The organism is Agrobacterium rosae (assembly GCF_002915175.1).
In the GTDB taxonomy this organism is placed as follows: domain Bacteria; phylum Pseudomonadota; class Alphaproteobacteria; order Rhizobiales; family Rhizobiaceae; genus Agrobacterium; species Agrobacterium rosae.
Genome location: NZ_NXEJ01000002.1, coordinates 459,273 through 516,943 on the forward strand (window position 1 = coordinate 459,273; position 57,671 = coordinate 516,943).

Below are 57,671 nucleotides of genomic sequence, written 5' to 3' on the forward strand. Positions count from 1 at the left end.
CGATACGATGTTCCGTCTGCATGGCACCAACCAGCCGCAGTCTATCGGTCATGCCATGTCCAGCGGCTGCATTCGCATGCTGAACCACGACATTATCGATCTTTACCAGCGCGTACCGGTCGGTTCGCGAGTTGTTGTTCTGCAGGCCTAAAAGACCTTATTAACGCCGCGATCCGGCGCTCTTTGCACCGGATCGCAACCTTACTGATGGCGGTGACCGCATGTGTCGTTTTCTTGCCTATTCCGGCTCTCCCGTTTGGCTCGACAGTCTTCTGATCGAACCGGAAAGCTCTCTCGTCAGCCAATCCATGGCAGCGCGTGAGGCGAAAACGGTGGTCAATGGCGATGGCTGCGGCATAGGCTGGTACGGTGAACGCGGCGAGCCCGGTATCTATCGCGGCATTCTGCCAGCATGGTCGGATCGCAATCTGACATCCTTGTGCCACCAGTTGCGGGCCGGAATTTTTCTGGCGCATGTGCGCTCTGCCACGACTGGCGGCGTCTCCATGGCAAACTGCCATCCCTTCGGATGGGGTCGCCACCTTTTCATGCACAATGGCCAGATTGGCGGCTACGAAAAGGTCAAGCGCGACATTGAAATCCTCATTCCCGATGAAGTCTATTCTTCTCGCGCTGGAAACAGCGACAGCGAAGCGATTTTTCTCATCGCGGCCGGTGTGGGTCTGGATCGCGATCCCATCGGCGCACTGACCAAAACGTTGCAGATATGCATGGATGTGGTCGATAGGTCGGGTGTCGATCAGCCCATCCGTTTCAGCGCCATTCATACGGATGGTGAAAAGCTGCATGCTTTCCGCTGGTCAAGCGATGCGCGTCCGCCAACACTTTATTGGCGCAATGTGGGGCAGGGCATAGCGGTTGCCTCCGAACCGTTTGCGACCGGTCTGGAGAAATGGGAAATCATCCCGGCGAACACGGTCGCAACGATTGTTGGCACCCACATCACATTCGCGCCGTTCAATCCGGTTCAGCAGCCCCAGGCACTCATGATCGCCTGAGCCTCTGGGCGGAGAAATACGCCGAGAGCTCAATCTCAGCGATGGCGAATTCGGGTTGGTCTATAATCATCAATAGCGGCGTCGCATTCACATCTCAGATCATCGTCATGGGCATATATTGTATTTTGATCTGCGCTGTTTTGCTGTCGCTTACCCGTCATGTTCGCATGAGATGACGAGGGGCATTTCGGATGCTTTTTGAAAGCTGATCACGATTGTTTGTACCCCTTGTGAATTGCTGGGTAGCCCGTTGTTTTTGGCCCGGAAAGGTGTATCTCGAATTGCTGCATTTTTCAGTTAGGTTTTAACGATCATCAAGTTGAACCTGCTTTATAAGGACAAAATAAAATGGCATTTTTTGAAAAACTATCGCGCTACCAGCCTTACGGACTGGCCGCGTTGCGGATCATCACCGCGCTTCTGTTCATCGAGCACGGCACGCAGAAACTGTTCGGTTTCCCGGCCTCGACGATGGAAGGTTCTCTTCCCCCAATGTTGCTGGTTGCCGCTCTTCTCGAGGTTATTGGCGGCGTACTCATTCTCGTCGGACTTTTCACCCGTCCGGTCGCATTCATTCTGTCGGGCCAGATGGCCGTTGCTTACTTCATGGCACACGCACCGAAAAGCTTCTTCCCGGTTTTGAACGGCGGCGATGGTGCCATTCTGTTCTGCTTCATCTTTCTTTATCTGGTCGTTGCTGGCGCAGGTGCCTTGTCCGTCGACGGTCAGCGCCGCTAATCGCTTTCAAATCTGAAGTCTTGAACGCCGCGTGGGATATTCTCAGGCGGCGTTTTAATTCGACTTCGACTCTGAGGCCATGTGCGATGGTCTCATCAACCACTTGTCGATTTTTGCCTGGAGCAGTTCGGGGCTGATGGGCTTTGAAAGATAATCGTCCATTCCCACGGCAAGACACAGGTCACGATCGCTGTCTTGCGCATAGGCCGTCACGCCAATGATCGGGACGCGCCTTGCGTTGGGCGTCTTCTGTTCTTCAGCCCGAATAGCCTGGGTTGCCTGATGGCCGTTCATGACCGGCATCGACACATCCATCAAAATGATGGAGGGCCTATCGTTTCTCCACGCTTCGACCGCTTTTTTCCCATTGTTGACGATGCGAAAATCCAGGTCAGTCTGCTGGAGAATTTGGGTGAATACGATCTGGTTGACGTCATTGTCTTCCGCAATCAGCACATCCAGTGACCCTGACGTTGATCTGACCTCTGATATTTGCGCCTCACTGCGAAAGGCTGACGCTTCAGCCGTGGCGCGATGGCTGGGCTCTGCGCTTTTTTTTGCTCGGTTTTGAAATTCCGGTACGGCAACGACATCGATCTGGTCTTGAAAGGCGCGTTTTGCGCGGGATGTGCGAACCACATCTGTCAATGTTTTGCGCAGAAGTCTGGCTCGCACCGGCTTCATGAGGTGTGCGTCGAACTGGATTTCCGGTTCAGGCTTATCGTGGTTCACCGCATCCATTGATGTCAGAAAAATCATCACCGTATCGGCCAGCCGAGGATCGCTTTTAATCGCGCTCGCCACCTGCATGCCGTCCATATCAGGCATATGATAATCCAGAATGACCGCATCTATATCGAAGCCGATCGCAGCCGCCTCTTTCAGGATGGCCAGACCCGCCGGGCCGCTGTCAGCCGCATAGCTATCGACACCCCAACCGGTCAGTTGTTCGGTCAATATCTGCCGGTTCACTTCATTGTCGTCGATGACAAGGACGCTGACTTTTTTCGTATCGATCAGGCCCACTGCCTGCTCGGATCGGTTTCCAACGATGCGCAGCGGCAAGGTGACGGTGAAGGTCGAGCCCTGGCCGACGGTGCTTTCCACGTCTACTTTACCGCCGAAAAGCCCTGCAAGTCCGACTGTGATGGCAAGTCCGAGGCCAGTGCCTTCATGTCTTCGGGTCGAGGATGTATCTGCCTGGCTGAATTTTTCAAATATGCGGTTCAACTGGTGTTGGGCGATGCCGATGCCGGTATCTGTCACCCGCAGGCTCATGATGAGTTCGCTGTCGTCAACACTGTCTGCGGCAAGCTCTATGAGAACGTGGCCGGTTTCGGTGAACTTGATGGCGTTTGCGATGAGGTTCGTCGCAATCTGCCGGAAACGGCCTGCGTCACCGCTCACAAGGTGCTTGAACGAAGCGTCGATGCGCACGATGAGCTCGATGTTCTTCTCCAGCGCCTGAGAAGACAATAGCGAGGCGACATCTTCCACGGCTTCTACCGCGTCAAAAGACGTGCTGCGCAAGGTCATCTGACCGGCATCGATCTTGGAGAAGTCGAGGATGTCGTTGATGATGGTCAACAGCGCGTTGCCGGATTTCACGATGACATCGGTGAACGTTCTCTGACGTGTGTCGAGCTTGGATTTGGCCAGCAATTCCGCCATGCCGAGGACGCCGTTCATTGGCGTTCTGATCTCGTGGCTCATATTCGCCAGGAATTCGGATTTTGCTCTGTCTGCAGCTTTTGCGCGGGCCAAAAGGCCTTCAAGTTCCGCTTCGCGCTGCTTCATGTCGGTGACGTCGGTTACGATGACAAGCCAGTATCCGCCAGCGCCGATGGTTGCTTCCACGTTGAGCCAGCGCTTCGATTCGACTTGCGTAAGCAATGAGAATGGTCTGGCAGCCGCGACGTTATCCATCCACTGCGCCCGTGTTGCGGCTGCTGTTTCTTCATCTCCAAAGTCACCGCGCGCCGCGCAATAGGCAAAGAATGGCAACCAGCTTTGACCCTTGGCAAGAAGGTCTGGCGGCACATCGAACATGCGCGACATCGCATCATTCGACATGATGATTTCACCGTTCTGGATCAGAGCGAGCCCTTGCGCCATAACGCGGGTCGCGTCCTGCATATACTCGCCCACCCGCTGCAATTCCTGCCGGGCAGCACTAATTTCCTTATCGCGGGCACGAACCGCCGTGCTGTCGGAAAAGGTAATGAGGATCTTATTTCCGGCAATCCGTTGTTTGGACAGTATCGTGAACTTACCCGATTTGCTCTCGATTTCCCGGGACGTATAATCATCAACCAGGCTCAGCCGTTCCACCCGGTCGTGATAGGCATCTTCTAAGCTCGTATCGCCGAAATCATACTTGCCGCTCGCATAGCCCATCTCGAAATATCGCCGATAGGGTTGACCGGTAAGGTCGATTTGCTCTTCGACCTCCCACAGATCGTAAAAAGTGGTGTTCGCGTATTCGATTGTCAGATCAGGCCCCAGCACCATCACGCCCACAGGCAGGGAGCGAAGGATCGACTGCACTTCCGCGTGAAGCCTCTCGGCATCGTTGCGGGCAACCAGCAATTCCTGTTTTTGTTGCATCAGTGGCGTGGTGTCCGTCACAGAGCCAACCAGGTAGGGCTCGTTATCAGGGCTTATCATCCGACCGACTCTGATGATGGTCGGAACGGACGTACCGTCATTCAGCACGATTTCTTCGGTTTTCTGTAGTTCCTCACCGGTTTGGAGAACATGATCGTTCTCCTGTCGGAAGCGTTCGCCCTCATGGACGAATATATCAGACTCGGTCAGGCCATAATATTTATCGCGGGGCTCGCCCCAGAGCGTTTCATAGGATGCGTTGGCATAGGTCAGTCGGCGTTCGCTATCCAGCATGAAGACGGCAACAGGTACGCGCTCCAGTGCTTCCCGGAAAAGCCAGTTTTCGCGCGTGTGTTTCTCCAGCAGAATTTCTTGCGTTCTGGCATCGCTGACATCGATGTGAAGTACGATGAGCATGCCATTTTCAAGACGTTTGTTGATGAAACGTATGAAGCGGCCGCTGCACATTTCCTCCGTGAACTCGGAGTGAGGCTTGCGGGTTTCCGCCATTTTCCCTTCGACCCAGGCGTCTCTATCCGCCGGGCTCAACGCGTCCAGATCCCTGACCTTTATATAGAGATCATGGAAAGCTTTGCCGATTGTTTTCAGTTCGAGGCCGGATTGCCAATCGAGATTGAGTTCGCGATACAAACTTTCAAGGCGGGCGTTGGAATAGATCAGCCTGTCTTCAGCGCTGTAAACGGCGATCGCCACGTCCAGCAGATCGAGTACGCTTTTGCCGATCAGCGTTTCATTTCTATCCGCCAACGGCTGCCCCACTAAAGAAGGCATGGCTTCGAAGAGTTCGAACAAGAACAAAGCGCCGTCTTCGGTTTCGAACCGTTCGCATTTCATGGCCTGGGCTTCGTTTGAGCGTTGGCCTTTGAGCAGGATCACTTCTTCCGTCGCGAAAACCAGCGAGCGGCGTTCCTTGTCTTCCCGCTCCATATCATCCGTGATGCCGAATAGCTCGTGTGTGGTCTTGTTGCGGAAATCGGCGAGGGGGCGCTCGGCAAACTGCGCATAGGCCGCATTGACGCAGACGTATCGCAATTGACTGTCTTTGATGCAGGCGGGCAGATCCAGCGTTCGAACGCCTTCACATGCTTTTTCAAGCAATCCGCCCCCAGTCATCAAAATATTCTCCGTCGCCGCCTGTAACACGTAAAGAATCAGTGCTTCGCTGCCATCGTTCTTCTCAATCGAAACTATTGTATAACAATTAAATTGGCTATCTGCCGCGGCGGATTAATAGAGTTTGTTAACTATAGTTTTTCACGGATTGCTAACGTTCTATTCGCCATTGGCGTGAGCTTTTGGCGCGGTGCCACCTTCGGCTCCTAAAACATTCGCTTGACTTTCCTTGATAAAAAGACCACACCCCACCTCAAGCTTTCACCCTCGGCAGCCGCGTGAGCTGCAGCGTCAACGAAAACGATACGACGCATGAAGGAAAAGCGCATTTATGCAGGAGCCGGCGCAAGCGCCGCACTGAAGCGCAGAAAGTCATTCCAACCCACAAGTTCCCAATTCACGCGGGGTTCTTGACGCCAAGACAACCGGACAGCAAGGCTGATCCGGGTTCAAGCGTTTTGGCGCCCCGAAAGGTATACTATTGACCAGTTTTAGCGAACTCGGCCTCTCCGAAAAAATCGTGGCCGGCGTCACCCAGCTCGGTTACACCACACCTACACCCATCCAGGAAAAAGCGATCCCGCTCCTTCTGGAAGGCCGCGACATGATCGGTCTTGCACAGACCGGCACCGGCAAGACAGCCGCTTTTGGCCTGCCGCTCATCGAAATGCTGTTGAAGCTGCCTGATCGTCCTGCAAACAGAACCACCCGCACCCTTATTCTAGCACCGACACGCGAACTGGTGAACCAGATTGGCGAGAGCCTTCGTGGTTTCGTGCGCAAGACGCATCTGAAGATCAACCAAGTCGTTGGTGGCGCGTCCATCAACAAGCAGCAGCTCCAGCTGGAAAAGGGCACAGATATTCTGGTTGCCACGCCTGGCCGCCTGCTCGATCTGATCTCGCGCAACGCGATTTCGCTGTCCAAGGTGACTTTCCTTGTGCTTGACGAAGCCGACCAGATGCTGGACCTCGGCTTTATCCATGATCTGCGCAAGATTTCTAGGATGGTCCCTGCCGAGCGTCAGACATTGCTGTTTTCGGCTACCATGCCGAACTCGATCGCAGACTTGGCCGGCAGCTATCTGAAAAACCCGGTTACCGTTCAGGTTACGCCTCCCGGCAAGGCTGCCGACAAGGTTGAACAATATGTTCACTTCGTTGCAGGCAAGAACGACAAGACCGAGCTTCTCAAGAAGTCTTTGACCGAGAACCCGGATGGCCGTGCCATCGTGTTCTTGCGCACCAAGCATGGCGCTGAAAAGCTGTCCAAGTATCTGGAGCACATTGGTTTCAAGGTTGCCTCGATCCATGGCAACAAGAGCCAGGGTCAGCGCGAACGTGCGTTGAAGGGCTTCAAGGACGGCGAATTCAAGGTTCTGGTTGCGACTGACGTTGCCGCTCGCGGTATCGACATTCCAGCCGTAACGCACGTCTTCAACTACGATCTGCCTGAAGTGGCTGACGCGTACGTTCACCGTATCGGTCGTACGGCGCGTGCTGGTCTCGACGGCATTGCGATTGCTTTCTGCGCACCGGATGAAACCCGTTTGTTGCATGACATCGAAAAGCTGATGAAGATCGAAATCCCTGTTCTGTCCGGCGAACGTCCGGCAGGTCTGGTCAGCCCGTCGCGCGGCAACAACAACAACCGTGGTGCCGGTAATCGTGGCAATGCAAACGGTCCTCGTCGTCAAGGCGGAGAACGTGGCGAACGTGCCCATGGTGATCGCCCACAGCGTGGCCCCCGTGAAGGTGCTTCGCGTGACGGTGGACGTCGCAACGGCGAATTCCGTGGTCAGCGCGCTGGCGAATTCGCACCTGTGGAACGCGACAACGATCTGGAAGTAACGTCAGATTTCAAGCGTCCAAATTCCGAAGGTGCTGCTGGCAAGCCCGCAGTCAACCGCAATCATCGCGGTGGTCAGGGTCGTCCGGCACGCAAGTCCGGCTCCTTCGCACCTGCCGGTCAGGCTCGTCCTGCTGGCAACGCCGGTCGCGGTCGCAAGCGTGGCTGATTAGGCCTGAACTGAATTGAAAAACGCCCGGATATCTATCCGGGCGTTTTTCGTTTGTGCTTATGGCGCAGGCTTTACGCCGCACAGCATTTCCCGTTTGCCCGCAAAGCCGGGCCGACGCTCGACGGTAAAGCCAGCCGCACCCAGATTGCGCCGCACGAAACCGGCCGCCGCAAATGTCGCAAATGTCCCGCCGGGGGCGGTCTTCGCAAACAGTGCCGACATGATATCCTGGGACCACATGTCCGGGTTCTTGGCGGGCGCGAAGCCATCGAGATACCAGGCATCGAATGTATCCGTGCTCTGGATGATCCCCTGCATCGCATCCCCGCAAAAGACCGTCAGACGCGTCTGCTCATCCAGAGTGATGTCAACCCAGCCTTCGGGGTCTGAAGGCCATTGCGCGACAAATGCCTTGCGCTCCGCATCCAGTTGCGGCCAATGGGACAAAGCGCGGTTCAACTCACTTGCCGTCATCGGATAGAGCTCGAAGGACACGAAGTGCAGCTTCGCATTCGCGGGGCGATGGAGTTTCCATTGCCGCCATGTTTCGCATAAATTGAGCGCCGTGCCGAAGCCGAGTTCACCGATGCGGAATGTTCCCTGCGCCGTTTCCCAACGCTCCGGGAGGCCATTACCAGCCAGTGATACATGGCTGCATTCCTGCCGCCCATCCGTCTGGCAATAAAAATGGTCGCCAAAGGCCAGCGAATAGGGCATATCGCCCTCTCGCCAATCCAGCATATTTGAGCCGGCTCTTACCGGCCGAGTGTCATCGGGATGTGTCATGCTCCAAGCCGATAGTCTTCCCCGACAAATAGGTCAATCATCTTTGCCATCGAGCACCTCATTGCTGATCATCGGTGGTGGCATCATGGGGCTGTGGGCTGCGGTAAAGGCGGAGAGGCTGGGTATCGACACAGTGCTGGTTGACGCCGATACCATTGGAAGCGGTGCCAGTGGCGGTCTTCTGGGCGCTTTGATGCCGCATATGCCCGACCGCTGGTCTGACAAGAAACAATTTCAATTCGACGCCCTGCTGAGCCTGGAAACCGAGATCGCGGCACTTGAGGCCGAAACGGGTCTCTCAGCAGGCTATCGGCGATCGGGACGCATCATTCCTCTGCCGAAATCCCATTTGCGGCCAATCGCGGAACGTCATCAACAAGATGCTTTGTTAAATTGGGACCAAGGTGGTCGGAAATTCCATTGGCACGTGCTGGATGCGCCACCGGTGGATGGATGGGTGGATATTGCCGCGGGCGATGCGGGTTTTGCCCATGACACGTTTGCCGCGAGGGTTTCTCCCCGGGCTTTCATCTCTTTGCTAGAGCATTTTTTGCGCGGGGCGAAGCATGTGCGCGTATTCGAAAAGTGCGGTGTCGCGACGATGGATCGGGATGGAGTGGCAACGTTGGAAGATGGACAGCGCATCCGGTTCGGTCATGCCGTGGTTTCGGCCGGGCATCATTCCTTTCCGCTTCTGACGAACGCGTTGGGTTTGTCTTCGGGCGCAAAGCTTGGCCAGCCTGTCAAAGGCCAGGCGGCGTTGCTTCAGGCCAACGTGGATCCGTCGATGCCAGTCGTTTTTCTAAATGGGCTTTACGTCGTTCCGCATGAAGATGGAACGGTCGCCATTGGCAGCACTAGCGAAGAGGATTTCGAGGACGCTTTGACGACGGATGAGAAACTGGATGTCCTGATCGCCCAGGCACGGCAAATCGTTCCGTCGCTCGCCAGTGCCGTTGTCGTTGAACGGTGGGCTGGGTTGCGCCCCAAGGCTATCGGGCGTGACCCCATGGTCGGTCCGCACCCTGATCATCCACGCGCGGTTGCATTGACCGGTGGCTTCAAGGTTAGTTTCGGCTTGGCGCACCGGTTGGCAGATGCAGCCTTGGATGCCGTGTTGGGAAAACCTATGGATGTGCCGGCCAGTTTCACACTTGATGATCACATTCGCGTTTTCAACGCCAAGATGTGAATGTACTAGGTTTCAGTCGTTAATCTGTCACGCAAATCACCTAACAGCTTGGCTTATGCAATATAGCTGATGATATCCGTTTTTGGACGGCGAGGTGACGACGCATGCGGTACGCCATTCATTTTACGCCATCCCCCAACGATCCCCTGACCCATGCGGCTGCGGCTTGGCTGGGGCGCGATGTTTATTCCGGCCAGACAGTGGAGCCACCTGCCGTTTCAAGCCTCGGCATGCAGGAGATTTCCTATCACACGGCGTTGCCGCGTCGTTACGGTTTCCATGGCACGATCAAAGCGCCATTCCGTTTGATGGATGATATGAGCGAGGCGGCTTTGCTGCGTGGGCTGATGCATTTTGCTGGCACCCATCAGCCCTTCACGCTGCCTCCGCTTGAGATTGCGAAACTCGGAAATGTCTATGGTCTGGTCCCATCCTGGCCATCGGAAACGTTGAATTTCCTCGCTGCCAGCGTCGTGCAGGAGTTCGATCACTACCGCGCACCCCTGTCTGATGCCGATATCGAACGCGCCGATCCGGATCGTCTTTCCGCCACGCAACTCACCAACCTGCACCGTTGGGGCCACCCTTATGTCATGGATGAGTTTCGCTTTCAGATGATGCTGACCGGTGGTGTGGTTCCGGGCGATTGTGCCCGCGTGGAGCGGGCGGTACGCGGCGTGTTCGCATCTGTGCTGGAACGGCAGATCGAATTTTCAAACCTTGCGCTTTTTGTTGAAGATGAACCGGGCGCACCATTCCGCGTGCATTCGCTGCACCCCATGGGGCGCGTATCTGCCCGAAAGATTGCGTAAGCACGCCCAAGAAAATGCTCTCGACTTTCCGGTTCGCGATGATACCGTTTACGAAATTTTCGTGAAGGTGATTTGATGATTTCCGCTGACTATCCCCGCAACCTGATCGGTTACGGTCGCAATACCCCTGATCCGAAATGGCCCGGCGATGCCAGAATCGCGGTGCAATTCGTCATCAATTACGAAGAGGGTGGCGAAAGCTCCATTCTCGACAGCGACAAGGCGTCCGAGTCGCTGCTGTCGGAAATCGTTGGTGCTCAGCCATGGCCGGGGCAGCGCAATCTCAATATGGAATCGATCTACGAATATGGGTCGCGCGCCGGTTTCTGGCGGCTGTGGCGCATGTTCACCGAACTCGGCGTTACGACAACTGTCTATGGTGTCACCTCGGCCATGGCGCGCAACCCCGAAGCGGTGGCGGCGATGAAAGAAGCCGGATGGGAAATCGCCAGCCATGGCTATCGCTGGTTGGAGTACAAGGATTTTTCCGAGGAAGAAGAGCGCAAGCATGTTCTCGAGGCCGTGCGCCTGCACACGGAACTGACCGGTGAGCGCCCCTACGGCATGTATCAAGGCAAGCCTTCCGACAACACGTTGCGGCTGGTGATGGAGGAGGGCGGTTTTCTCTATTCGTCGGACTCTTACGCGGATGATTTGCCCTACTGGATAAAGGGCCTGAGAGACGATCCGTTTCTGATCATTCCCTACACACTGGATGCCAACGACATGCGGTTTGCCACGCCGCAGGGCTTCAATTCCGGTGATCAGTTCTTCACCTATCTGAAGGACACCTTTGATGTTCTGTATCAGGAAGGAACCGAAGGTGCTGCCAAGATGATGAGCATCGGCCTTCACTGCCGCCTCGTCGGTCGCCCCGGTCGTGCGGCGGCGCTTCGCCGTTTCATCGACTATGTGCTTGGCCATGAAAAGGTCTGGATACCCCAGCGCGTCGAAATCGCCCGCCACTGGCATGAACATCACAAGCCAGAGGCGCTGTGATGGTTGACCGAACAGACTTCATCAGCCGTTTCGGCGGCGTGTTCGAGCATTCCTCTTTCATTGCGGAACGCGCTTACGATGCTGGCGACGTGGCTGAACCGCTGACGGCAGGCAATGTCCATGCGGCGCTCTGCACCCAGTTTCGCGCCGCCTCACATGAGGAAAGGTTGGGCGTGCTGCGCGCTCACCCTGATCTTGCAGGCAAGCTTGCCATTACCGGAGGCCTGACCGAAGACAGCCGCAATGAGCAGGCAGGAGCAGGGCTCGACCGCCTCTCGCCTCAAGAGCATGCGCGGTTTACGCAACTCAACGCCGCCTATGTCGAGAAGAACGGCTTTCCCTTCATCATCGCCGTCAAAGGCCTGACCAAAGACGATATTCTGCGTGCCTTCGAGACCCGCATCAACAACAACGCGGAAGACGAATTCGCCACGGCAACGGCGCAGGTGGAAAAGATCGCCGGGCTGCGACTATTGGCTTTGCTGCCGGAAAGCTGATGAAACGCATGCGCCAGCAATCTGCTTTCCACATCACGGGCAGCACTCTATATTAGGCTTCAGGAGACATGCCATGAGACCGTCAGAGGTGCTGGAAAACAACAGGGAAGCGATCCGCGAAGCGACAAAGCGCTTCAACGCGGCCAACCCCCGTGTGTTCGGTTCCGTCGCGCGTGGTGAGGATCGGCCCGATAGCGATCTGGATATTCTGGTGGATGCTTTGCCGGGAGCAACGCTGCTGGATTTGGGCGGATTGTTGGAAGAATTGACGGACATCATGGTCGGCACGGAAATTCATCTACTGACGCCGGGTGATTTCCCCGAGCGGGTTCGTGTGCAAGTTCTGAAAGAAGCCAAGCCGGTATGAGTGTCAAACGCTTGCACACATACCTCGACGAAATAAAGCAGATTGCATCTGAAACGCTTGATTTCATGCAAGCCAAAACAAAAGAAGACTTCCTGATCGATATCGTGCGGCAACGTGCCGTTGGCATGAATTTACTGATGATCGGTGAAATAACGACGCGCCTCATGGAAGAGTATCCCGAGTTTGTTGCGGATTTTCCCGAGATTCCGTGGAAGAAAATACGCGGCATGCGAAACCGGATCGCTCACGGATACATGACCATCAATTTGGAAACCGTTTGGGACACAACGCAAACGGCTATTCCGGAGCTTCTGGAAAAAATATCGGGCATAGGAAACTGGCGTGCCCAAGGTGAATGAATTTTGACTGAATTTCTTGAAATCCGGCCTCTAACCCAACAGGCATTCGCGTCCTTCGGCGATGTTCTCGAGGCAGATCCTGCCAGCATGCGGATCATCAATGGTGGTAATACGGAGCGGTATCACGCGCTCGGCTCACCTGATGTAACGGGTGAGGGCGCGCGTGTCGTTTTGAACCTGTTTCGGGGCAAAGCGCGCCAGTTTCCTTATGCCGTTGATATGATGGAACGCCACCCGCTGGGCAGCCAGAGCTTTACGCCGCTGTCCGGCAAACCGTTTCTCGTGGTCGTTTCCGAGGATGAGCGGGGCAGGCCGGGGAAGCCAAAGGTCTTTCTGGCCCGCGCCGATCAGGGCGTGAATTATCACCGCAATGTCTGGCACCATCCCTTGATGGCTATCGGCTCCACCAGTGATTTTCTGGTTGTGGATCGGGATGGGTCGGGAAACAATCTGGAAGAGTTCTTTTTCAATCAGCCCTATTTCATTTCGGAGCCCACGCCATGACCGGCCTTACCACCCATGTCCTCGATGCTGCCCACGGCACGCCCGCGCAGGGGTTGAAGATCGATCTCTACCGGCTTGAGGGCGAGAACCGTGAAAAGCTGAAAACGGTGGAGACCAACAGCGATGGCCGTGTCGATGGCGGGCCGTTGTTGATCGGCGAGGATTTTCGGGCAGGGCAGTATGAGCTTGTGTTCCACGCAGGCGATTATCTGAGAACAAAAGGTCTGGTTTTGCCGGAACCTGCCTTTCTCGACATTATCCCCATTCGTTTCGGCATCGCCGATGAGAGCGGGCATTATCACGTTCCGTTGCTTCTCTCGCCCTATAGCTACTCCACTTACCGCGGAAGCTGATCCCGATGATGTTTGCTGCCATTGCCGATATCCATGGAAATTATGCGGCACTGGACGCCGTGCTTAGGGATATCGAGAGGTTGGGTATTGCTGATATCGTCAATCTCGGCGATTGTTTCAGCGGTCCGCTGGAGGCTGGTCGCACGGCAGATGTTCTAGTGGGGCGTCATATTCCGACCGTTCGCGGCAATCATGACCGCGCTTTGATCGACAGGCCGTTCGAGCTCATGGGTGATTGGGAAAAGCCAGCCCATATGCAGCTATCTTCTGACCATTTCGACTGGTTGCAGGCTCTGCCATTCGATCTGGTCTTCAGGGATGTCGCCTATTGCTGCCACGGGTCTCCCAACGATGATCTGGAATATTGGCTGGAGAAGCTGTCTCCAGAAGGTGTTCTACACCAGCGCCCCTTGGCAGAAATCGAGGCGCTTGCTGATGGCATTGGGCAACCCCTCATGCTCTGCGGCCATACGCATATTGCCCGTACGGTTCAACTGTCTGACGGTCGTTTGATCGTCAATCCCGGCAGTGTCGGTTGCCCGGGCTGGAAGGATGATGAGCCCTTCTACCATCAGGTCGAAGCCGGTCATCCGCTGGCCAGCTACGCGGTTCTGGAAGAGACGCCGCATGGCTGGCAGGTTTATTTCCGACAGGTGCGCTACGACAGTGGCGCGATGGGAGAACTCGCCCGTGTCAATGGCATGCCAAGTCTTGGCAAGGCCATCGCCACCGGTTGGCTGGGCTGATCCCGCCTATCCGTCGCTCGACATGACAACGCAGGAATAGGATTGCGCCTTCAAATCCTTGCAGGCGGAAAGGGCTGCTGCCTGGCTGTCGAAGCCGGTGAAGCGTGCGCGGTAAAGCGTGGCGGCACCGCTTCTAACCGCTTCGGTGTAAGGCGCGATGCTTGAATAGCTGGATGAGATAGACGGGCGCGCCGTCTTTAGAAGCGAGAGCGCTGCAGCTTGACTGTCCGCTGCGGCGATCTGCACTTCCCATGCGCTGCGTTCGGAATTGGTGGCGGGAACAGCCGAGGTCTTGATCATATCCGGCATGACATTGTGGGCGGAGGCGATCTGCATGGCGACCGGGTCTTTGCGCTCGGCAAACATGGGCAGAGGCACGCTGGTGGGGGCGACATCGAATGTGCGGCTGGTGCTGGCGCTGGCAATCAGTTGCTGGCTGCTGCGGCCTCTGGACGCCTTGGGCAGGGTTTTGTCCAGCAAAGCCACCATCTGGTTGTCGCGACTGCGGGAGGTCTTACCGCCCAGCACGACGCTGACGACGCTGCGGCCATTGTGATTGACGGCGCTGACGAGGTTGAAGCCGGAGGCATTGGTATAACCGGTCTTGATGCCATCCACGCCCTGGTAGCGGCTGAGAAGCCTGTTGTGGCCGCTGATCGTCTTGCCGCGAAACTTGAAGGACCGGGTGGCAAAGAGCTTGTATTCCTTAGGATAATCTCGCTGAAGGGCTAGGCCGAGCTTGGCCATGTCGCGGGCCGTGGTGACCTGCGCCTTGTTCGGCAGACCGGAAGCGTTGCGGAAGACGGTTCTGGTCATGCCCAGCTGCCGGGCCTTGCGGGTCATCATCTGCGCAAACCCTGCCTGTGAGCCACCGAGATGGTCGCCCATACCTTCAGCCATGTCGTTGGCGGACTTGACGATCATGCCATAGACAGCTTCGCGAACCGTGAAGGTGGTACCTGCTTTGACCCAGAGCTTCGAGGGGATGACCGCTGCGCCTCGCTTGGACATGGTGATGCGTTGGTTCCAGCTCAGGCGACCATCATGCAGCGCCTCAAAAACGAGATAAAGCGTCATCATTTTCGTCAGCGAGGCCGGGTAGTTTTTCGTGTCGGCATTCTGGGAATCCAGCACTTTTCCCGTGTTCGCATCCATAACGAAATGTGCATAACCCGCCTGCGCCGGAGATGCGTGCAGGGAAAGAACCGCACAGAGGAAGGCCAAAGCAAACACCCACGCTCCGGCCATACCCCGTCTGATCGTTCCCAACATGTGTCACCCCTTATCCGTCTATTCGCCGTTGCCAAAATTACTGAAACTTTCAGGCAACAAAACCACTCAAACTTTAAAGACCGCTTTCATCCTTAATTAAGTATGAAAATCGACCCCCATTGGTGGCGGGTTATTTTCTTGAAAAGAAACCAACCGTCCGGTATGTATTCTGTCATGGATATATTGAACGAACGTAAAAAACAGCCGGAGGTCGTGCGCCGGAATTTGATGGACTGCGCTGCCAGACTTGCCGCAGAGCAGGGGTTTTCGGCGGTATCTATACAGGCCATCGCATCGGCTGCCGGTGTGACGAAGGGTGGCCTGTTCCACCATTTTGCGTCCAAGCAGGCGCTGCTGGAGGCGGTGGTTGGCGATCTCTTGGTTAAGCTGGATGAGGATATCGATGCCCTGATCTCACAGGATTGTGAGGACTATGGATGCTTCACGCGGGCCTATGTGAACGCATTTTTCGCTGATCGCGGACGCGAAACCTACGCACAATGGTCAGCAATCTCGATTGCACTCATCAGCGAACCGGCGCTGCGGCAGCTATGGGAACGGTGGATCAACGGTCGCCTGACCCGCCATAAAACGACGGATGACCATCTTAACCTCGAACTCGTCAGGCTCGCTGTCGACGGTCTCTGGCTTGCGGATCTGGTGAGCGAAAAGGCGCAGGCCGGCGACGATAAAGCGGAACTTCACAAGCGACTGATCAGAGCGGCTAAAAAGGAAAATGACACATGAACAGCGTTACCCTGACCTATGCAGCGCTTGTCGCCGCCATTGTCTGTGAGGTCATTGGCACATCTTTCTTGCAGCAATCCCAACAGTTTACCCGGTGGGTGCCGACGCTTCTGATGGCCGTCTTTTACGGTGCGGCCTTTTATCTGCTGTCCATTACGCTGCGGACGATTCCTGTCGGGGTCGCCTATGCCATCTGGAGCGGACTTGGCATCGTGCTGATTTCAGCGGTGGGCTACGTGTTCTTCCGCCAGACGCTCGATCTCGCCGCGATGATCGGCCTCGGGCTGATTATCGCTGGCGTCTTGGTCGTGAACCTGTTTTCGAAGACCGTAGGGCACTAAAGGGCCGCTTGGCCCTTAACGTACCAGAATGCTGCTGTCCACATCGGTCAACAGACGCTTGCCGCACAGCGCCATGGTGATATCCATCTCCTTGCGGATGATTTCCAGCGCGGTTGTGACACCCTGCTTGCCGTCTGCGCCAAGGCCGTAAAGGAAGGGTCGGCCGATATAGGTGCCTTTGGCACCGAGCGCGATGGCTTTCAGCACGTCCTGACCCGAGCGAATACCACCATCCAAGTGGATTTCGATCTTGTCACCGACGGCATCGACAATCTTCGGCAGGATTTCGATGGAAGATAACGCGCCGTCCAGCTGGCGTCCGCCATGGTTGGAGACGATGATGGCGTCCGCACCGGTTCCGGCGGCAGCGATGGCATCTTCCTCATCCAGAATACCCTTGAGGATCAGCTTGCCGCCCCAGCGTTCCTTGATCCATTCCACGTCTTTCCATGAGAGGCGCGGATCGAACTGTTCCGCCGTCCATGAGGAAAGCGACGACAGGTCGGACACGTTCTTTGCATGGCCGACGATATTGCCGAAGCTGCGGCGTTTGGTCTGCAACATGTCGAGGCACCATTGCGGGCGCGTCGCCATCTGCCAGATGTGTTTGGGCGTGAATTTGGGTGGGGCGGAAAGCCCGTTGCGCAAATCCTTGTGCCGCTGGCCGAGAATCTGAAGGTCCAGTGTCAGCACCAGCGCCGAGCATTTTGCGGCCTTGGCGCGGTCGATTAGATTGTTGACGAAGTCGCGGTCTTTCATCACGTAAAGCTGGAACCAGAACGGTCGCGATGTGACGGAGGCAACGTCTTCGATCGAGCAAATGCTCATCGTCGATAACGTGAAGGGAACGCCGAATTCCTCTGCCGCTTTTGCCGCCAGCATCTCGCCATCCGCATGCTGCATGCCGGTAAGACCGGTGGGAGACAGTGCCACGGGCATCGATACTTTTTCGCCGATCATCTCCGTCGCCAGCGAACGATCTGTCATATCCACCAGCACCCGCTGACGAAGCTTGATCTTGGCAAAATCATCCTCGTTGGCGCGGTAGGTGCTTTCGGTCCATGCGCCACTGTCGGCGTAATCGAAGAACATCTTTGGAACCCGGCGTTGTGCCTGTTTCTTTAGGTCAGCGATGGTCAGCGCTTTGCTCATGGATGAAGCCTTCAAATTTGAATAACATCTTCACCTAACATGCGAGTGTCATTTGTGACATCTGAATTGTCAGCTTTTCAGGTCAAAATTTGCGCAAAACCGCGCTGGCATCGGCCAGAACAATGTTGTGAAGCTGGATGCTTGATTTTTGGGGAAGTGTGGCACGTGGCAAACTTTTGCCACAAAATCTCCTTTTACGTGTCATGGAAAAATAAAATAGAAATAATTCTACCGAGGATGGTTTTAAAAGCTGATCGGAGCTGTTCATGATTACAGTTTATTACTGGGCACCGCATATTTCTGCTTTAAATGTGGGGCATGCCTCTCTTGCCATCGGAGTGGGACAGGCGAAGGGTCTGGAAAGATATGTGAGTTGGTGGCCTGGGCCGGGCGAAAGCAGCTTGATCAAAGGCCAGCCGATATCGCTGCGAACATATGAAATCGATGTAAAAGCAGAGGGAGGCCCTCCTGTAGGTACCGTATCTATCTCAGGTCTTGATGAAGCGCAGATGAAGCGTGCGTGGGACCATATGCTTGCCAATAACCCACGCTATTCACTTCAGAGAAAAAATTGTGCCTGGACGGTGAAGAGCATCTTAGATGTCGGGACGGGTTACGATTTTGGTGCCGCCGCTTCGGATTTCATCAATTTGCGGGTGGCTGGCGGTGTGTGGACGCCAAGAGCGGTATTCGAATATGCCAGGCTGCTCAAAAGTCGTTATGACAGCAAGGCCAAGCGGTTCGAAAACGCGACGAACGATGCCTATAATCTGCGGATCAGCTAGCATTTCAGTCCTATTTTTATACTGTCTTAAACGGAAAATGGGCGGCAAAAGCCGCCCATTTTGTTCGTTCAAGCGCTAGGCTCAAAACTCTTCCCAGCTGTCCTGCGCAACGGCTGCAGCCGAACCACCACCACCGAACGCACCTGCGATCTTGCGGCCCAATGCGCGGGCCGGAGATGGTGCTGGTCTGGATGCGGCAGAGGCGGCGCGGACAGGTACCGCTGATGGAGCCGAGCGGCTGGCGCTTGCGCCATCACCCAGATTGAAGCGTGACAGCAGCTGGTTGAGAGATGCCGCTTCCTTGGCAAGGCTGTGGCTGGCGGCGGTCGATTGCTCCACCATGGCGGCGTTCTGCTGCGTGCCCTGATCCATCGTGTTGACGGCGGTGTTGATTTCCTGGAGGCCGACCGACTGTTCGCGCGACGATTCCACGATCGCACCGATGTGGCGGTTGATTTCCTGAACCTCGGTGACGATCACTTCCAGCGCACGACCGGTTTCGCCGACCAGATTGACGCCGGAGCGCACATGCTCGCCGGAGGTCGTGATCAGCGCCTTGATTTCCTTCGCAGCCTTGGCAGAGCGCTGTGCCAGTTCGCGCACTTCTTGGGCAACCACCGCAAAGCCCTTGCCCGCTTCACCGGCACGTGCCGCTTCGACACCCGCGTTCAAAGCCAGAAGGTTTGTCTGGAAGGCAATCTCATCGATGACGGAGATGATGTTGGTGATTTCGCCCGACGAGCGTTCGATCTCGTTCATGGCTGTTACGGCCTGGCGCACGACGGCACCGGACTTTTCTGCACCATCACGAGCCTTGGCAACGAGGTGACCGACTTCTTCGGCGCGGCTGCTGGAATCCTTCACCGTGGTGGTGATCTCTTCCAGAGCAGCAGCCGTTTCCTCGACAGATGCGGCCTGCTGCTCTGTGCGCTTGGACAGGTCGTCGGCGGCAGAGCGGATTTCATTGGCACCGGCATCGATACCGCGGGCATTCTGTCCAACGGCACGCAGCGCGTCATTCAGATTGGCGACGGAGCCGTTGAAGTTGTTGCGCAGCGTATCGAGATGGGTAACGAACGGCGTATCGATGCGGTAGGCGACGTCACCTTCGGCAAGACGATCCAGACCCTTTGCCAGTTGATCGACGGCAAACTGGGTATCCGCCGCATCCTTGGTCTTTTGGGCTTCACGCTCGATGCGCTCCTTTTCGGACACACTGCGGTTTGCTTCGGTTTCCTGTTCGAGACGGATTTTCTCGAGAGCGTTATCGCGGAAGATAGAAACGGCCTGCGCCATCTGGCCAACTTCGTCCCTGCGATCCTGTCCATCGACGGGTGCTGCCGTCTGGCCCTGAGCCAGCGTCATCATGCGCTCACGCAGGTTGGCGATGGGCGTGGTGATGCCCTTGGCTGCAACGATCAGCGCTGCGATGATGCCGAGTGCAAAGCTGATGCCAACGACCATCAGAGACATGAAGATGGTGGAGTCCGTCTGGTCGGTGAGGGCATCACTTTGGGCACTTACATTTTTCGCCACGCCATCAAGAAAGCTCGCGAGTTCCACCGTCATCGGCTTGATCAGCGCATCGGCCTTTGCCAAAGTCGCTCTTGCCTGCTCGTCCTGATCTGCCTGACCGAACTGAACGGCCTGATCCGTCAGCGCAACGATTTCCTTGAGCCGAATTGTAAATGCATCGATTGCCGCGCTCTGCGCCGGGAGTTTATCCTTCGCCAATTGCAGGCGCATCATAAGTTTAGCTTTGGCATCGTTGTAGAAATCGAGAGTAGATTTGAAAGTGGGATCTTGCGATGGGTAAACGAGCAATTGATAGGCGCTGTAAGCGGTTGCGACGAGATTTCGATTTGCTCTCGCAATATCGACAGATCCGCTGTTGTCCTTTGCGATAAAATCCGAATACGCCGTGTCCGACTGTTTATAGCGACTTGAAATGAAGATCGAGGCTCCCAATCCAACGAGGCATAAAGGAATAATCAAAACCAATATTTTAGTGCGAATACTCGCATTTTTAAGAAACGACATTTTTCCTCGCGGGTGACGTATTACGGCGAACAGATGCCTCCTCAAGCCATGGCAATGCGGGACCCGTGGACGGGACCTTTCATGGGGGAGGGGAGTTCGCAGAAAATTGTAGCGGCATGACAGGATGGTATGCCGTCATGGCGACCGGGGAAAATTCTGTCTGCGATAGAACTAGATTGCTATAGTTTAAATATAATTAAATTTGTTTCCGTTGTTTGACGTTGTTACTCTTCAGTCTGATATAGATTAAATAATACTTTTGGCTGCGCTGCCTGCAATATAAGTTTCTACTACAGTACGGTCGTCGCCCATGGTCAGCATGAGAAACAGTTCTTCCGTCAGGTTTCTGACGACTTCCATCTTGAGCGCCATGGCTGGCGTAGATGAGGCATTCAACACGGTTATGTCCGCATCCGTGCCAACGTCCAGCGTCCCGATTCGGTCTGCCATGGAGAGTGCTTCCGCATTGCCCAACGTCATCAGATACCAGCTTTCCAGCGGGTTCAGACGTTCTCCCAGCAATTGCTGGATCTTGTAGGCTTCGTCCATGGTGCGCAGCATGGAATAGCTCGATCCACCGCCAATATCCGTCGCAACGGCGATGCGGACCGGCTTTTCACGGCGTTGCAGTGCCTTCATCGGAAACAGGCCCGAGCCGATGAACAGGTTCGACGTCGGGCAGTGGACAGCCACCGCGCCGGTTTCTGACAGCACATCCGCTTCACGATCCGACAGGTGAATGGCGTGCCCCAGCAGCGTCTTTTTGCCCATCAGGCCGTAACGGACATAGATATCGGTGTAGTCGATAGCGTCTGGATATAGCTCGCAGGTGTATTTGATCTCGTCCAGATTTTCGGAGAGGTGCGTCTGGATGAAGAGATCGGGAAATTCCTGAGCGAGAGCCTGTGCTGCTTCCATCTGCTTCGGTGTCGAGGTGATGGCGAAGCGCGGTGTGATGGCGACGTGGTTGCGGCCTTTGCCGTGCCAGTCGGCAATCACCTGACGCGTTTCGTCGTAGCCGAGTTCCGGCGTGTCCAGCAGACCTTGCGGGGCATTGCGGTCCATCATCACCTTGCCGCCCACCATCAGCATGTTGCGCTTCATGGCTTCTGCAAAGAAGGCGTCGGCGGACGTCTTGTGGACTGAGCAATAGGCAGCCGCCGTCGTGGTGCCGTGGCGGATCAGTTCATCATAGAAATGCGTGGCGATGCGCTGTGCATGCGCGCTTTCGACGAAGCGGCATTCCTCCGGGAAGGTGTAGGTATTGAGCCATTCCAGGAGATTGGCGGCATAGGAGCCTATGACCTGCATTTGCGGAAAATGCATGTGCAGATCGATGAGGCCCGGCACGATAAGGTGCGGACGGTGATCTTTTTCTTCGATGTCATCAGGCGCTGACTTGCGGATGTCGGCGTAGTCACCGATCGCACTGATTCTGCCGTCCTCGATCAGCAGACCGCCATCTTCGATGTAGACGTAACTGGCGGTGTCATCGATGGAATGCGGCGCGCGTTTGAAGCTCAAAAGACGTCCGCGCAGCAGAAGTATGCTCATTGTGTTTTTCCTTGCGACACGGCACTCTCGTACCATGCGGTCAGCACCTTGCGTTCTTGCGGCGTTATCGCCGTGATGTTGCCGGGGGGCATGGCATGGCTGCGGCCTGCCTGTAAATAAATTTCCCGTGCATGGGCTGCAATTTGTGCATCGGTTTCCAGTTTGACCGACTTTGGGGTGAAGGGAACGCCCTCCCACACCGGTTCTGCCGCATGGCACATGGAGCAGCGGCTTTGCACCACATCCCGCGCCGAGGCGAAATGCACATCGGCTGCGAAAAGCTGCTGGGTTGGGGACAGCGTTGCAGCTTTCTCTGCCTGCTCACCCGTCAGTATCTTTGGCACGGTGGAGAGCCACATGATGACGATGAAAATCAGTGCTGTGACCAGCCATGTCCATGTCGGTCTGCCCTTGCGGGCGTGGGTGGTGTTGAACCAGTGGCGGATCGTGACGCCCATGAGAAACACCAGAGCCGCGATGACCCAGTTGAACTGCGTCGCAAAGGCCAGCGGATAGTGGTTCGACAGCATGAAGAAGATGACGGGCAGCGTCAGGTAGTTGTTGTGAAGCGAGCGCTGCTTGGCGATGCGGCCATATTTCGGGTCCGGCGTGCGGCCCGCAATGAGGTCAGCGACGACGATCTTCTGGTTCGGAATGATGATCATGAAGACGTTGGCCGACATGATGGTGGCGGTGAACGCACCCAGATGCAGGAAGGCCGCGCGGCCTGTAAACACCTGCGTATAACCCCAGGCCATCGCCACCAGCGCGATGTAAAGCACCGCCATCAGGCCCCAGGTGTTGTTGCCGATGGGCGACTTGCACAGCAGATCATAAAACACCCAGCCGACCGCCAGTGAGGCCAGCGACAGACAGATGGCCTGAAACTGCGTCAGTTCCAGCACGGAATGGTCGATGAGAAACAGATCCGCGCCGCCGTAATAGACGATGCAGAGCATAGCGAAACCGGAGAGCCACGTGGCGTAGCTTTCCCATTTGAACCATGTCAGGTGCTCCGGCATCTGCGCAGGCGCGACCAGATATTTCTGGATGTGATAAAAGCCGCCGCCATGCACTTGCCACTCTTCGCCATAAGCACCGGGCGGCATGTTCGGGCGCTTCACCAGCCCCAGATCGAGCGCGATGAAGTAGAAGGACGAGCCAATCCAGGCGATGGCGGTGATGACGTGCAACCAACGGACGGCAAAGGCCATCCATTCCCAAGCAATGGCATATTCGTACATTATGTTCCCCTGACGTTGCAGCGCACTGTGCGAGAAATTCGACCGTCAGAAAAGAGGGAACCTGCGAAACCGACAGATTTGTTGAGGGTAAACAGTGGCCTTCATGTCTCCGTCGGAAACTCCTCCTCCATCCACTCGCTGAACGCCTTGATCTTGGCGACCTTGCGGCGGCCTTCCTGATAGACGATCCAATAGTCATGCCCATCATTGCAGACCAGGTCGAAGGGTTGCAGCAGGCGGCCAGATGTTATCTCCTCGGCAAAGTGCACGGGATTGATGATGGCGACACCGTGACCCGCGAGGGCCGCCTGCGCTTCCAGATTCTGGATGCCGAAGTCGCTGCCGGTTCGGCTGTCGAGATCGGTTTCGGTGACACCCGCCTCTGCAAACCAGTGTTTCCACCAACGGTCATTGGGGCTGATGATGGGCAGTTTGAGAATATCAGATGGGTGTTTCAGCCCGCCGATAGTGGCCGCCAGCTTCGGGCTGACGACAGGTGCGAAATCCAGCCGCATGATGCGACGACCAATCAGGCCCGGCCAATCGCCTTTGCCCCAGCGAATGCCGATATCGACATTGGTACGGGAAAAATCCACGATCTCGTTGGAGAGCGCCAGTTGCACCGAAATTTTAGGGTGACGCGCCTGGAAGACGCCCAGCCGTTTGGCCAACCATTGGTGCGCGAATGTCGTGGTGCAGGAGATGATCAGAACATCCGCCGTTCTATTGCGTGCTTCTTCCACGGCTGTCGCCAGAATGCCAAAAGCTTGCGAAGCCCGGCTGGCCAGCAATTCACCCGTCTGGGTCAGTTCCACCTGCCGTGGCTTGCGCAGAAACAGCGGTACGCCGACGAAGTCCTCCAGCAGTTTGATCTGGTAGCTGACTGCCGTCTGCGTCATACCCAGCTCTTCGCCAGCCTTGGTGAAACTCAGGTGACGGGCGGCACTTTCCAGCACGCGCATGGCATTCAAAGGCACGTTGCGGGATAGTTTCATGGATAAGTTCTCTTTATCCATTTGATCAGAAGTTTCATTGGTTTTTCCATGAAAACAGGTGCATTTCTTCTCCATAGCATCAAAAGAACTTTGGAGAAATGATATGCGTACAGCCGCTTTCAGCGTCTGGCCACGGCTATTTGCGCGTGCCTGGAGTTTGGACTGGTTTTCCAAGACATCGGCCCAGGTGAGTCCGTCTCAGCAAGACGAAATGCACGACCACATCAAGCGTGATCTTGGCCTGCTGGATGGTCGCGATCAGATCGGTGCGGGGCGGGTGCGCCAAAGCGATGAATTGCGTGAAGCACTTCGGCTGCTACCAAGGTCGCTATGACAGCGGGACGTTTGTCTTTCACGGTATTTCCGCCGATGGGCAGAACTAGTCGCTCCAGCGCAGAAGCTGGCACGCCTTCGCGCTCGAGCCAGTGCGCGAAGGTGGCGCGTTTGGTTTTGGAGCCGATCATGCCGACATAGGCCAAGTCGTCGCGGACAAGCGCTTCCTTGGCAATCAGGAAATCCAGCGCGTGATCGTGGGTGACGATGATCACCGTTCCGCCAGTGGGAACGGCTTTCACCATCGCTTCCGGCATGGCGGTGAGGTGTGATGAAACGGATTCAGGTAGCCCCGCGAGTTCCTCACGCCGTGTCTCGATGACAGTGATGGAGAGGGGTAGGAGGGCCAGTGCTTGTGCCAAGGCCTTCCCCACGTGGCCCGCGCCGAAGATGAAGACGGCAGGTTGGGACTGGTGCTCTTGCGCCAGCCGCTGTTTTAGTCTTTCGGCAATTGCGGGCGTGACCCTGGTGAATGTCAACAACGTGCGCCCACCGCAGCATTGGCCGATTTCCGGGCCGAGCGGAATGTCCATGGTGTCGATGGACGTCTTGCCCGCCAGCATGGCGCGGGCGTGGTCGATGGCCATATATTCGAACTGCCCACCGCCGATGGTTTGCCAGATGCCGGTGGATGAAACGAGCATGAAGGTTCCTGCTTCACGGGGCGCGGAGCCTTTGAGGGAGGTGATTTCGACGAGGATGGTGGAGGCTTGTAGGAAGGTGGTGAGGGAGATGTCAGGCATTGTGGCTGGCCCCCTCATCTGGCGCTACGCGCCACCTTCTCCCCGGCGGGGAGAAGAAATATGCCGCACCCTTTTCATCATAAGAAACGTTGAAAGTTGAGGTGCCGTGGTTGCCACGGGTTTCTTCTCCCCATCGGGGAGAAGGTGGCCCGGAGGGTCGGATGAGGGGGGCTTCTGCCACGGCTCTCACCTCACACCTTCCTCAACCGCTCCACCGCCATCAATACCCGTTCCGGCGTCGCTGGCGCGTCGAGCCTTGGACAGACCTTGTAGTCAGCAACACTCGCAACCGCCATCGACAGCGCCTCCAACACCGAGTTCGCCAGCATGAAGGGCGGTTCACCCACGGCCTTGGAGCGGCCAATGGTGGGCTCGGCATTTTCTGCCCATTCCGCCAGTTTGACGTTGAAGATTTTCGGGCGGTCGGAGGCCAGCGGTATCTTGTAGGTGGAAGGCGCGTGGGTGCGCAATCGCCCCTTGGCATCCCACCACAATTCCTCTGTCGTCAGCCAGCCCATGCCCTGCACAAAAGCGCCTTCGACCTGGCCGATATCGATGGCCGGGTTCAGCGATTTGCCGACATCGTGGAGAATATCGGTGCGCTCCATCATATATTCGCCGGTCAGCGTATCGATGGAGACTTCGGAAACAGATGCGCCATAAGCGAAATAATAAAAGGGCGTGCCTTTGCCTGCGGCCCGGTCCCAGTGGATTTTCGGTGTCTTGTAAAAGCCTGCGGCAGACAACTGGACGCGGGCGAAATAGGCCTGTTTGATGAAGTCGTTGAACGCGATTTCTTCCGTTCCCACACGAATGCGGTTCGGCAGGAACGTGACCTCGTCCTCGCCCACATTCCATTTTTCCATGGCGAATTTGACCAGCCGCTCTTTGATTTGGCGGGCCGCATCATAGGCCGCCATACCGTTCAGGTCGGTGCCGGAAGAGGCGGCGGTGGCGGATGTGTTCGGCACCTTGCCTGTCGTGGTCGCGGTGATCTTGACGCGGTCGATATCCACCTGAAACGCATCGGCGATGACCTGCGCGACCTTGGTGTAAAGGCCCTGACCCATCTCCGTGCCGCCATGGTTCAGGTGAATGGAGCCGTCATTATAGACATGCACCAGCGCTCCTGCCTGATTGAAGGCGGTCATGGTGAAGGAGATGCCGAATTTCACCGGCGTCAGCGCAATGCCCTTGCGAATGATTGGGCTCGTTCTGTTGAAGTCGATGATCGCCTGTCGCCGCGCCTGGTAGTCGCTGGAGGTTTCCAGTTCCTCGACGATGCGGGCGATGATGTTGTCTTCGACCTCCTGATGGTAGGGCGTCAAAGTTCTGTTCGACCCCTGCTGGCCATAGAAATTCAGCTTGCGGATTTCTAGCGGATCCTTGCCCACCGCATAGGCGATTTCCTCGATGAAACGCTCAGCCCCCAGCATGCCCTGCGGGCCACCGAAACCACGAAAGGCCGTGTTGGAAACCGTGTGCGTTTTCAAGGGCTTAGATTGCAGTTTTACATGCGGATAGAAATAGCTTGAATCGGCGTGAAACAGCGCGCGGTCGGTCACCGGGCCGGAAAGGTCGGATGAGAAACCGCAGCGGGCGGCATAGGTGGCATCTACGGCGTGGATACGGCCTTCGTCATCGAAACCCAGTTCGTAATCGACGCGGAAGTCGTGGCGCTTGCCCGTGGCCGTCATGTCCTCATCGCGGTCAGGGCGCATTTTGACGGCACGGTTCAGCCTCTTGGCGGCGATGGCGCAGAGGGCGGCAAACTGGTTGCCCTGCGTTTCCTTGCCGCCGAAACCGCCGCCCATGCGTCGGACCTGCACGATAACGGCGTTGGAGGGAATTTGCAGAATATGGCTGACGATGTGCTGAATTTCGCTGGGGTGCTGGGTTGAGCTCCACACCGTCACCTCATCATCCTCGCCTGGCACCGCCATAGCGATGTGGCCTTCCAGGTAAAAGTGCTCCTGCCCGCCGATGCGCATCGTGCCGGTCAGGCGGCGCGGGGCGACGTCCATTTCCAGCTCGGCATCACCACGTTGGAGCGTCATGCCGGGAGTAACCAGCGGCTCACCATTTTCCGTGGCGCCGTCGATATCGCTCCAATGCGGCAGATCGTTGTAGGTGACCTTCGCCTTGCGCGCTGCCTTGCGGGCAATGTCGCGGGTTTCGGCGAACACGGCAAAGATCGGCTGACCGTGAAACTGCACCAGCTTTTCCGCCAGCAGCGGCTCGTCGTGACGACCGCCGGAGGAAACATCGTTTTCGCCGGGAACGTCTTTGCCCGTCATCACCCATAGAACTCCGGGCGTGGCTTCCACCTCGGACAAGTCCATCGAAACGATCTCGGCATGGGCGCGATCCGCCATGCCGATGGCACCATGGATCATGCCCGCCGGTTCGGGAATATCATCGATATATTCGGCACTTCCGGTGACATGCTTGTGCGCTGAATCATGCCGCAGAGATCCATGCATCTTGCCATCGACAACGGTTTTGGTGCGTTCGAAGGTGTTGGTGTCCATGGTTCAGGCCTCCCTTTCTGTTTGGAAGGTAGAACGAACCTCTCCCTCATTCCTGTGCTTGTCACAGGAATCCAGCCACGGCGCGTCTGCGCCGTGAATGACTCTTTCGCGCCCAAAGACTTGGTCGCACTGGATTCCTGTGACAAGCACAGGAATGAGTGAAAAGTGGGAATGTGCGCCAATCATCACGCCATCTCCTCGAAGCGCTGCAACTCCTGGCGCTCGCCGGATGTTTCCAGGAAGAACCGCGTCAGCAGGTTCTTGGCCGTCAGCATCCGGTACTCCGCTGTCGCGCGCCAATCTGTCAGCGGCTGGAAATCCTTATCAATTGCATCGCGTGCTGCCTCGATGGTCTCAGAATTCCAAGGTTGGCCCATCAGCGCCTTTTCCAGCATTGCGGCCCGCTTCGGCGTTGCCGCCATGCCACCGAAGGCGATGCGGATGTCTTCAACGGCTCCAGCTTCATCCAGCTTTAAATGATAGGCGGTGCAGAGTGCGGAGATGTCCTCATCGCGACGTTTGGAGATCTTGTAGATCGCGTATTGCGTATCGGCAGCGGGGATCGGCACGAAAATCTTCTCCACGAATTCGCCCGCGAAACGGTCCTGCTTGCCGTAGTCGATGAAGTATTTTTCGAGCGGCATGGTCCGGCTACCGGACGCGGAGCGCAGGGTCAGCGTTGCACCCAGCGCGATCAGCGCCGGTGGCGTATCGCCGATGGGCGAGCCGTTGGCGATGTTGCCGCCGATCGTGCCCATATTGCGCACCTGCTGGCCGCCGATACGGTCGATCAGGCGGGCGAAGGGTGGAATATGCTTCGCCAGGATGGTGAAGGCATGAGCGTAAGTCACGCCAGCGCCTATCGAAATTCCGTCGTTTTCAACCGAAATGGATTGCAGGTCGCTCAAGTGATTGATGAAGATGACCGGGTTCAGCGCCCGCATCTGCTTCGTCACCCACAGGCCGACATCGGTGGAGCCGGCGACGATCGTTGCTTTCGGTTCGGCTGCGTAGACTTGCGCGAATTCCGAGAGATTGGAGGGGATGATCGAGCGACAGTCATCCTTGCTGACGATAATCGTCTCGTTCATCTGAATGGCCCACAGACGGGACATGATGCTGGCGCGGTCCCGCTCTATCGGGTCGAACAGCGTGCTAGGCTTGGCAGCCGTAACGCTTTCGGCGGCGCGGATGATCGGCTCGTAGCCTGTGCAGCGACAGAGATTGCCCTGCAAGGCCTTTTCGATGTCTGCGCGCGATGGCTTGTCGCTGGTCAGCCACAGGCCGTAAAGCGACATAACGAAGCCAGGCGTGCAGAAGCCGCATTGTGAGCCGTGATAATCCACCATCGCCTGCTGAACCGGATGCAGAACGCCATCCTTGCCAGCCAGATGCTCGATTGTGACGATATGGGTGCCGTGCAGTGAGCCCGTGAAGCGAATGCAGGCATTGACGGTTTCATAGCGCAGCGAACCATCCATCAGCCGCCCGACCAGTACGGTGCAGGCACCGCAGTCGCCTTCGGCACAGCCTTCCTTGGTACCGGTCAATCGTTTTTGCAGCCTCAGATAATCGAGCAATGTCTCCGTCGGACCAAAATCCTTCAGAGAAACCGTCTCGTTGTTGAGGATGAAGCTGATTGCGTCTTTCATGCCGTGCCTTCGTATGCGTTTTGATTATTGGGCGGTCCAGCCGCCATCTATGGAAATATGTGTGCCGGTGATCTGCTTTGCTGCATCGCTGGCCAAGAAGATCGCTGTTGCCGCGATATCCTCGACCTTTACGAATTCCTTTGTCGCCTGCAGCCGCAGGAGAACATCGTTCTTCACCTCGTCCTCGCTGATGCCGCGTGACTTGGCCGTATCGGGTATCTGCTTTTCCACCAGAGCGGTCAGCACATAGCCGGGGCAGATGGCGTTGACGGTAATACCGGTCTCTGCCAGCTCCAGTGCTGCGGATTTCGTCAGCCCGATGATACCATGTTTTGCCGCGACATAGGCAGATTTATAGGGCGAGGCGACAAGACCGTGGGCTGAGGCGATATTGATGATGCGGCCTTTTCCCGCCTCTTTCATCAGTGGAATGACTGCCCGCATGGTATGAAAAGAACTGGTCAGGTTGATGGCGATGATCTGATCCCATTTTTCCGGCGGGAACTCATCAACCGGAGCCACATGCTGCACACCGGCATTGTTGACCAAAATATCCACCGCACCCATTTTTTCGTGGGTGGTTTTGATCAGGTCCGCGATCTCATCGGGTTTGGTCATGTCGGCGGGGTGGTAGAGAACGCGCGTGCCGCTTTCCGCTTCCATCAGAAGGCGTGTGTCTTCGATTTCGTGCTCATCGCCAAAGCCGTTCAGCATGACATTGCACCCGTCATTGGCAAAGGCTTGCGCTATTGCCAAACCTATACCACTGGTCGAGCCAGTTACGATTACTGTCCGATGCATGCGTTCCCCTTTTTACCCAACGTTGCAACGCTTTACATCAGGTTATGCTTAAACCGGGGGAACTGGCAATCTTATTTGACATGAGGGCGAACACGCGATCACTTGACATTACGGGCTGCACATATTGTTTTGCGCGACATTGAATTCCGGGAGGCATGAATGGGCGGCTATATTCTCGCCATCGACCAAGGCACGACATCCACACGCGCCATTGTTTTCGATGGCTCCATGCAGGTGGCAGGCACGGGACAAAAGGAGTTCCGCCAGATTTTTCCAGACTCAGGTTGGGTGGAGCATGATCCGGAGGAAATTTGGGAAAGTGTTGTCTGGTCCATCAAACAGGCACTCGAGAAAGCCAAGCTGAAAGCCTCCGACATCGCCGCCATCGGTATTACCAACCAGCGCGAAACCACGCTGCTGTGGGAACGCGACACCGGCAAGCCACTGCACAATGCCATCGTCTGGCAGGATCGTCGCACCGCCAAGCTTTGCGAGAAGCTTAAAAAAGAAGGTCACGAAAAGGTCTTCGTCAAGAAAACCGGCCTGCTGCTCGACCCCTATTTTTCCGGCACTAAGCTTTCCTGGCTGTTGTCCAAGATAAAGGGCGCGCGCAAGCGGGCTGAGAAGGGCGAGCTTTGCTTTGGCACGGTCGATACGTTCCTCATCTGGCGGCTGACCGGTGGGAAATCCTTTGTAACGGATGCCACCAACGCATCACGCACGCTGATGTTCAACATCGAGAAGAACGTGTGGGACAAGCAGCTTCTCGAAATTCTCGACGTGCCGCCATCGGTTTTGCCTGAGGTGCTGGATTGCGCCGCCGAATTCGGCGTGGCCGATGAAGAACTGTTCGGCGCGCCTATCCCCATTCTCGGCGTCGCGGGAGACCAGCACGCTGCCGTCATCGGGCAGGCCTGTTTCGAACCCGGAATGCTGAAATCCACCTACGGCACCGGCTGCTTTGCACTTCTCAACACCGGCAAAGACATGGTTCGCTCCAAAAACCGACTGTTGACGACTATCGCCTATCGTCTTGATGGTAAGACAACCTATGCGCTGGAAGGCTCGATCTTCGTGGCCGGTGCCGCCGTTCAATGGCTGCGCGATGGGTTGAAGGTCATCGGCTCCGCTTCGGAAACCGGTGCTTTGGCCGAAAAGGCCGACCCCGCGCAGGATGTCTATCTGGTCCCGGCCTTCGTTGGCCTTGGTGCGCCCTGGTGGGATGCAGATGCACGCGGTGCGATGTTCGGGTTGACGCGCGGCACGGGTCCCGCGGAGTTTGCGCGTGCTGCTCTCGAAGCCGTCTGCTACCAAACCGGCGATTTGCTGGATGCCATGCACAAGGACTGGAAAAACGCCAATGGCGACACGGTTCTGCGTGTCGATGGCGGCATGGTCGCATCCGACTGGACGATGCAGCGTCTCTCCGACCTCATCGACGCACCCGTGGACCGTCCGGTTATCCTCGAAACCACTGCACTCGGTGCGGCTTGGCTTGCGGGCAGCAAGGCGGGTGTGTGGCCGGATATGAAGGCGTTTTCGGACGCGTGGTCGCGTGACCAGCGCTTCGAGCCAAAAATGGATGACGAAACCCGTGACCGTAAGATCAAAGGCTGGCGAAATGCCGTGCAGAGGACATTGAGTAAAGTCTGACGCCAGCCCGGGCCATGGTGATCTCGCAGGTTCTGCGAGATCACGACATCACAATTGTCTATGCCTTGTCAGGCAACACCATTTCTTAATGGGTTGCGCCTTAAATTCGGCAATTGAATTAAAATTGCAGGAATGTCGGTTTGCGTTCGGGCGACGCTGCAAATTATGGGCTGGTAAACCGGGGATGTTGGGTAGATTTTCTGCGCTGGTGACGGATCATTTACGCGCAATGCAGATCAGCAGGCCGTTATTGCCGCCCTCTCTTTTTCTCGCGGTGCAAAATGTCAAACGCAGCCGATAACATCTTCGGACATCGTCGAGCATTTTACAGCGGCTTGATCGGGCTCGCGGACATTGTCTTTGTCTTGTGGCAGAGACGACTGTGGGTTTTAGTCGTTACCGTGCTGTGTGCGGCACTGCCCTATGCGGGTTCGTTTTTGATCCCCAACTACTACTTCGTCTACACGCAAATTCTTCTGGATCCTGACGGGAATCGTGTTTTTACGTCCGATTTACGCAAGGTGGAGGAGCAACCGGCTGTCGATGGGTATGTGCTGAGCCAACAGGCGGTTATTGTTTCAGATCTCGTGCTGCGACGGGTGGTGGAGAGCGAGAGGCTTTATGATGATCCCGACTTTGGTGCCGCGGCACCTCACTATCCGGACCAACCGCGCAGGACGACGCTCGCCATCGAGAAACTGCGGGATGCGGTAAAACTGAAGCGCGTTGGCGACAGCTATATTATTGAAGTCAAAGTCACCGACACACAGCCTGAACGCGCCACCCGGATAACAAGCCAGATTGCCGACAGTTACTTTCAGGTGCAGCAGAAAAGCTCCGCAGACATGTTTCGCCGGACTGGCAACAGTTTGGCGACTCAGCTGGATAATCTGAGGGTAGCAGTTGAAAATGCCGATCGTGCAGTCAATGCGTATCGATCTGAGCACAACATCACTATTCTTAATGGCCAGTCAGATACGGCAGGTCAAATCACTGCGCTCAACAGCCAAATCTCACAATTGGCAGATCAGATATCCGAGCAGCAGACGATTGCAGCCGAGTTAAACAAGGCAAGGACTAATCTCGACTACCAACCTGCTGTGCCGGATGCGAACCTCACGCGAGCGATTGTTCAATTGCGCGCCCGTTACAACGAAAGCAGAGAAGAGCAAAATGTGCTCGCAACCTCTGTCGGTACGCGACACCCCAGTTTTTTGAAGGCGGCAGAGCGCAGCCGGGCCATTGCGGAAATCCTGAATGGAGAGTTGCGCAACAACGCGCAGGCCGCTGCGCAGAACGTGCTGAAGCTCAAGAACCAGAACACCATTATTTCCGCCCAACTGAATCGGCTGAAAAGCGATCTGAACGAGAACAACACAACGATGGTGACGATGCGGGAGCTTGAGCGAAAGCTTGCCTCCGAGCGTGCCGTCTATGAGGAGTTCCTGTTAAGAACGCGCCAGCTTTCCGAACAGGCGGGTTTGACGCAGGAGCAACCACAGGTCATCGGCCCAGCCTCGCATCCGCTGCGGAGAGCAGGTCCACCGCGTAACATGATGGCCTTTATTGGCGGGCTGACCGGTCTGATACTGGTTATGGCCGTGGTGATTTTAAGAGCCGATCTCCTTTCCGCAGCGGCGAGAAAGGGGATGGCAGCATGAGCAGCGTTGCCCACCCACCATCCAACGCCCTTCAGCAACCGACCGCCTTGAAGACCGGGTTCAATGGTGCTGTACCATGGGCAGCCTTTGTTCTCATCGTGTCACTGCCCTTCATGCAGCTGTTCACGGTCAATTTCATCTTTCCTCTCAAGATTTTTGAAATCGCAATCATATTATGGGGCTTAACGGCAGTCGCGACGCTGCGCATTCATGTCTTCGATGTCCCCGTCCTGATCTTCGGGATACTCCTGACATTCTATTGCGTGATTGCTCTTCTCGTCGATCTGAGAGTTTTGGACAATGTGGGTGATTTCTCCCATCTTGCGCGGTGGTCGCCTGAGGTCGATGGACTGACGAAATGTGCATACCTGCTGATTTGCGTACTCGGCCTCAATCTCGTGGCCTATGCGGCGTACTTCCAGCCCCGGCGTGCGATTGATCTGTGGGTCACAGGTGCGATGATCGCGGCCTGCGTCCATTTTGTGTTGTTCCTGATGTCTTTGGCCGGGATGGCGTTGCCAAACCTTCCCGGCATGCCGGACAATCCTCAAATGATCGACTTGGCAGGCATGCGCCTCTACCGAGCTGCGACGTTTCTGGAGGGCAATTACGGCGGGCCGTTTTTTGTTCTGTCGTTTCTGTTGGCCTGTCACAGACGCCACAAATGGCGTGCATATCTGCTGTTATCAGCAGCACTTTTGACGTTTTCGACCACGGCACTGCTGGGACTGACGGCGATTGGGCTGTACTGGATGCTCAAGGGCAAAGACGTGATGGCGAAGATCAAAGTTCTGTTCATCGTCATACCCTTGATGATTGTCGGTGCGCCGTTGATCGAAATCTTCGTTCTCGACAAGATATCCGATGACAGTGACACCTCGTCCTTGAGCGACCGAACCAATACGGCGCTTGAGGCCTTGGGCATGTTTCAGGACAATGTCTTCATCGGCGTTGGAATTTCTCAATATGGCTTCAACGTACCAGGGCGCATGCGCTGGGATTTTGCGCGCAACGACTATGCGGTCGATAAGGAGAAATCGATTCCCAACAATGTTTATGCCGAAACGCTGTCTGAGCTCGGTCTCGTAGGCGTGCTGTTTTTGGCAGCCTTCCTCTTTACGATTTTCCGCATTGTCAGACGTTGCTCCCATCCTCTCCTTCGAGCGGGAGCCTACGCCGTCTTTCTCTTCTGGGTATCGTCTCCGACAATTACCTTGATGTATTATTGGGCGTATCTGGGTCTGGTCTGCGGCATCGCGCGATACGAGTCTCGACCGCAGACACGTCTGCTTCAGCCCAGCAGACCTGTTCAGAGTGCCTGAAGGGGCTATTATCGAATATGCTGAAATAATGTATGTTGGTTCCTGTTCAGGGGAGAGGGGCCGCAAATGCCAGATATTGCCGAGCATGAATTGTCGATAAGCCGCATCATCGACGCGGCACCGGAGAAGGTTTTCAAGGTGTGGGCTGATCCGGAATTGCTGATCCAGTGGTGGGCACCTCTGCCGTATCAGACTTCGCAGGCCGTCATAGACCTGCGACCCGGCGGCGCTTTCAACACCACCATGCATGCGCCGACAGGTGAGGTTTACGAAAATCTCGGTGTGTTTCTCGATGTCGTCCCCAACCGTCGCCTGGTCTTTACCGATGCTTTCCGCGAGGGCTGGATTCCGGGCGGTCGTCCGTTCATGACTGGCTATGTGACCTTCGAAGATGCCGGAAGCGGAGCCACGAAATACGTGGCGCGCGCCTTGCACTGGACGGCTGAGGATAGGCGGACCCACGAGGAGATGGGTTTTGAAGAGGGCTGGAATGCCGCCGCTGACCAGATGGACGCGCTGTTGCAACGTCTTTGACGTAAGGCTGCCTCCCATCGATTTTATCGAAGGTTCATTTCCAGATTTTGGGTTTGCCTCAGCTCTGCTGTATCCCTATCTCTCAGCAAACATCATTGAGGGATTTGGCATGGAATTGGGTCTTTACACGTTCGCGGATGTCGATCCGAACGCAGCAAACGGCAAGGGGCCGGAAGGCGCGCGCCGGTTGAAAGATCTTCTGGAGGAGATCGAGCTTGCCGATCAGGTTGGGCTGGATGTCTTCGGCCTTGGTGAACATCACCGCCCGGATTACGCAATTTCCTCGCCGTCCACGGTGCTGGCCGCCGCTGCCGTGAAGACCAAAAATATCCGGTTGACGAGTGCGGTTTCGGTACTCAGCTCCGATGATCCCATTCGTGTGTTCCAGCAGTTTGCGACGGTCGATCTGCTGTCCAATGGCCGCGCTGAAATCATGGCCGGTCGCGGCTCCTTCATCGAGTCCTATCCGTTGTTTGGCTACAATCTTGAAGACTATGACGAGCTGTTCAGTGAAAAGCTGGACCTGCTGCTGGCTCTTCGCGAGAAGGAAATCGTTACGTGGTCCGGCACCAAGCATCCACCCATCAATGGGCGCGGTGTTTATCCACGCCCATTGCAGGAGCATCTGCCGGTTTGGATTGCCGTTGGTGGCACGCCGCAATCGGTGGCGCGGGCAGGGGCTATGGGGTTGCCCGTGGCACTGGCGATCATTGGTGGCGAATATAAACGCTACGCGCCGCTGTTTGATCTCTACCGCGAGGCCGCACGCCGGGCGGGTCAGGATGTTTCCAAACAGAAAACCAGCATCAACGTCCACGGCTTCATTGCCGACACCACCGACAAGGCCGCCGATCAGTTCTATGGTCCGCAGGCCGAAGTCATGAACCGCATCGGTCGGGAACGTGGCTGGGGACCGACCAACCGCGGACAGTATGATGTGGCGCGGGGTCCAGAGGGCAATCTGTTTCTGGGTGAGCCGGAGCTTGTGGCGGAAAAAATCATCAAGGCGCATGGCGTTTTCAAGAACGACCGTTTCCTGTTGCAAATGGCAATCGGGCTCATGCCACACGACCAGATCATGCGCGGTATCGAGCTTTACGGTACCAAAGTCGCCCCAATCGTCAGAAAAGAATTGACTGGCATTGCCGATAGCGCGAAAGCCACGGCCTGAAAAAAAGACGGAACGACCATGGTTATCTCCACCGAAGAAGAACTGTCAAAGCTCAAAGACATAGGCCGCATCTGCGCACTGGCAATGCAGACCATGGCTGACGCGATGGAGCCGGGCATGACCACGCTGGAGATGGATGCCATCGGTCGCAAGGTGCTGGAGGACAATGGCGCGCAATCTGCGCCGGAGTTCTGCTATCAATTTCCCGGTGCCACCTGCATCAGCGTCAATGAAGAGGTCGCCCACGGCATTCCTGGTCCCCGCATCATCAAGGCTGGCGACCTCGTCAATATCGATGTCTCTGCGGTCAAGGATGGATTTTTCGGCGATACGGGTTCGTCTTTCGCCGTTCCGCCCGTCAAGAAAGAAATCGAGCGTCTGTGCCGAGATGGCAAGCGGGCGATGTGGACCGGCCTGCAACAGATCAAAGCCGGTCGTCCATTGGCAGATATCGGCAATGCCATCGGCGCATTTGCCAAGAAGAACCGCTACACGCTGATCACCAACCTCGCCAGCCACGGCATTGGCCGCTCCTTGCATGAGGAGCCGACCGAGCTTGCGACATGGCCGGATAAGGATGAAACCCGCATCATGACCGAAGGCATGGTGTTCACGGTCGAACCCTTCCTCTCCATGGGTGCCTATTGGGCAGAAGACGGCGATGATGATCCTTGGACGCTCTACAGCGACCCCAGCGCGCCGACTGTGCAGTTCGAGCACACTGTCGTTTCCACCAAAAACGGCCCGCTCATCCTGACGCTTGTCGACTGACCCATAACCTTCGATCATCGCTTCGATCAAAATAAATCGGTTGTCGCTCGTATGCGACGCTGGAATAAGCACATCATGACATCCAATGACCATATGTCCGCAGGTCGGGCGCTCGCGCTTGGCCTTGGTGGCGCACTCGCCATGGCATCAGCCATGGGCTTCGGCCGCTTTTCCTTCACCCCGATCCTGCCGGGAATGATGGCGGATGTGCCGCTTTCGGCGGGGCAGGCCGGTGTAATTGCAGCGGGCAATTTTGCTGGTTACCTCGCAGGCGCTATTCTTGCCGCCTATTCTTGGGGCGCTGGTCGTGAGCGTCTCATCGCACTGTCGGGACTTTTGTCGACTGCCTTTCTTCTGTTTGCCATGGCGGCATTCAGCTCCGTGGAAGCGTTTACGGTCATCCGCTTTCTCTCAGGCGTCGCCAGCGCACTGACGATGATCTTCACATCGCAGATCGTCATCGGTCACGCCGCCAAAGCGGGCAAGGACCATGTGCAGGCGCTGCACTTTGGCGGGGTCGGCGCGGGTATCGCAATTTCCTCTTTGCTGGTTTTTCTCATTGGTGTCGTGTTTGATGCCGGTGTCGCCTCGTGGCGCGAGGAGTGGATTGCAGGCGGCGTGTTTACGCTGCTGTCTTTGGCATTCGTCTGGCGGATTTTGCCCGATGGTCCGCCACGCATGGCGCAGACAAAGGCCGAGCCTCCGATCCGCTGGCACATGCCATTGGCGTTGGTCACACTGGCCTACGGCCTGTTTGGTTTCGGCTACGTCATCACCGCGACATTCATCGTGACGATTGCGCGCATGGCCGCTGCCGGAGCAATGGTGGAGTTTCTGGCTTGGTTCGTCACCGGTTGCGCTGCCGCCGTCTCACTGTTCGTGTGGAAACCCGTGTTGCGTGCCGTCGGTCTGAAACGCGCCTTCGTGATCGCTCTTGCGGTCGAGGCCGTGGGCATATTGGCATCGGTTACGCTACCGCCTGTTTTCGGCGTTCTCGTGGGTGGCCTGTTTCTCGGTCTGACCTTCATGGTCATCACCGCTTACGGCTTGCAGTTGGGACGTGAATTTTCCGCAGAAAGCCCACGTCGCGCCTTCGCCTTCATGACAGCTGCCTTCGGCACGGGGCAGATTATCGGGCCACTGGTCGCAGGTTGGGTGGCACAGATGACTGGAAGCTTTACAGCCCCGACTATTCTCGCAGTCATCGTGCTCGCTTGCAGTATTTCCCTGATGGTGCCGGTGTTGAGACGGTCGCATTCATAAAATATGCGAGGGTTAACGCAGTGCGCTGTCTTACATCTTGGTAAGTTAGCGTTTGTCTCATTGCTGCGCACAAATTTCTAGCCTAGTTTCCCACCAAACTGCTTCGCCAATAATGGCTGACCTCCCAACTCGCGAGAGTTCGAAACGTGTTTCATTCCTTCTTCCCAAAACCAAAACTGTTTTTCACGTCTGCGTTTATCTGGTCATTGCTGATGATCGGTCTCTGGTATGCTGGTGCAAGAAACTGGGGCAACTCTATGGGGTTGCCAGCCTTGCCTGAAGGCCAGCAGCCTGCCATCGGCGTTTCTGTATTCTGGTCTCCGCCGTTCTTGTGGTTTTATATATATTACGCAGCTGCTGTCGGTTTGTTTGCAGCCTTCTGGTTCGTTTACAGCCCACACAGGTGGCAGAACTGGTCTGTTCTGGGTTCCGCGCTCATCGTTTTTGCGACGTATTTTTCGGTTCAGGTCAGCGTGGCAATGAACGCCTGGTATGGTCCTTATTACGACCTTATCCAGCAGGCTCTGGCAAAGACTGCGCCTGTTACGGCTGAGCAACTTTATATGGGACTTGTCGGCGTCACCGGCATTCTGTTCTTTGCGATCACCGTCGGCGTTTTAAATCTGTTTTTTGTCAGCCACTACATCTTCCGCTGGCGCACGGCGATGAACGAATTCTACATGGCAAACTGGGATCGGTTGCGCCACATCGAGGGTGCATCCCAGCGTGTTCAAGAAGACACGATGCGGTTTTCCAGCACTGTCGAGGGTCTGGGCGTCGGTCTGGTGCGGGCCATCATGACCCTGATCGCGTTTCTACCAGTCTTGTTCACATTTTCGGAGATCGTCACAGAGCTGCCGATCGTTGGCGAGATTCCTCATGCGCTGGTGTGGGCTGCCATCCTCTGGTCGCTGTTTGGTACAGGCTTTCTGGCGCTGGTGGGCATCAAGCTGCCGGGTCTCGAATTTCGCAATCAGCGTGTCGAAGCGGCCTATCGAAAAGAACTGGTTTACGGTGAGGATCATGACGACCGTGCCCAGCCGCCAACCGTTGCGGAACTTTTCGCAAACGTTCGCAAGAACTATTTCCGTCTCTATTTCCACTATATGTACTTCAACGTCGCCCGCATTTTCTACCTTCAGGCAGATAATCTCTACAGCCTCATCGTGCTTATCCCGTCGATTGCCGCGGGCAAGATTACGCTTGGTGTGTTCACGCAGATTGGTAACGTTTTCGATCAGGTGCGCGGTTCGTTCCAGTATCTCATCAATTCATGGACGACCATTGTTGAGCTGCTGTCGATCTACAAACGTCTGAAAGCCTTCGAAGCCGCTATCGATGACAAGCCGCTGCCCGAGATCGATCAGCGTTATCTGCAGCGTGAGGCAGAAGACGGCGAGTTGGCAGCCAACAAGCCGACCTGAAACAGAAAAGGGTGGCCATGTGCCACCCTTTTTTCATCCAGAGCCGGGTAGTCATCACCCCTCGGATTTCTGCACCCGTCGCGCCTCGATCATCGGCATCGCCTCGGCATAGCTCACGCAGGCGACATCTTCCTTTTTGCAGACTTCACGCAACAACCGCTCAAACGCATTCCAATAGGCTCCGCCATTCATCTTGACGAAGTGAAAGCCGAGTTGGAGGGGCACGCGTTCGCCGTCATATTGTTTGTCGAAGGCGGCGCGGAAGGCTTGGTAGGCGCGCTCCTCGAATTCGGCTGATCTCTCTCTGTTTTCGATGGCCATGGAATGGCGCACGAACAGGTTGTAGTCCATGGCAATGATGGGCCGGTTGTTTGGACCTTCCGGGATCAGCGGCAGGCCGAAATGTTCGATGCCGTCTTTCTGGATCGGCCATGCCGGACCTTTGGTGATGCTGGTCGCATCATAGACGAAACCGTGTTTCTTCTGGGCGGCAGTCAGCGCATCGCTTTGCGAGAGATAGGGCGCGCGGAAGCCGTTGATGCCCTTGACGAGGTCACGCCAGCCATGCGGCTCTTCGTCCTTCTTGCCGATCATCTGCCAAGCGTTTTCCATGGTGCTGGTAAAATTGGTGAATTCGGTATCCCATTGCTCTTCGTTCCAGTTGCCACCATCGAAATGGCCGCAGGTGTGATTGGCAATCTCGTGGCCTTCCTGTTTTGCGGCCCATATGTTGCGAAGGCGCGTTTCTACCTCATCGATGGACTGGCCGAAGCCGACATTGGAGCGACCGGCTTTCTTGCCGGGACCCTGATAGCTCTTGGCGCTCGTCTTGCGGTCCATCACCAGCGTGCAAGCGAGGAAATAGGTGAAATGAGCATTCACTTCCTTCGCCATCGCGCGGCTTCGTTCCCACAACGAATTGTCGCCCGCGCCGTCGAAGGAAACCATGACCAATTGTTTCGGCTTTTCAGCACTCTGCGCAAACACCGGCGCAGCCGTTAAAAGTGATAGGCAAAGGATAAAGAGAGAGCGCAACATTATGACCACATATTCAAAAAGATGCTGCTTATTGACCCCGCAATAAGGCGAAGCTTTGATTTCTCTAGAGGTTTCCCAACGCTGGTCACAATTCCTGAACAGCTTATTTCCCCGAGCCCACCAAAGCACGGAACATTCGCATATTAGCGCTGGCACTTTGGCGTGTTTGTTTTAAGCATATCCTCATACCGCTTCACGCTTGCGCACGACACACTCAAAGGGTCATCCATGCTTCTGCTTATTCTCTCTCTTCTGTTTTTTCTGGGCACGCATTCGCTTCGGATCGTTGCGCCAGACTTTCGCAACCGCATGATCGCGCGCATGGGCGAGGGGCCATGGAAAGGCGTCTATTCCCTGGTTTCCGTTATTGCGATTGCATTCGTTGCTTATGCGTTCGATCAGGCACGGCAAGTAACGGGCATTCTGTATTCACCGCCGATCTGGACGAGCCATATTGCGCTGACGCTGATGTTGATCGCGATGATCTGTCTCGTGGCCAGCCTTGTACCGGCTGGCCATATTGCGACCAAGACCAAACATCCGCTGATATTGGCTGTTAAAATCTGGGCGTTGGCGCATCTTCTCGCCAATGGCGAGACATCTTCCGTGCTGCTGTTCGTCTCCGTGCTTGCGTGGGGCGTGGTCATGCGGATTTCGTTGAAGCGCCGCCAAAGAGCAGGCGAGGTCGTAACCCGTCCCTTTGTTTCAGCACGCTACGACATCGTCGCCGTGGTGCTGGGCATCGTGCTGTGGGCCGCTTTCATCTGGAAGCTGCACGAATGGTTGATCGGCGTTCAGCCACTCGCAATGTAAGAAATTGAGTTTTCCCCTTACATATAAGGGAAAATAGGCTAGAAGGCCGACCAATGACCGTGGTTGGCCTTTTTGCTGGCCTCGGCAAACGGCTTTGGCATGTCCGCAGTCCGGGTGAACGGTTCCGGTGTGGGTAATGGAGAATTCGATGGCGAACGAGAATGATACCTTCATCCGCGAAGTAAACGAGCAGATCCGCTCGGAGCAGATGAGCAATTTCTGGGGACGGTACGGAATTGTCGTCATCGTTGCCGCGGTGCTGGTCATTTTCGGTGCTGCCGGTGCAGGCATCTATGAATACTGGAACAGTAACCGCGCATCCGCATCCGGCGATCAGTTCGCAGGCGCGTTGAAGCTCGCGGCTGAGGGCAAGAACGACGAAGCGCTGAAAGCGCTGGCCGATCTGGAGACAGCCGGTCACGGCTCCTATCCGGTGCTGGCAAAGTTCCGCTCCGCCACGCTTTTGGCCCAGAAGGGCGATGCCGCCGCCGCAATCGCCGCTTTCACTGCCATCGGCGATGACACATCCGCGCCGCAGGTGTTCCGCGACACGGCCAAGGTGCGCGCCGCATGGCTGCTGGTGGATACCGGCACATATGAACAGGTTTCCGCCCAGGCAGAAGTGCTGTCGAGCGAGGGTCAGGCCATGCGCAACTCGGCGCGCGAGGCACTTGGTCTTTCCGCTTACAAGGCTGGCGATTTCGTCAAGGCCAAGCAGTGGTTCCAGCAAATCATCGGTGATGCGCAGGCACCGCGCAACGTGACGAGCCGCGCCCAGATCATGCTCGATAATATTGCCGCATCCGGCAAGGCAGCGTAAGTTCGCGCCGTAGTTTCAAGTTAGGGTTTCCCCATGAGTTTCACCGTCGCCATCGTAGGGCGTCCCAACGTCGGCAAGTCCACGCTGTTCAACCGTCTGGTTGGCAAGAAACTGGCGCTCGTCGACGACACGCCGGGCGTGACCCGCGACCGCCGCCCCGGCGATGCGAAGTTGATCGATTTGCGTTTTACCATCATCGATACTGCCGGTCTGGAGCAATCCGGGCCGGAAACGCTTCAGGGTCGTATGTGGGCGCAGACGGAAGAGGCCATCGATGAGGCCGATCTCACACTGTTCGTGGTGGATGCCAAATTCGGCCTGACGCCTGCCGACAAGACGCTGGCAGAAATGCTGCGCCGTGGCGGCAAGCCGGTTGTGCTGGTCGCCAACAAGTCTGAAGCGCGTGGTTCCGACGGTGGCTTTTACGATGCCTACACGCTGGGCCTCGGTGAGCCATGCCCGATTTCTGCAGAGCATGGCCAAGGCATGATCGACCTGCGCGACGCAATCGTTGCCGCCATCGGCGAAGACGTCGCGTTCCCTAAAGAGGACGACTTTGACGAAGCGGAAACGGATGTCGTTATACGTCGTGGCGAAAATGACGAGGACGATGAAGAGGAAGAAGAACCGGTTTACGACGAGACCAAGCCGCTTCGTGTGGCGATCATCGGTCGTCCCAATGCCGGTAAATCCACGCTCATCAACCGTTATCTGGGTGAAGACCGTCTTCTGACCGGCCCGGAAGCGGGCATCACCCGCGATAGTATCTCGGTCGAATGGGACTGGCGCGGCCGTACCATCAAGATGTTCGACACCGCTGGCATGCGCCGCAAGGCTCGCGTGATTGAGAAGCTGGAAAAGCTGTCCGTTGCGGATTCGCTGCGCTCAATCCGCTTTGCCGAAACCGTCGTGATCGTGTTCGATTCCACCATTCCCTTCGAGAAGCAGGACTTGCAGCTCGTTGATCTGGTCATCCGTGAAGGCCGTGCAGCAGTGCTGGCCTTCAACAAATGGGACCTCGTGGAAGACCCGCAGGCATTTCTGGCGGACCTGCGCGAAAAGACCGAACGTCTTCTACCACAGGCGCGTGGTATTCGCGCCGTGCCGATGTCCGGCCAGTCTGGCTACGGTCTCGACCGGTTGATGCAGAGCATTGTTGACACCGACAAGATATGGAACCGCCGCATTTCCACCGCCAAGCTCAACAAATGGCTGGACGCGCAGGTTACCCAGCACCCACCACCGGCAGTTTCCGGTCGTCGCCTGCGGTTGAAATACATGACTCAGGTCAAGGCCCGCCCACCGGCCTTCATGGTTTCCTGCACGCGCCCGGAAGCCATTCCGGAATCCTATACGCGCTATCTGGTCAACAATCTGCGCAAGGACTTCGACATGCCAGGCGTGCCGATCCGTGTGCATTATCGTGGTTCGGACAATCCGTTTGAGAGCAAGGCGAAGAAGAGGCGGTGATTTCAATCGTTTCTGTGTGAGCGCGCACCATACTCAACGTCATCCTCGGGCTTGACCCGAGGATCTAACCACGTTGACTGTTGGGGTTCGTTAGATGCTCGGGACAAGCCCGAGCATGACGGCGGGAGGCTATTGACCATCCGTCGGATCGCTCGGATTTTTCTATTGATGTCGCATTAACTGTTAATTCCCAGGTAAAACACCATGCTGATCAAGCAGACCGACTATCACCGTATCTACCGGGTCATTAACAGCCTGCTGATCAACGAAAATGCTGATCCCACCACCGCCAGCATGTATTTCAGCACCTTCGGTGCCTTCATTCTGGAGCATCATTACAAGGTCAAGGCAAAGCCCAAGGGTGGGTTGGCTGCCTATAATCTCGATGGCAAACTGATCCTGTTTGCGGATCATCGCGACGATGGCCATGTGACCGGTGCTGGCGAGAATTTTCATTGTTGGGTGGAGGCGGATGGGTGGGCCATCGATTTCATGGCCCCTACATTCGCGCAGGCGGCGCGTGATCTTTCCGTGCCATCCAAGATGTTTCAAAAGTCGCTGTCATCCATGGTACCGTCCATCAATGATCTGGCGAAATCTGGCGATTTTTTCTACAAGTCCGAGCCGGAGGCTTCGGCGCGGCGCTTTGCCGATTGGCGCAAACAGGCAATGATTGGCGACTTGGCAACCATTGCGGCAGGCTGGTTCCGCAAATCTCCCAAGCAGATGCAGACTTCGATTTCTGTCAGCGACAATAAGGGGCAGTCGAGCATTATCCCGCTGTCGGGTAATTCGCTGGTCGGCAGCTGGTAATTTGGGGATGAATAAGGACGGCCAGCGTGATCCCGCGGCAGCCGCCTGACGTCAATCAGCAGCCCGACCCCGCTCTAAAGATAGCGGCGGTCGCGTCCCGACGCGTCTTGTGACAGTGTTGCCCGCTTTCGTCCACATGCCTATCTGGAAAAAGCGTCGAATTTCATGATATTTCCACCGCGGCTGCCCTTCCGGGAGCCGAACTCGGTCAGGCCACTGCTGGCAGCGGATGTGACGTTGTCCAGAAACTGCCGCGAAGCCTTTTCCCAGGAATAGGTTTTGGACAGCGCTAGTGCCGCCTCCTGGGAGCATTCAAGCGCATCCATACAGGCAGTCCGCAAGTCCGCGTTCAACGCGCCCGCCTTGGGGTGGGCACCGAGAATATCGATCGGTCCGGTCACGGGAAATGCTGCCACCGGTACGCCGCTTGCCAGCGCTTCCAGTATCGTATTGCCGAAGGTATCGGTCTTGGATGGGAAGACGAAAACGTCGGCCTGTGCATAGGCGTAGGCCAGCTCTTCACCGGTCTTGATGCCCGTGAAGTGTACGTCGGGATATTTCTCCTCAAGCTCGGCACGGGCCGGGCCATCGCCGATCACGACCTTTGAGCCGGGCAGGTTGAGGTCGAGAAACTCCGGCAGGTTCTTTTCTACGGATACGCGACCCACTGTCATGAAGATGGGGCGAGGCAAATCGAAGGGGTGGGTTAGCTTTTCACGCGGGTGAAACAAAGCGGCATCGATACCACGGCTCCAGCGTTTGAGGTTTTTGACACCGCGCGCATCCAGCTCGGTCTCAAGGCTCGGCGTTGCCACCATGCAGGCGCTGCCGCCATTGTGAAACCAACGCACGAAGGCATAGAGCCAGTTTTCGGGAATGGGAAAGCGTGCCGCGACATATTCGGGAAACCGCGTGTGGTAGCTGGTCGAAAAGCGCATGCCGTGTTTGATGCACCAGCGCCGTGCCATGAAGCCGAGCGGACCTTCGGTGGCGATATGCACGTAGGATGGCTGGCTTTTTTCGATCTCTTTCGACACGCGGCGATACCCGGCAACGGAGAGGCGAATTTCCGGGTAGGTCGGGCAGGGGATGGAGTGAAAGCTTTGCGGCGTAACCATGCAGACTTCGACGCCCATGCGTTCCAGTTCGGCATTGGTGTTTTCTATGGAGCGCACCACGCCGTTGACCTGCGGATGCCAAGCATCGGTGACAATGGTTATTTTGGTCATGATATGCCGACCTCCGCTCGCGCATTTGCGAATCCCGGTATGTGCCGGTTCTTCGCGTGTATGCGACAGGCGTGTTACAGCATCATGTCAGCCGTCTTTTCAGTGTTGAGGAAGCAGGGCTGGATCGATCAGCGCGCCGTAGTGGCCGATCACGGTTGCCGCAGCTTTGGCCGCGAAAATGGCGGCTTCTTGCGGTGCGCTGCCGGTGATCAGTTTCGACAGGAATGCACCGTTGAAACTGTCGCCTGCGCTGGTGGTATCCACCACCGACGCTGCTTTGACCGCAGGCGCGTGGCTTCTGTAGCCCCCGAAATCCAGCGTCGCACCTTTTTCGCCATCCTTGACGACGACGTTGGCGACACCAAGCCCGCGATAACGCTGGATCGTCGCCTCTATATCGGCGTCACCAAAACTACCCGCTTCATCGTCGAAGCTTGGCATAACCGTTGTCGCGGCGCGTGCACCATCGCTGATGATGCTCAGCATGGTTTGCTTGTCTGCCCACAGGCGCGGGCGGATGTTGGGGTCAAACACCACATGTTTGCCAGCGGCCTTGGCGCGGCGCAGTTCGGCTAGAAATGTATCGACAGCGGTCGGGCTGGCGAGGATCGCAAGGGTTATGCCGGAGAAGTAGATGAGATCAGCAGCTTCGATCGTGCCGCGTAGATGGTCCGGGTCGGATGCAAGCTGGCGGGCGGCGGATGTGCTGCGCCAATAGCTGAAGGTGCGCTCGCCATCTTTCAGGTTGATGAGATAGAGCCCCGGCGTGCCGCCTTTGATACGAGAGATGTTGCCGGTCTCGATGCCTGCACCTTGAATGAAAACCCGCATCTCCTCGGATAGCGGGTCATCGCCCAGTGCGGTAAAGTAATCGACGGTCCAATGGGCAGGCAGGCAGGCGCGGGCATACCAGGCGGTGTTGAGCGTATCGCCAGCGAAGCCCTTGCGCAGCAGGCCATCACCCGCCTGCGAAAGCTCCACCATGCATTCGCCGATTGAAAGAAACCGTCCACCCATTGCATTGCCTCCCATATAAGCGCTTCGGCTTACGACGCTTTGGCGGGTGCTGACAAGTGCAAGTCATCATATGAGTGACGTTGCAAACAAATGGAACGTGATTGCCGTTTACGAATTGAAGTGGGCTTTATATGCTCTGCACAAATTCACTGGAGATTGCCTATGTCGGACCCCAATGCCTCCACCGCGAACGCCGCAGAACATGCAGACGACTGGTGGAGGGGGGCGGTAATCTATCAGGTCTATCCACGATCTTTTCAGGATACGACCGGTGATGGTTACGGCGATCTTCCCGGCATCACCAAACATCTACCCTACATCTCCTCGCTCGGCGTAGACGGCATCTGGCTCTCGCCGTTCTTCACGTCACCCATGGCGGATATGGGCTATGACGTATCTGACTATTGCAATGTCGATCCGCTGTTCGGGACATTGGATGATTTCGACACGTTGATTGCGGAGGCGCATCGGCTGGGGCTGAAGATCATCATCGATCAGGTCATCTCCCACACCTCTGACCAGCATCCGTGGTTCAAGGACAGTCGCGCAAGCCGCACGAACCCGAAAGCCGACTGGTATGTCTGGGCAGACCCGAAGCCGGATGGTACGGCACCCACCAATTGGCTGTCCGTGTTCGGCGGCCCGGCCTGGGAATGGGACGGCGTGCGCAAGCAATATTACATGCACAATTTTCTCGCTTCGCAACCGGACCTGAATTTCCACAATGTCGAGGTTCAGGATGCGTTGCTGGAAACCGTCCGGTTCTGGCTGGAGCGGGGCGTTGATGGCTTCCGGCTGGATACGGTGAACTATTATTTCCATGACAAGCTGTTGCGGGACAACCCGCCGCACGCGCCCGATAGCGATGATGCCGGTCTGGATGCGCCTGATGTCAATCCATACGGCATGCAGAGCCACATCCACGACAAGACCCAGGTCGAAAACATCGCGTTCCTCAAACGCTTCCGAGAGTTGCTCGATCAATATGAGGGCCGCATGACCGTGGGCGAAGTGGGTGATGGTGCCCGCTCGCTGAAAACCGTCGCGTCCTATACGGCCGATGGCGACAAGCTCAACATGTGCTACACATTCGACCTTCTGGGCGGTGAGTTTTCCGCAAGCCATATTCGTGGCGCGGTTAGCGGATTTCAGAAAGCCGTCACGGATGGCTGGGTCTGCTGGGCTTTCTCCAACCATGATGTCATCCGCCATCTCAGCCGCTTTGCCGAAAACAGCGAAGAGCAGACGCGCGTGGCCAAGCTGGCTTTCAGCGTGCTGGCGACGTTGCGGGGCTCCATTTGCCTCTATCAGGGCGAGGAGCTGGCTCTGACGGAGGCGGAGCTTGCTTTCGAGGACCTGCGCGATCCCTATGGCATTCGCTTCTGGCCTGCCTTCAAGGGGCGCGACGGATGCCGTACGCCAATGGTCTGGGAGACGGGAAATCCCAGCGCCGGTTTTACGACAGCAGAAAAACCATGGCTGCCGGTGCCTTACGCCCACGCCATGCTGGCGGCGGACGGGCAGGAGCGCAAGCCGGACTCGGTGCTGAACCACTACAAAGCCGTTCTGGCATTCCGCAAAAACCATGCGGCGCTGCGCGATGGCGACATGGTGTTTCTGGATACGCAGCAGGACCTTCTGGCGTTCACGCGCAACAGGGGTAGCGAACGCCTGTTGTTTGTTTTCAACCTGACGCGCGAGCCGGCGGAGTTTCTGATCCCTGCCGATCTGAAAATTCAGGAAGTGCTGACCATGCCGGGCTTTCAGCCGCTGATCGATGGCGGCACCGTGAAGCTGGATGGGCTGGATGTATTCTGCGGTCGGATTGGATAGCTTTCGAGGGCGCGCTGTCTTTACAGTGCGCTCACAAAATCCCTTTTGTCATCTCGGGATCGAGGCTGAGGACGAAGCGCCACATGAGCCCTTTGTCGAACTGATCTTCACGGCACATCATCCAGCTCAGAGCCTGCGGTGATGACCAGCCCTTTTTGTAGGGGCGTGCGGAGGTGAGCGCATCGAAGACATCACAGATGGTGCTCATGCGCACCTCGGGACTGATGGCATCAGCCATCAGCCGGTCGGGATAACCCTTGCCATCCAGCCGCTCATGATGCGAACGGCAAATGTCGAGAACGAGTTTGGGCATGTTGAGATTTGAAGATAACAGCTCGTAACCAAGGCCGGGATGCTGTTCCACGACGTTGCGTTCCGCCGCGTTCAGTGGTCCCTGCTTTTGAAGAATCTGCTTTGGAATGGAAAGCTTGCCGATATCATGCAGCATTCCCGCCATGCACAGATGCTGAACGGTTTCGTCATCCATCTGCATGGATCGACCGAAGTGGAGGAGAAGTGCTGCGACGGAAAGCGAGTGCACGAAGGTGGCGTTATCGCGAGATCGCAAACGCGACATGCCGATATAGAGCGATGGGTTTTCTTCCATCGTGCGCGCAACGTCATTGACCAACGGCGTGAAAGACTCGACCGTGACGACGCGACCGTCGAAAATGTCGCCGATCAGAGATCTGGCTTCAGCGGCATGGCCCTGAATTTTCGCAGCGGTTTCGAACTTATCCTGCCGGGTCGCACTCGCGATGTTTTTTGCGGCAGGATGCAGAGGCGACCCCGATGCATGTCGTCCCAGAGCGGTGTTGATGAAAACACCACTGATATTGCTGTTGACGATGAGATCGATCTCGTGACCGGAGCGGATAGTAAAACGCCTGCCCAGTGTCGAACTGTCCTGCCACACACCTTCGATGGCCTCAACGAACATGCCGACTTTAAGTTGCGATTTATCGATCTTAGTTACAGCCACAGATTGCCTCGATAGCTATGCTCCATCCTCGGAACTCGTTATCTATCGTAACTGTCTTAATTTAATATGAGTTTATTGTTTATACTGCTTCACTTACGCATTTCGACTTGAGGTAATGAGTTCAAACCGGTCGACATCTACCATTCCCATGTCTGAAATCTTCAAGTGTGGAATGACCGGTAGTGGCAGGAAGGCGACCTGCAGGAAGGGTTCTTCCAGCGTCGTGCCGAGTGCGTAGGCGGCCTTGCGCAGCTCGTGCAGCGTATCGCGCACGATTTCATAGGGTTCGAGGCTCATCAGACCAGCCACGGGCAGGGCAATTTCGCCTGTGACCTTGCCGTCTTCCACGACCACGAAGCCACCTTTGATATCGCCAAGGCGATTGGCAGCCTGTGCCATATCATCCTCGCTGACGCCGACGACGCAGATGTTGTGGCTGTCATGCCCCACAGTCGAGGCGATCGCACCCTTCTTCAGGCCGAAGCCCTGTACGAAGCCGTTGGCGTGGTTGCCATTTTTGCCATGGCGCTCGATGACCGCAACCTTGATGATGTCGTTGTCCAGATCTAGGCTCGTCTGATTGCCATCTGATGGAAGTTTGTAGCGGCGGTGTTCAGTGATGATCTTGCCGGGCATCACGCCGATGACAGGCGTTTCACCTTCGGTTACGGGAACACCGAAATGTGAGGCCAGAACCGGACGCGCCTTGACGCTATCGAGACCCACCGGTGCGATGGGTTTGCGGGTGGCGAAAAGCTCCTTCGTGACCCTGCGTCCTGCGGAGAACACCATGCTGGCCTTGCAGTTCTGCAACGTATCGATGACAACAAGATCGGCGCGCCAGCCGGGAGCAACCAGTCCGCGGTCGCGCAATCCAAAGGCTTTGGCTGCGGAAATCGATGCTGCGCGGTAGATGGCCAGTGGTTCGACGCCGGCTCCGATGGCAGTGCGGATCATGTAGTCCAGATGACCCTGCTCGGCGATATCAAGCGGATTGCGATCATCCGTGCACAGAGCGAGGTAGGGCGACAGACGTTCGGTGATGATTGGCATCAGGGAATGCAGGTCCTTGGAAACGGAGCCTTCGCGCACCAGAATGTGCATGCCCTTGCGGATTTTCTCCAGCGCTTCCTCGGCGGTCGTGCATTCATGCTCGGTGCGGATGCCAGCGGACAGGTAGCCATTGAGGGCCGTGCCCGACAGAAGCGGCGCATGACCATCGATGTGCTCGCCCTGAAAGGCTTCGAGCTTGGCCATGCAGATCGGGTCTTTCTGGATGACGCCCGGGAAATTCATGAACTCGGCAAGGCCGATGACTTTTGGGTGGCCGCGAAACGGCAGCAGCTTTTCAATCGGCAGATCGGCCCCGGATGTTTCGAGATGCGTTGCGGGAACGCAGGAGGACAGCTGAACACGGATGTCCATGATGGTTTCCAGCGAGGAATCCAGAAAGAACTGGATACCTTCAGCGCCCAGCACATTGGCAATTTCGTGCGGATCGCAGATCGCCGTCGTGACGCCATAGGGCAGGACGCAACGGTCGAATTCATGCGGTGTGACAAGGGAGGATTCGATATGCAGATGCGTGTCGATGAAGCCAGGAACCACGATCTTGCCAGTGATATCGATGACCTCGACACCCTCATAGCTCTCGCAGGTGCCGATGATGGTATCGCCGCAGATCGCGATATCGGAGGCGATGAGCTCTCCCGTGACCAGATCGAAGAAGCGTCCGCCTCTCAGCACGATGTCGGCCTTCTCGCGGCCCGTTCCCTGGTCGATCTTGCGTTCGAGTATCGAAGCCACGCTGCACCTCATTTTCGATTCTGCTGTTGAAACAGAGTAAGCCAGACGAGCGGATCGCTTGTCCAGCACGTAAAACAAAACCGGGCGCGAAGGTCGCGCCCGGTCATATCAATCATATCAGCAATGATTACTCGGCAGAAACGATCTTTCCGCCTTCCCACTTGTAGAGCGAGAAAGCCTGCGAGGTCAGATCGCCGGTTTCGCCGTAGGTCAGCTTGCCGATGGCCGTTGCCACGGGTTCGCCTGCCTTGAGGACCTTTGCAACGGCTTCCGAGTCTTCGGCGCTACCGGCTTTTTCGATACCGGCTTTCAGCACCTCAACGGCGGCATAGGCGTTCAACGTGAAGGCTTCTGCTGGAATGTTGGCGGCAGTCAGGGCGTCCGCTGCTGCCTTGGAGTCCGCGCTCTTGGTTGCGTCTGCCGCGTTGGTGAAGATGGTGCCAGCTGCTGCATTGCCGCCGATGCTCCAGAATTCGGAGTTGGACAGGCCGTCGCCGCCGATGACGGTTGCCTTGGCACCGACATCGTTCAACTGGCGAACCAGAAGACCCGCTTCAGGGTGGTAGCCGCCGAAATAGATGACGTCGACATTTTCAGACTTGAGGCGGGTCGTCAGCGCGCTGAGATCCTTGTCGCCTGCGGTCAGTGCGTCATAAAACACTTCGGTTACGCCGCCAGCGTTCAGCGTCTTCTTGAACGAGTCAGCCAGGCCTTTGCCGTAAGCACCCTTGTCGTGAATGATGGCGATGCGGCGATCTTTCAGCTGTGCAAGCACCAGCTTGCCAGCCACTTCCGCCTGCTGGTCATCACGACCGCAAGTGCGCAGCACGTTCCACAATTCGCGGTTCGTCAGGTCTGGTGCGGTTGCCGTCGGCGTTACCATCAGGACGCCGTTTTCAGCGAAAACGTCGGATGCGGGAATGGCAACGCCTGACGTCACAGGTCCGACGACGAAACGAATGCCTTCTGCAACCAGCTGGTTGGCGGCCGATACGCCCTGCTTGGGCTCGCCACCATCATCGGCCAGCTTCAGAACAACCTGTTCACCCAGAATACCGCCATTCTTGTTGATGACGTCGACAGCCGCCTGTGCACCGTTCTTCACCTGCGCGCCGTAGGCCGCAACCGGACCGGTCAGCGGCGCGATAAGGCCGATGACGATCTCTGCATGGGCCAGCGGTGCAAAGGCGACAGAGGCGGCGAGCGTGAGGCCCGTTAAAATCTTGATGTTCATTTCAGTCTCTCCTTGGGTTGGGTCGTATCCCCGAATGTATCGTCGCGGCCGGGCGCGCTTGAAGCAGCGCAAATCCGCCGGTCTGCCCGACGACAAGGTGTCGTTTCATGTTTGATTTCCGACGTCCTGCTCCGGTTCATACTCGCCAGAATCAATTGCGCAAGCCATCTTTGATCCAAAGCCGGCTCACCAGCGTAAATCATCTGTGATGGCCGCGCGCAGCCTGTTCTCACGTCGCCTAAATCCTTTGCGGCATCTGGCTTTTCGCGGCGTGCAGGAGGATAGTACCGTCATGACATCGCCAGACGAAGAGTTCCTGAGCAACCTGCCGGTTTTCCTGCATTTCGAGGATGTGGCTGACCCGATGCTGTACCGCGCCTTGCCGGAGGGCTGGGCGCTTGCGTTGGCCGATATCATCGATTCCACCGGTGCCATCGAGGCCGGGCGCTACAAGGCCGTCAACATGGCAGGTGCTGGCGTCATATCCGGCATTCTCAACGCACTCGACCGGCACGATTTGCCCTTCGTCTTCGGTGGCGATGGTGCAGCGGTCGCCGTTCCTCCCACTCAGATCGAGGCCGCGCGGGAGGCTTTATCGAAGGTCCAGAGCTGGGTGGCGGATGATATCGGACTGACGCTCAGGGCGGCCATCGTCCCGCTCTCTGTCATTCGCGACCACGGTTTCGATGTGCGCGTCGCGCGGTTCCAGGCCAGTGACGATGTGTCCTATGCCATGTTTACCGGTGGCGGCAACAATTGGGCCGATGAGCAGATGAAGCAGGGGCGTTACCTTGTGGACGCTGCTGCCCACGGCTCTCGCCCTGACCTTACGGGCCTTTCCTGCCGCTGGAACCCTATCGAGGCGACCCATGGTAAGGTGATCTCGATCATTGCGGTGCCAGGCCCCAAAGATGATGCAGCCGCTTTTCGAGATATTGTTTCGGAGATCGTGGCGCTTGCCAATGAGGATGGTCGCGGCGGCCATCCCGTTCCAGTCGATGGTCCTCCGCTCGGTTTCATTCGAGAAGGATTGGTTCTGGAAGCGCGGGCTCTATCCGCCTATCGGGACAGGATATCGCAAATACGCAAGGGCGCGTGGGTGCTGTTCCAGACGGTCCTCATCTCGGTGCTTTACTGGCTTCGCAAGCCCGCCGGTCGGTTCGATCCGGTTCAGTACAAGCGATCGGTTGCCAGCAACACCGATTTCCGCAAGTTCGATGACGGGCTGAAGATGACGGTGGATGTCGATCCTGATCGTTTGAAGAAAATCAAGGCCAGACTGGAAGGAGCCGCACGAGAGGGCGTGTGCTATTACGGCTTGCACGAACAGGATACGGCATTGATGACCTGCATCGTGCCATCTCCTCTGTCAAAAGATCACATGCATTTCGTCGACGGCGGGGAGGGTGGTTATGCTCGAGCAGCGACCAGCCTCAAAGCACAGATGCAACCAACGGCTTGACAACGAAAAGCGCCATGTGTCGGGAAAACAAATGGCGCTCTGTAGCTCTACATCCAAGCGCGCGCAGCTTTAATGAAGCTGATCCAGGCCTGATGTTGGCGCTATCATTCAAGCAGCGGTTTTAGCGGCACCTGCCGGCGCACAGTAAATACCTTCAAGCGTGGCCAGAATTTTTTTGACCGATTCCGATGTGCTGGAATAGTAAATGGTCTGGGCATCACGGCGTGTCTTGACCAGACGCTGCGCGCGAAGTTTGGACAGGTGCTGGGAAAGGGCGGACTGGCTGAGGCCAACCTGTGTGGCGAGCACGCCGACCGGCACTTCACCTTCAACCAGGCTGCAAAGGATCATGAGCCGTTTTGGATTTGCCATTGCGGAGAGAAGACCAGCTGCGGCGGTGGACTGTTCTGAAAGCGATTCTGTATTCATATTCTTACTTCTCCTGAGTGAAGCCCGACCCGGACTGTCTCAATGGCAAATCGAAATCTTATATGAGCCAAGTGTACCAATTTGATAAGATCGTTGTATATACCTAAATCTAGGGTACAGACTACTCTTTATTAGCAATAAATAACATTCTTATGTTTCTGTCTGTGTTTTAAGGAAAATAGTCGAAAATTCTTTATTAACGGGAGCTAACGAAATTTCGCTAGAATTTTTTGTCGATAATTTTCCGATATGGGTATTTCATACTCAAGTCGTGAGACGGAAAATGCGGCCACGTGATTTTAGGCCCTTCGCGCCGTTCCCCTAAATTTCGCACTATGTTGGGCGAATTGGGAAGGCAGTCTTACAGATTTTTGCCCATCAAAATCATATGTGACAATCTGCCGTTGTGGCGGATTGGTGGACAGATCCGACCTTATCAAGGTTTACGGCTGCGATTCCACTCGCAGCCGCTCCTGCTATTTTCGCCTGTGGCGTGTCAAACCGCGAACCACGTCGTCTGCGGAAACCGTGCCGACAACGGAGCCATTGTCGACAATGCCGATGGCCCCGGGCTGCTTTGCAAGTGCATCCAGAATGTCGACCAATGGCGAGCTGGGTCGCGCGGTGCCTGAGACAGACAGCCCGGCGTTTTCGGCCGTCACGCCCGGGCGCATCACGTCTGCTGCCGTCAGCATGGTGATGGGGTTCATGTTCTGCACAAAATCCGCCACATATTGATTGGACGGATTTTTCACGATCTCCTGCGGCGTTCCGCACTGGATGATGTGTCCGCCATCCATCATCGCAATCCGGTTGCCGATCCGGAATGCTTCATCGAGATCGTGGCTGACGAACAGGATCGTCTTTTTCAGGCGGCTCTGGAATTCCAGAAGCTCATCCTGAAGGCGGCTGCGGATGAGGGGATCGAGCGCGGAGAACGGCTCATCCATCAGCAAGATAGGTGCGCCGGTGGCGAAGGCTCTGGCCAGACCGACACGCTGCTGCATGCCGCCCGAGAGTTCACCGACTTTGCGGGTAGCCCAATCCGAGAGATTGACGAGTTCCAGCTGTTCAGCCACGCGCTTCTTGCGCTCGGCATCGGGCATTCCTGAAAGTTCGAGACCGAACCCGACATTGTCAGCCACATTGCGCCATGGCAGCAATCCGAATTGTTGGAACACCATAGAGACGGTGTGGGTACGAAGATCCCGCAGTGTCTTTGCCGAGGTTTTGTACGGATCGATATAACCCGACGTCGTTTTGACGCTGACATTTCCACGCACGACCGGCGCAAGGCGGTTGACCGCACGCAAAAGCGTCGATTTCCCCGAACCGGAAAGCCCCATCAAAACGAGGATTTCCCCTTCTTTCACCGTCAGCGAGGCACTTGCTACGCCCAGCACAAGGCCGGTTTCCGTATTGATTTCTGCTCTGGTTCTGCCGGCATCTATCAGTGGGAGTGCAGGGGTGGGATTGCTGCCGAAGACGATATCGACGTTTTCAAATATGATTGCGTCACTCATCCCTCATCCTCCGAGCCAGGTAAGCGGAAAAGACGGTCGAGGATGATCGCCACGATGACGATGCAAAGCCCGGCCTCGAAGCCCATGGCGATATTGACGGTGTTCAATGCCCGTACCACCGGCACGCCAAGGCCATTCGCACCGACCAGTGCCGAAATGACCACCATCGATAGAGACAGCATGATCGTCTGTGTCAGCCCGGCCATGATCTGTGGTGTGGCGAAAGGCAATTCGACTTTTCGCAGCACCTGAGATGGTGTTGCACCGAATGCAACGGCCGCTTCAACGAGGGCAGGCGGGGTGGAAATGATGCCAAGGCGCGTCAGGCGGATCGGTGCCGGCAGGGCAAAGATGACCGTTGCAATCAACCCCGGCACCATGCCCAAGCCGAACAGCACGAGTGCCGGAATGAGGTAGACGAATGTCGGGATCGTCTGCATCAAATCCAGCGCTGGCCGCATGAAGGCGTAAACCCATTTGCGCCGTGCCGCGAGAATGCCGAGCGGAACACCGACGGCCATGCAGACCGCGCTGGCGGCGAGAACGAGTGCCAGAGTTTCCGTCGTCGCCTTCCAGTAACCGAGGTTGATGATGAGCAGCAGGCCGAGTGCCGTAAACAACGGCATGCCGATGGACCGGCGCAGCCACGCCGAAAGCCCTGTCAGCAGGGCGACGATGATGAGCGGATGCGGTGCTTGTAAAACATAGAGAACAGCGTCGATGACGCTTTCGAAAATAAAGGATAGCCAATCAAAGAAAAAAGAAAGATTTCCGGTCAACCAGTCGACAGCCTCCTTGGCATAACGACCGATCGGTAAACGATTTTGAGAAGCGCTGAGCCATTCCACGGTAAGAGCAAACCTTTCGTGAACGGAGTCGTGATCGTCTTCCGACCGCTGATCGGGTCGGAAGACGGGTTCAATGCAGAGACGTCAACGGCTAGAGGCCGATATTCTTCTTTGCAGCGGCCAGCGCATCCTCGCTGCCGTCTTTGGTCTTGACGCCTGCAAGCCATGGCTCGATTGCCGCTGGATTTGCCTTCAACCATTCGGTGGCTGCGGCTTCACCCTCGGTGCCGTC

The 57,671-nt window shown here is 56.4% G+C and carries 52 protein-coding genes (2 of these 52 cut by a window edge); 30 read left to right on the forward strand and 22 right to left on the reverse strand.

The features are described from left to right. From CPJ18_RS04980 to CPJ18_RS04990, 3 genes are all read left to right on the forward strand, one after another. Positions 1–151 carry the 3' portion of a L,D-transpeptidase gene (locus CPJ18_RS04980; RefSeq protein WP_077117828.1) on the forward strand. 470 nt of this gene lie to the left of the window's left edge, so 151 of the gene's 621 nt are visible here — the last part of the coding sequence; its start codon lies off the left edge, out of view; it ends in the stop codon at positions 149–151. 70 nt (positions 152–221) lie between these two features. Then, a complete protein-coding gene (locus CPJ18_RS04985; protein ID WP_103657227.1) occupies positions 222–1,019 on the forward strand; it encodes a class II glutamine amidotransferase in 798 nt (265 codons plus the stop codon). Positions 1,020–1,367: 348 nt separating this feature from the next. Then, positions 1,368–1,757 (forward strand): DoxX family protein, encoded by a 390-nt coding sequence (locus CPJ18_RS04990; protein ID WP_077117824.1) that lies wholly within the window; start codon positions 1,368–1,370, stop codon positions 1,755–1,757. 54 nt (positions 1,758–1,811) lie between these two features. Here the strand turns inward: CPJ18_RS04990 and CPJ18_RS04995 are convergent, their stop codons facing one another. Then, entirely contained in the window at positions 1,812–5,498 is a 3,687-nt protein-coding gene (locus CPJ18_RS04995) for a response regulator (RefSeq protein WP_103657228.1), read from the reverse strand. A 481-nt stretch (positions 5,499–5,979) separates the two neighbouring features. Here CPJ18_RS04995 and CPJ18_RS05000 point away from each other — a divergent pair, with 481 nt between their 5' ends. After that, positions 5,980–7,515 carry a DEAD/DEAH box helicase gene (locus CPJ18_RS05000; protein WP_077117820.1) on the forward strand — a complete coding sequence of 512 codons (1,536 nt, stop codon included), beginning with the start codon at positions 5,980–5,982 and terminating at the stop codon, positions 7,513–7,515. Positions 7,516–7,575: 60 nt separating this feature from the next. Here CPJ18_RS05000 and mnmC2 read toward each other — a convergent pair whose 3' ends face one another. Then, positions 7,576–8,259: a tRNA (5-methylaminomethyl-2-thiouridine)(34)-methyltransferase MnmC2 gene (mnmC2, locus tag CPJ18_RS05005; protein ID WP_421425057.1), complete on the reverse strand. Its 684-nt coding sequence runs from the start codon at positions 8,257–8,259 to the stop codon at positions 7,576–7,578. Positions 8,260–8,302: 43 nt separating this feature from the next. Here mnmC2 and CPJ18_RS05010 point away from each other — a divergent pair, with 43 nt between their 5' ends. The 9 genes from CPJ18_RS05010 to CPJ18_RS05050 all read left to right on the forward strand — a co-directional run bounded on the left by CPJ18_RS05010 (position 8,303) and on the right by CPJ18_RS05050 (position 14,133). Further along, positions 8,303–9,496, forward strand: coding sequence for an NAD(P)/FAD-dependent oxidoreductase (locus CPJ18_RS05010; protein ID WP_103657230.1), 1,194 nt, complete (start codon positions 8,303–8,305; stop codon positions 9,494–9,496). A 104-nt stretch (positions 9,497–9,600) separates the two neighbouring features. Next, on the forward strand, positions 9,601–10,308 hold the full coding sequence (locus CPJ18_RS05015) for a DUF1045 domain-containing protein (protein WP_103657231.1): 708 nt from the start codon (positions 9,601–9,603) through the stop codon (positions 10,306–10,308). Between the two features lie 75 nt (positions 10,309–10,383). Then, positions 10,384–11,307: an allantoinase PuuE gene (gene puuE / locus CPJ18_RS05020; protein ID WP_103657232.1), complete on the forward strand. Its 924-nt coding sequence runs from the start codon at positions 10,384–10,386 to the stop codon at positions 11,305–11,307. Continuing rightward, complete coding sequence (gene uraD, locus CPJ18_RS05025) at positions 11,307–11,804, forward strand: 2-oxo-4-hydroxy-4-carboxy-5-ureidoimidazoline decarboxylase (RefSeq protein WP_103657233.1); 498 nt, start codon at positions 11,307–11,309, stop codon at positions 11,802–11,804. Before puuE ends, uraD begins: the two co-directional genes overlap by 1 nt. 73 nt (positions 11,805–11,877) lie before the next feature. Beyond that, the gene (locus CPJ18_RS05030) at positions 11,878–12,171 is read left to right on the forward strand and encodes a nucleotidyltransferase family protein (RefSeq protein ID WP_103657234.1); all 294 of its coding nucleotides are present in this window, start codon (positions 11,878–11,880) and stop codon (positions 12,169–12,171) included. Next, positions 12,168–12,530 carry a HepT-like ribonuclease domain-containing protein gene (locus tag CPJ18_RS05035; RefSeq protein WP_103657235.1) on the forward strand — a complete coding sequence of 121 codons (363 nt, stop codon included), beginning with the start codon at positions 12,168–12,170 and terminating at the stop codon, positions 12,528–12,530. Before CPJ18_RS05030 ends, CPJ18_RS05035 begins: the two co-directional genes overlap by 4 nt. A gap of 3 nt (positions 12,531–12,533) precedes the next feature. Further along, the gene (locus tag CPJ18_RS05040; RefSeq protein ID WP_103657236.1) at positions 12,534–13,034 is read left to right on the forward strand and encodes an ureidoglycolate lyase; all 501 of its coding nucleotides are present in this window, start codon (positions 12,534–12,536) and stop codon (positions 13,032–13,034) included. Continuing rightward, positions 13,031–13,387: a hydroxyisourate hydrolase gene (gene uraH, locus CPJ18_RS05045; protein WP_103657237.1), complete on the forward strand. Its 357-nt coding sequence runs from the start codon at positions 13,031–13,033 to the stop codon at positions 13,385–13,387. Before CPJ18_RS05040 ends, uraH begins: the two co-directional genes overlap by 4 nt. A 5-nt stretch (positions 13,388–13,392) precedes the next feature. Then, on the forward strand, positions 13,393–14,133 hold the full coding sequence (locus tag CPJ18_RS05050; RefSeq protein ID WP_103657238.1) for a metallophosphoesterase family protein: 741 nt from the start codon (positions 13,393–13,395) through the stop codon (positions 14,131–14,133). A gap of 6 nt (positions 14,134–14,139) precedes the next feature. Here the strand turns inward: CPJ18_RS05050 and CPJ18_RS05055 are convergent, their stop codons facing one another. Next, entirely contained in the window at positions 14,140–15,381 is a 1,242-nt protein-coding gene (locus CPJ18_RS05055; RefSeq protein ID WP_167397845.1) for a D-alanyl-D-alanine carboxypeptidase, read from the reverse strand. Between the two features lie 186 nt (positions 15,382–15,567). Here CPJ18_RS05055 and CPJ18_RS05060 point away from each other — a divergent pair, with 186 nt between their 5' ends. Both CPJ18_RS05060 and CPJ18_RS05065 read left to right on the forward strand, forming a co-directional pair. Then, the gene (locus CPJ18_RS05060; RefSeq protein ID WP_103657240.1) at positions 15,568–16,152 is read left to right on the forward strand and encodes a TetR/AcrR family transcriptional regulator; all 585 of its coding nucleotides are present in this window, start codon (positions 15,568–15,570) and stop codon (positions 16,150–16,152) included. After that, complete coding sequence (locus CPJ18_RS05065) at positions 16,149–16,493, forward strand: DMT family transporter (protein WP_103657241.1); 345 nt, start codon at positions 16,149–16,151, stop codon at positions 16,491–16,493. The genes CPJ18_RS05060 and CPJ18_RS05065 overlap by 4 nt, the downstream gene beginning before the upstream one ends. A gap of 15 nt (positions 16,494–16,508) precedes the next feature. On the opposite strand, the gene CPJ18_RS05070 is transcribed toward CPJ18_RS05065, so the two are convergent. Continuing rightward, positions 16,509–17,645 (reverse strand): alpha-hydroxy acid oxidase, encoded by a 1,137-nt coding sequence (locus CPJ18_RS05070; RefSeq protein WP_167397835.1) that lies wholly within the window; start codon positions 17,643–17,645, stop codon positions 16,509–16,511. Positions 17,646–17,911: 266 nt separating this feature from the next. Here CPJ18_RS05070 and CPJ18_RS05075 point away from each other — a divergent pair, with 266 nt between their 5' ends. Then, the gene (locus CPJ18_RS05075) at positions 17,912–18,430 is read left to right on the forward strand and encodes a hypothetical protein (protein WP_103584494.1); all 519 of its coding nucleotides are present in this window, start codon (positions 17,912–17,914) and stop codon (positions 18,428–18,430) included. Positions 18,431–18,511: 81 nt separating this feature from the next. Here the strand turns inward: CPJ18_RS05075 and CPJ18_RS05080 are convergent, their stop codons facing one another. The 8 genes from CPJ18_RS05080 to CPJ18_RS05120 all read right to left on the reverse strand — a co-directional run bounded on the left by CPJ18_RS05080 (position 18,512) and on the right by CPJ18_RS05120 (position 30,323). Continuing rightward, on the reverse strand, positions 18,512–20,470 hold the full coding sequence (locus CPJ18_RS05080) for a methyl-accepting chemotaxis protein (RefSeq protein ID WP_103657243.1): 1,959 nt from the start codon (positions 20,468–20,470) through the stop codon (positions 18,512–18,514). Positions 20,471–20,716: 246 nt separating this feature from the next. Next, positions 20,717–22,024, reverse strand: a complete 1,308-nt coding sequence (gene guaD, locus CPJ18_RS05085) for a guanine deaminase (protein WP_103657244.1) — start codon at positions 22,022–22,024, stop codon at positions 20,717–20,719. Continuing rightward, positions 22,021–23,268, reverse strand: a complete 1,248-nt coding sequence (gene puuD / locus CPJ18_RS05090) for a urate hydroxylase PuuD (protein ID WP_103657245.1) — start codon at positions 23,266–23,268, stop codon at positions 22,021–22,023. Before puuD ends, guaD begins: the two co-directional genes overlap by 4 nt. A gap of 101 nt (positions 23,269–23,369) precedes the next feature. After that, positions 23,370–24,263: a LysR substrate-binding domain-containing protein gene (locus tag CPJ18_RS05095; RefSeq protein ID WP_103657384.1), complete on the reverse strand. Its 894-nt coding sequence runs from the start codon at positions 24,261–24,263 to the stop codon at positions 23,370–23,372. A 224-nt stretch (positions 24,264–24,487) separates the two neighbouring features. After that, on the reverse strand, positions 24,488–25,339 hold the full coding sequence (gene xdhC / locus CPJ18_RS05100; RefSeq protein WP_103657246.1) for a xanthine dehydrogenase accessory protein XdhC: 852 nt from the start codon (positions 25,337–25,339) through the stop codon (positions 24,488–24,490). Between the two features lie 191 nt (positions 25,340–25,530). After that, positions 25,531–27,870: a xanthine dehydrogenase molybdopterin binding subunit gene (gene xdhB, locus CPJ18_RS05105; RefSeq protein ID WP_167397836.1), complete on the reverse strand. Its 2,340-nt coding sequence runs from the start codon at positions 27,868–27,870 to the stop codon at positions 25,531–25,533. Positions 27,871–28,055: 185 nt separating this feature from the next. Beyond that, on the reverse strand, positions 28,056–29,522 hold the full coding sequence (xdhA, locus tag CPJ18_RS05115; RefSeq protein WP_103657248.1) for a xanthine dehydrogenase small subunit: 1,467 nt from the start codon (positions 29,520–29,522) through the stop codon (positions 28,056–28,058). Between the two features lie 24 nt (positions 29,523–29,546). After that, entirely contained in the window at positions 29,547–30,323 is a 777-nt protein-coding gene (locus CPJ18_RS05120) for a 3-hydroxybutyrate dehydrogenase (protein ID WP_103657249.1), read from the reverse strand. Between the two features lie 159 nt (positions 30,324–30,482). Between CPJ18_RS05120 and glpK the strand changes: the two genes are divergently transcribed. The 8 genes from glpK (at position 30,483) to bacA (ending at position 40,122) form a co-directional block, all read left to right on the forward strand. Continuing rightward, positions 30,483–31,976, forward strand: coding sequence for a glycerol kinase GlpK (gene glpK / locus CPJ18_RS05125; protein WP_103657250.1), 1,494 nt, complete (start codon positions 30,483–30,485; stop codon positions 31,974–31,976). 281 nt (positions 31,977–32,257) lie between these two features. Continuing rightward, positions 32,258–33,637, forward strand: a complete 1,380-nt coding sequence (locus tag CPJ18_RS05130) for a GumC family protein (protein WP_103657251.1) — start codon at positions 32,258–32,260, stop codon at positions 33,635–33,637. Then, complete coding sequence (locus CPJ18_RS05135) at positions 33,634–34,959, forward strand: O-antigen ligase family protein (RefSeq protein ID WP_103657252.1); 1,326 nt, start codon at positions 33,634–33,636, stop codon at positions 34,957–34,959. The genes CPJ18_RS05130 and CPJ18_RS05135 overlap by 4 nt, the downstream gene beginning before the upstream one ends. A 66-nt stretch (positions 34,960–35,025) precedes the next feature. Beyond that, positions 35,026–35,493, forward strand: a complete 468-nt coding sequence (locus tag CPJ18_RS05140; protein ID WP_077117773.1) for an SRPBCC family protein — start codon at positions 35,026–35,028, stop codon at positions 35,491–35,493. A 109-nt stretch (positions 35,494–35,602) separates the two neighbouring features. After that, positions 35,603–36,664 (forward strand): LLM class flavin-dependent oxidoreductase, encoded by a 1,062-nt coding sequence (locus CPJ18_RS05145; protein ID WP_103657385.1) that lies wholly within the window; start codon positions 35,603–35,605, stop codon positions 36,662–36,664. 18 nt (positions 36,665–36,682) lie between these two features. Further along, positions 36,683–37,435, forward strand: coding sequence for a type I methionyl aminopeptidase (gene map, locus CPJ18_RS05150; protein ID WP_103657253.1), 753 nt, complete (start codon positions 36,683–36,685; stop codon positions 37,433–37,435). Between the two features lie 75 nt (positions 37,436–37,510). Next, the gene (locus tag CPJ18_RS05155) at positions 37,511–38,698 is read left to right on the forward strand and encodes an MFS transporter (protein WP_103657386.1); all 1,188 of its coding nucleotides are present in this window, start codon (positions 37,511–37,513) and stop codon (positions 38,696–38,698) included. 146 nt (positions 38,699–38,844) lie between these two features. Beyond that, positions 38,845–40,122, forward strand: coding sequence for a bacteroid development protein BacA (gene bacA, locus CPJ18_RS05160; protein WP_103657254.1), 1,278 nt, complete (start codon positions 38,845–38,847; stop codon positions 40,120–40,122). Positions 40,123–40,176: 54 nt separating this feature from the next. Here bacA and CPJ18_RS05165 read toward each other — a convergent pair whose 3' ends face one another. Beyond that, positions 40,177–41,160, reverse strand: coding sequence for a polysaccharide deacetylase family protein (locus tag CPJ18_RS05165; RefSeq protein WP_103657255.1), 984 nt, complete (start codon positions 41,158–41,160; stop codon positions 40,177–40,179). A gap of 228 nt (positions 41,161–41,388) precedes the next feature. Between CPJ18_RS05165 and CPJ18_RS05170 the strand changes: the two genes are divergently transcribed. The 4 genes from CPJ18_RS05170 (at position 41,389) to CPJ18_RS05185 (ending at position 45,076) form a co-directional block, all read left to right on the forward strand. Continuing rightward, positions 41,389–41,973 (forward strand): NnrU family protein, encoded by a 585-nt coding sequence (locus CPJ18_RS05170; RefSeq protein ID WP_103657256.1) that lies wholly within the window; start codon positions 41,389–41,391, stop codon positions 41,971–41,973. Between the two features lie 148 nt (positions 41,974–42,121). Continuing rightward, positions 42,122–42,793 carry a tetratricopeptide repeat protein gene (locus CPJ18_RS05175; protein ID WP_077117764.1) on the forward strand — a complete coding sequence of 224 codons (672 nt, stop codon included), beginning with the start codon at positions 42,122–42,124 and terminating at the stop codon, positions 42,791–42,793. Positions 42,794–42,826: 33 nt separating this feature from the next. Further along, complete coding sequence (der, locus tag CPJ18_RS05180) at positions 42,827–44,263, forward strand: ribosome biogenesis GTPase Der (protein ID WP_103657257.1); 1,437 nt, start codon at positions 42,827–42,829, stop codon at positions 44,261–44,263. Positions 44,264–44,467: 204 nt separating this feature from the next. After that, positions 44,468–45,076 (forward strand): DUF2026 family protein, encoded by a 609-nt coding sequence (locus CPJ18_RS05185; protein WP_103657258.1) that lies wholly within the window; start codon positions 44,468–44,470, stop codon positions 45,074–45,076. 140 nt (positions 45,077–45,216) lie between these two features. Here CPJ18_RS05185 and CPJ18_RS05190 read toward each other — a convergent pair whose 3' ends face one another. After that, entirely contained in the window at positions 45,217–46,305 is a 1,089-nt protein-coding gene (locus CPJ18_RS05190; protein ID WP_103657259.1) for a bifunctional monoglucosyl/glucuronosyl diacylglycerol synthase, read from the reverse strand. 99 nt (positions 46,306–46,404) lie between these two features. After that, positions 46,405–47,322, reverse strand: a complete 918-nt coding sequence (locus CPJ18_RS05195; RefSeq protein WP_167397837.1) for a sugar kinase — start codon at positions 47,320–47,322, stop codon at positions 46,405–46,407. 162 nt (positions 47,323–47,484) lie between these two features. Here CPJ18_RS05195 and bglA point away from each other — a divergent pair, with 162 nt between their 5' ends. Next, entirely contained in the window at positions 47,485–49,155 is a 1,671-nt protein-coding gene (gene bglA, locus CPJ18_RS05200) for a beta-galactosidase BglA (RefSeq protein WP_103657260.1), read from the forward strand. Positions 49,156–49,186: 31 nt separating this feature from the next. On the opposite strand, the gene CPJ18_RS05205 is transcribed toward bglA, so the two are convergent. From CPJ18_RS05205 to CPJ18_RS05215, 3 genes are all read right to left on the reverse strand, one after another. Further along, positions 49,187–50,137, reverse strand: a complete 951-nt coding sequence (locus CPJ18_RS05205; protein ID WP_146258650.1) for an HD-GYP domain-containing protein — start codon at positions 50,135–50,137, stop codon at positions 49,187–49,189. A 93-nt stretch (positions 50,138–50,230) separates the two neighbouring features. Beyond that, positions 50,231–51,943: an adenine deaminase gene (gene ade, locus CPJ18_RS05210; RefSeq protein WP_167397838.1), complete on the reverse strand. Its 1,713-nt coding sequence runs from the start codon at positions 51,941–51,943 to the stop codon at positions 50,231–50,233. Between the two features lie 127 nt (positions 51,944–52,070). Beyond that, the gene (locus CPJ18_RS05215; RefSeq protein ID WP_103584473.1) at positions 52,071–53,177 is read right to left on the reverse strand and encodes a branched-chain amino acid ABC transporter substrate-binding protein; all 1,107 of its coding nucleotides are present in this window, start codon (positions 53,175–53,177) and stop codon (positions 52,071–52,073) included. Positions 53,178–53,469: 292 nt separating this feature from the next. Here CPJ18_RS05215 and CPJ18_RS05220 point away from each other — a divergent pair, with 292 nt between their 5' ends. Beyond that, a complete protein-coding gene (locus tag CPJ18_RS05220) occupies positions 53,470–54,639 on the forward strand; it encodes a DUF3095 domain-containing protein (protein WP_103584472.1) in 1,170 nt (389 codons plus the stop codon). Positions 54,640–54,747: 108 nt separating this feature from the next. Here the strand turns inward: CPJ18_RS05220 and CPJ18_RS05225 are convergent, their stop codons facing one another. The 4 genes from CPJ18_RS05225 to CPJ18_RS05240 all read right to left on the reverse strand — a co-directional run. Next, positions 54,748–55,068 (reverse strand): ArsR/SmtB family transcription factor, encoded by a 321-nt coding sequence (locus CPJ18_RS05225; protein WP_077106486.1) that lies wholly within the window; start codon positions 55,066–55,068, stop codon positions 54,748–54,750. Positions 55,069–55,544: 476 nt separating this feature from the next. After that, a complete protein-coding gene (gene choV, locus CPJ18_RS05230) occupies positions 55,545–56,591 on the reverse strand; it encodes a choline ABC transporter ATP-binding protein (protein ID WP_103657263.1) in 1,047 nt (348 codons plus the stop codon). Next, positions 56,588–57,439 carry a choline ABC transporter permease subunit gene (choW, locus tag CPJ18_RS05235; protein ID WP_077106484.1) on the reverse strand — a complete coding sequence of 284 codons (852 nt, stop codon included), beginning with the start codon at positions 57,437–57,439 and terminating at the stop codon, positions 56,588–56,590. The genes choV and choW overlap by 4 nt, the downstream gene beginning before the upstream one ends. 91 nt (positions 57,440–57,530) lie before the next feature. Continuing rightward, a protein-coding gene (locus CPJ18_RS05240; protein ID WP_103657264.1) for a choline ABC transporter substrate-binding protein crosses the window boundary here: on the reverse strand, positions 57,531–57,671 show its 3' portion. The gene runs 819 nt beyond the window's last position; 141 of the gene's 960 nt are visible here — the last part of the coding sequence; its start codon lies off the right edge, out of view — the gene reads right to left on this strand; the stop codon is at positions 57,531–57,533.

Bases quoted from the DNA above. Each gene is read 5' to 3' on its own strand.
- CPJ18_RS05220 (WP_103584472.1), top strand. From the start codon at position 53,470: ATGACATCGCCAGACGAAGAGTTCCTGAGCAACCTGCCGGTTTTCCTG.
- uraH (WP_103657237.1), top strand. From the start codon at position 13,031: ATGACCGGCCTTACCACCCATGTCCTCGATGCTGCCCACGGCACGCCC.
- CPJ18_RS05070 (WP_167397835.1), bottom strand. From the start codon at position 17,645: ATGAGCAAAGCGCTGACCATCGCTGACCTAAAGAAACAGGCACAACGC.
- uraD (WP_103657233.1), top strand. From the start codon at position 11,307: ATGGTTGACCGAACAGACTTCATCAGCCGTTTCGGCGGCGTGTTCGAG.
- xdhA (WP_103657248.1), bottom strand. From the start codon at position 29,522: ATGAAAGACGCAATCAGCTTCATCCTCAACAACGAGACGGTTTCTCTG.
- CPJ18_RS05175 (WP_077117764.1), top strand. From the start codon at position 42,122: ATGGCGAACGAGAATGATACCTTCATCCGCGAAGTAAACGAGCAGATC.
- CPJ18_RS05010 (WP_103657230.1), top strand. From the start codon at position 8,303: ATGCTCCAAGCCGATAGTCTTCCCCGACAAATAGGTCAATCATCTTTG.
- CPJ18_RS05165 (WP_103657255.1), bottom strand. From the start codon at position 41,160: ATGTTGCGCTCTCTCTTTATCCTTTGCCTATCACTTTTAACGGCTGCG.
- CPJ18_RS05225 (WP_077106486.1), bottom strand. From the start codon at position 55,068: ATGAATACAGAATCGCTTTCAGAACAGTCCACCGCCGCAGCTGGTCTT.
- CPJ18_RS05135 (WP_103657252.1), top strand. From the start codon at position 33,634: ATGAGCAGCGTTGCCCACCCACCATCCAACGCCCTTCAGCAACCGACC.
- CPJ18_RS04985 (WP_103657227.1), top strand. From the start codon at position 222: ATGTGTCGTTTTCTTGCCTATTCCGGCTCTCCCGTTTGGCTCGACAGT.
- xdhC (WP_103657246.1), bottom strand. From the start codon at position 25,339: ATGCCTGACATCTCCCTCACCACCTTCCTACAAGCCTCCACCATCCTC.
- CPJ18_RS05155 (WP_103657386.1), top strand. From the start codon at position 37,511: ATGACATCCAATGACCATATGTCCGCAGGTCGGGCGCTCGCGCTTGGC.
- CPJ18_RS05095 (WP_103657384.1), bottom strand. From the start codon at position 24,263: ATGAAACTATCCCGCAACGTGCCTTTGAATGCCATGCGCGTGCTGGAA.
- CPJ18_RS05035 (WP_103657235.1), top strand. From the start codon at position 12,168: ATGAGTGTCAAACGCTTGCACACATACCTCGACGAAATAAAGCAGATT.
- der (WP_103657257.1), top strand. From the start codon at position 42,827: ATGAGTTTCACCGTCGCCATCGTAGGGCGTCCCAACGTCGGCAAGTCC.
- bglA (WP_103657260.1), top strand. From the start codon at position 47,485: ATGTCGGACCCCAATGCCTCCACCGCGAACGCCGCAGAACATGCAGAC.
- CPJ18_RS05015 (WP_103657231.1), top strand. From the start codon at position 9,601: ATGCGGTACGCCATTCATTTTACGCCATCCCCCAACGATCCCCTGACC.
- CPJ18_RS05130 (WP_103657251.1), top strand. From the start codon at position 32,258: ATGTCAAACGCAGCCGATAACATCTTCGGACATCGTCGAGCATTTTAC.
- glpK (WP_103657250.1), top strand. From the start codon at position 30,483: ATGGGCGGCTATATTCTCGCCATCGACCAAGGCACGACATCCACACGC.
- CPJ18_RS05170 (WP_103657256.1), top strand. From the start codon at position 41,389: ATGCTTCTGCTTATTCTCTCTCTTCTGTTTTTTCTGGGCACGCATTCG.
- CPJ18_RS05080 (WP_103657243.1), bottom strand. From the start codon at position 20,470: ATGTCGTTTCTTAAAAATGCGAGTATTCGCACTAAAATATTGGTTTTG.
- map (WP_103657253.1), top strand. From the start codon at position 36,683: ATGGTTATCTCCACCGAAGAAGAACTGTCAAAGCTCAAAGACATAGGC.
- puuD (WP_103657245.1), bottom strand. From the start codon at position 23,268: ATGTACGAATATGCCATTGCTTGGGAATGGATGGCCTTTGCCGTCCGT.
- xdhB (WP_167397836.1), bottom strand. From the start codon at position 27,870: ATGGACACCAACACCTTCGAACGCACCAAAACCGTTGTCGATGGCAAG.
- CPJ18_RS05185 (WP_103657258.1), top strand. From the start codon at position 44,468: ATGCTGATCAAGCAGACCGACTATCACCGTATCTACCGGGTCATTAAC.
- mnmC2 (WP_421425057.1), bottom strand. From the start codon at position 8,259: ATGCTGGATTGGCGAGAGGGCGATATGCCCTATTCGCTGGCCTTTGGC.
- CPJ18_RS04995 (WP_103657228.1), bottom strand. From the start codon at position 5,498: ATGACTGGGGGCGGATTGCTTGAAAAAGCATGTGAAGGCGTTCGAACG.
- CPJ18_RS05075 (WP_103584494.1), top strand. From the start codon at position 17,912: ATGATTACAGTTTATTACTGGGCACCGCATATTTCTGCTTTAAATGTG.
- CPJ18_RS05195 (WP_167397837.1), bottom strand. From the start codon at position 47,322: ATGGGTGGACGGTTTCTTTCAATCGGCGAATGCATGGTGGAGCTTTCG.
- CPJ18_RS05050 (WP_103657238.1), top strand. From the start codon at position 13,393: ATGATGTTTGCTGCCATTGCCGATATCCATGGAAATTATGCGGCACTG.
- CPJ18_RS04990 (WP_077117824.1), top strand. From the start codon at position 1,368: ATGGCATTTTTTGAAAAACTATCGCGCTACCAGCCTTACGGACTGGCC.
- CPJ18_RS05065 (WP_103657241.1), top strand. From the start codon at position 16,149: ATGAACAGCGTTACCCTGACCTATGCAGCGCTTGTCGCCGCCATTGTC.
- puuE (WP_103657232.1), top strand. From the start codon at position 10,384: ATGATTTCCGCTGACTATCCCCGCAACCTGATCGGTTACGGTCGCAAT.
- CPJ18_RS05145 (WP_103657385.1), top strand. From the start codon at position 35,603: ATGGAATTGGGTCTTTACACGTTCGCGGATGTCGATCCGAACGCAGCA.
- guaD (WP_103657244.1), bottom strand. From the start codon at position 22,024: ATGAGCATACTTCTGCTGCGCGGACGTCTTTTGAGCTTCAAACGCGCG.
- CPJ18_RS05190 (WP_103657259.1), bottom strand. From the start codon at position 46,305: ATGACCAAAATAACCATTGTCACCGATGCTTGGCATCCGCAGGTCAAC.
- CPJ18_RS05060 (WP_103657240.1), top strand. From the start codon at position 15,568: ATGTATTCTGTCATGGATATATTGAACGAACGTAAAAAACAGCCGGAG.
- CPJ18_RS05120 (WP_103657249.1), bottom strand. From the start codon at position 30,323: ATGCATCGGACAGTAATCGTAACTGGCTCGACCAGTGGTATAGGTTTG.
- choV (WP_103657263.1), bottom strand. From the start codon at position 56,591: ATGAGTGACGCAATCATATTTGAAAACGTCGATATCGTCTTCGGCAGC.
- CPJ18_RS05030 (WP_103657234.1), top strand. From the start codon at position 11,878: ATGAGACCGTCAGAGGTGCTGGAAAACAACAGGGAAGCGATCCGCGAA.
- CPJ18_RS05055 (WP_167397845.1), bottom strand. From the start codon at position 15,381: ATGGCCGGAGCGTGGGTGTTTGCTTTGGCCTTCCTCTGTGCGGTTCTT.
- CPJ18_RS05140 (WP_077117773.1), top strand. From the start codon at position 35,026: ATGCCAGATATTGCCGAGCATGAATTGTCGATAAGCCGCATCATCGAC.
- CPJ18_RS05215 (WP_103584473.1), bottom strand. From the start codon at position 53,177: ATGAACATCAAGATTTTAACGGGCCTCACGCTCGCCGCCTCTGTCGCC.